This is a genomic window from Ruegeria sp. BG8 (assembly GCF_056538325.1).
On the sequence record NZ_JBQFSZ010000014.1, the window covers coordinates 1 to 56812 of the forward strand.

Below are 56812 nucleotides of genomic sequence, written 5' to 3' on the forward strand. Positions count from 1 at the left end.
CACCGATGCCCAAGGCTTTGAGACCCGGCGAGCACTGGTCTCTGGATTTCCTATCCGACACTTTCGCTGCATCCTGAAGGTTCCGTATCTTGACGGTGATGGACGATGGTTTCCGCGAGGAACAGTGCCCGGTTGCAGACGCACCGATCTCTGGGGCAAGGTTGGCACGCGAACTGGATGTGCTTTTGCGTTTCTACGGAAAGTCACATAGCATTGTCTCGGAAAATGGGGCGGAGTTCACCAGCCGGGCGGCCCTTAAATAGGCAAACGACAACGAAGTCGTCTGGCACTACATCGTCCCCGGCAAGCCGCTGCAGAACGCCTTCACCGAGTCATTCAACGGAAGCTTACGCGGCGAACGCCTAAGGAAGAGATGTTGGACAATTTGGATGATGCACGGCGAAAGCTGGCGCTCTGGCGGTAAGACTACAACAACGTCAGACTACCCTCATCGATCGACAACCAAATGTCCGCAGAAGCGCGCTGGAGGCTTGAGCAATTTGAAAGCCCCGCGCCCGGCGGACTTGCCCAAACTGATGACTAATAATATGAAACCGCACCCGCAAACGCTAGTTATGAGTCTGGCAGCAACAGGGCGCCGGTCACTGGATTAGCTTGTTGTTGCCACTTTCGTGGCTAAAATTGCCAAAGGTAAGACGTCACGAAAACATCAATCTGCACCCAAAAGACCCTGCGTCTGAGATTGGATCGCCTGCATGACGCGTGCGTCATTGGCGAATACCGCATTTGCCTGCTGTGCTGCTTCAAGGGCCTTTTCGTTCTGACCAAGCGTCGCGTATGAGCGGACCAGCATAACCCAACCGTCGGGGTCGTTTGGCTGGGCCTCTAGCCTTGCGGCCAGACCCGCAACCATGCCTGCGATCATTTCGTCGCGTTCGGTCTGTGTTAGGTTTGATGCGGCGGCCACATCCTCGTCGGTCGGACCGCGCGGCGACGGGGGTAGCAGGTCTAAACCCAACTCGATCTCGACCTGGGAAATGAGATCCAGAACGAAGGGGGCCGCTGCAAAATGGCGACGGGCCGAGGCAATGGCTTCGGTTGCCCCTTCGGTGTTGCCCTGTTCGGATTGGGCGCGGGCCAATGCAATCCAGCTTTTGTGGTCCATCGGATCTGCGTCGAGCGAAGCGACCAGTGACTCGACTTGCGCCGGTTCCGTTCCGCTTTGGCCGGAACCTGCAATCTCGGTTGTTGTCGCATCGGGCAAGTACATGGTCACGTCGACCTGAAGGAAACGCGCCATGTTGACGATGTCGCGTCGAACCAGTGGCATCCAGGGCGCATCAGGTGCGGAATCCTTTGCCAGCAAGGCCCAGTCATCGATTGCGTTCTGGAAATCCTGCGATTGCGCTTTGGCCAAGGCCACATAATACCGGGCTCTTGGGTCGTCCTGTTCAACGGCCAGTTGCTCAAAGATAACGCGCGCGGCCGCGGGGACCTTGTTGCCGTTTGCCAATGTCATCGCCTCGGCGTATGCGGACAGAACCGCGGGTCGACCTTCTGCAAGATCAACGGCATGGCGATATGCATCGGCCGAGGACGCGTGATCACCAACCGCAGCATAAGACCGGGCCAGCATCCACCAGGATTCAAAGCTTTCCGGTTCGTTTTGGGTGCGTTCAATCAGCAGTTGGATGCGGCTGCCAATGTCTCCGGCATCTGCGCGGCGGATCATCTCTTCGGTTTTGCGCTCAGCCAATGGCATATCAGGTTGTTTGGGCGTCCCGATGCCGAAATACACAGCGATTGTCGCGGCACCTACAAACACGGCCAAACCCGCAGCCGTCACCAAAGAGCGCGGAGAGGACAGGAATCCAGCGTCCAGCCGACGCGCGGCGCTGAGAGCGCGGCGTTCGATCTCCATCTTGGCCGAGTCGCATTCACCTTCGCTGATTTGACCGGCTTTGAGGTCTCTCTCTAACTCGTCCAACTGATCGCGATAGATGGAAATTGCGCCATCCGAACTGGTCATTTCAATCGACCGCGCCCGGAAATAGGGGCGGGCCATCCACACCGCTGCGACAGCGGTGATCAATCCTGCTGCGAACCAAAACTCCATCACCCAACCTCGCTTTTCAGAATGCGTTGAGCTTCCGCTCGTGCGGCGCTGTCCAAATCAGCGGCGCCTTTCGTCGTTTTTTTCCCACGCAGATAAAACGCGGCTGACATCGACCCAACGACCAACAGTAAAACCGGGGTCAGCCAGAGGATATATGTGTAGGTTTCGACTGGCGGTTTCATTAGGACGTAATCGCCAAATCTTTCCTGCACATAGTCAAGAATTTCCTGATCGCTGTCGCCCGCAGTTATGCGTTCTCGCACCACGACGCGCAGATCCTTGGCGATCCCGGCGTTCGAGTCGAAAATCGACTGGTTCCGGCATTTCAGGCACCGAAGTTCCCGGCCAATCTCGCGCGCCCTTTCTTCCATCTTGGGATCGGCGAACATTTCGTCGGGGTCCAAGGCGAAAGCGCCGGTCGCAAAAACGGCTAGAAAAACGGAAAGAATAAGACGTTTCATGTCGCCTCCTATTCTGCTGGCGCGATGGCTTGACGGCGGCGGCTGGCGGGTACGCCAACACGCAGACGACGATCGGCAAGGGACACCAGTGCTGCGAATGCCATCAAGGCGGAGCCAAACCACATCCACGGAATGCCGGGGTTGTAATAGTACCGGGTGACAAAGCCGCCATTTCCGTCAGGGTCACCAAGCACGGCATACAGATCACCGTGCCACTTGGTTTCGATCCCGGCTTCGGTGGTCGGCTTTTGTTCGACGGGGTACCATCTTCTTTCTGGAAACAGCACAGTGACCAGCTCACCGTCACGCGTGATGCGGACCGCGGCAATCGACGTCTGGTAGTTTGCAACGCGCCTGTTTTCGATATCGAGCAGGGTGAATTCGTACTGGCCGACCGAGACTTCTTCGTCAATCGCGACGGTCTGGATGCTCTCATGGCTCCAAAGGCTCACGGCCACAACGCCCGCTGCTGCGATAGCCAGGCCAAGATGCCCAAGGTAGAGCCCCCAAGCGGACAGAGGAAGCCCGATCATCCGCCGAATAGCGACATTGAATTTCGCTGATCCAAACCCGATTCTGCGACCCAGATCCAAGATCGTTGCAACAGCCAGAAAGCCGGTCACGAACACTCCGAAAATACCAGCAATACCGGGATTGCCGAGCAGCACGATGACCGCCACGGTACCGGCAAGCCCGACCGCGGCCGAAATGCCTGTGCGCTGTAAAACGTCCGGAACCCGAGCCCGTTTCCAGCTTAGGAATGGGCCAATCCCTGCTGCAAACATGGTGATCCCGAATATCGGCAGGAAAGTTCTGTTGAAATACGGTGCACCAACCGTGATCTTGTCGCCGGTTATGACCTCTAGGGCCAAGGGATAGAGCGTGCCGACAAAGACAACACCGGTTGCCACGGCGATCAGAACGTTGTTCGCCAAAAGCCCGGTCTCGCGGGAAACGATTGAAAACACGCCGCCTTCATCCAAATCGCTTGCGCGGAAGGCAAACAACGTCAGCGCGCCTCCGATTGCGATCGACAGCAACAACAGAATGAAAACGCCGCGTTCAGGGTCGGTGGCAAAGGCGTGGACAGATGTCAGGATGCCAGACCGCACCAGGAACGTGCCGATCAGTGACAGTGAGAATGTCAGGATCGCCAGCAGCACCGTCCATTTCAGCAGCGCATTGCGTTTCTCTACAACGATTGCAGAGTGCAGCAACGCGGTGCCAATCAGCCAAGGCATGAAGGATGCGTTTTCAACGGGATCCCAGAACCAGAAGCCGCCCCAACCCAGCTCGTAATAGGCCCACCACGAACCCAGTGCGATTCCAGCCGTCAGGCCGGACCAGGCAAGCAAAACCCACGGGCGCATCCAGCGCGCCCAAGCAGGGTCAATGCGTCCCGTCATCAGGGCAGCCACGGCGAACGAAAACGCGGTCGAGAAACCCACATAACCAAGATAAAGCAGCGGTGGGTGCAAGGCGACGCCGATGTCCTGCAACAAGGGGTTCATGCCTTGCCCATCCAGCGGCGGGTTGGGAACACGTTCGAACGGGTTTGACGTGATCAGTATGAACAGAAAGAACCCCACGCCGATCATGGCCTGAACGGCCAAAACCCGGGCGCGCACCTCAATCGGAACTGTACGCCCGAAGACCGAGATCAGGACACCGAACAGGGCCAGCATCAAGACCCACAGCAGCATGGACCCTTCGTGGTTAGCCCAGACGCCTGTCACCTTATACAGCATCGGTTTGGCCGAATGCGAGTTCAGCGCAACGGTCAGGACAGAAAAGTCAGAAACCACAAACGCATAGGTCAATGCCGCGAAGGCGGCGGAGACGGCCAGAAATTGTACCTGCGCTGCGCTGTCGGCCACCCGCATCCCCGAAGCTGAACCTCGTCTGATGGCAACAAGCGGGACGATTGACTGGACCAATGCGGCGACCAGCGCCAAACACAGGGCAAAGTGCCCAAGCTCGATAATCATTCGGCAGCCTCCACTAAAGATATGTCGGGTCGAAAGGTTTCAGGACCTGGAATTGGAACGGGCAGGCGACGCGCAATCGCCTTGGCATCGGACAGAACGAACTCGCTTTTGTTCAGAAACTTGACCAACCCGGACTTTTTGATCCGGCTTAGGATGCGGCTGACGGTTTCTGAATTAAGGCCCAGATAGTCGGCAATATCCTCGCGCGACATTTTCAGTCGGATAACCGGGTCACCCGAATGATGCGCCATCTGACGCGACGCTGTTTCGGCCAGAAACATCAAGACGCGTTCATAGCTGTCCAGACGGCCAAGCGTCGTCATATGCTGTTGACTGCGTAGCAAACGGTAGTGAACCAGTCGAAAGCTCTCGGCCAAAAACTGTGAGTGTTTGCTCAACTCCACGGCAGAGGCCGACAGGTTGAGATCGCAGATCAGGCAGGGTTCAAGCGCCTCCAGCCAGCTGGATCGCCCGGGCCCGGCCATGCTGCTGCAAATAAATTCACCGGGTTCCTCAATGCCCAGAATCTGCCGCCGCCCATCTTCGAAAACTGTGCAAGTCGCGGCGGTACCTGTCAGCACAATCCAGAACCGCAGGCACTGAGATCCCGAATTGGCCTCAATCCGGTCACCGCGCTCCAGCGTTTGAAAACGCGGTGAAACCGCTGGGCTATTGCAAAAGCGCACGGGGCAACTGTGCCAAAGGCTACAGCCGCAATCGGCGCTCTTCCGAGAAGTGCGGGCCGAAAACTCCATCGGTTCCTCGCGGTGGTTTAGGGTACCCGCCGAGCATTGATCAAATGCGCGTGACTGACTTTGAGGTAAATCAAACTGAAAAAATGCTTTTTCGAAGGGTCCGCCGACGAAAAATGAAATTTTCTGATTTTTGTCAGCGCGCCGGTTCTCACACGATCGTTACCCTTAAGTGACCGGTAGCCACTTCGGGAGTGAGTCTCGTGAGACGCTTAATAGCCACCTTATTTTTTTCAATGACCTTTGCGGGATGGGCCGCAGCTCAGGATGTGCCTGAACAAGTTGACCCTGAACGCGCGGCAGAATTGGGATGCCTTTCCTGCCACGAAGGTATCGAGGACTTCACCACTGGCGTGATGATGGACACGATCAAAGCTTTGGGGCCTGACTATAATGACCCCGATGGATGCGTGGTCTGTCACGGCGGTAATCCACAGGGCCTGACGGCTGAAGAGGCGCACACCGGAACGCCGACCGATCTGGCCGACGCAGGTGGCCCGCACACATTCTATCCCGACCCGGGTGCGGTGTGGATCGCGGACAAGTCCTGCGGACAATGTCACGACGGATATTCCGAGCGTCTGATCAAATCGCTGATGAACACCGAAGCCGGGAAACTACAGGGCAACCTGTGGTCATGGGGCGTTCTGGATACACGACGTTCGGTATACGGCAACTATACTCTTGTCGACGAAGACGGCTATGAGCCTGCCGTCGGTACGGACGCCTATAAAGAATACATGCTGGCCTATGCCGAAGCACATCCCGATCAGCTGCCACCGTCGATGGAGCAGGTGCCGGACGTGGACGTTGATGCAATTGCCGAACATCCCAATATGGCGGGTATCACCTATTCGCGTCAGCAGTGTCAGCGTTGCCACGTAGGCGTAAATGGGCGTGAGAAACGCGGTGACTTCCGCGGTGCCGGGTGTTCGTCTTGCCACGTCCCTTACTCGAACGAGGGGTTCTATGAAGGCGGCGATCCGACAATTGCCAAGGATCAGCCGGGTAAATTGCTGACCCACCAGATGCAAGCCAGCCGGAAATCGGTCGTAAAGCATGGCGATCTGGAATACTCGGGCATCCCGACTGAGACCTGCGTAAGCTGCCATAACCGTGGTAAACGGATCGGTGTCAGCTATCAGGGCATCATGGAGTTCCCATATGGCTCGCCCTACAATGAAACGGGCGGCAAACAGCCCAAGCTTCACACCAAGAACTACCTCTATATCAAAGAAGACCTTCACCATGCGGTTGAATCCCGTGAAGGTAACCCCGAGGGCGGTATGCTCTGCCAGGACTGCCACACGACCGTCGATATGCACGGTGACGGCAACCTGCCGGGAACCACGCTGGCCCAGGTCGAGATTGAGTGTGAAGACTGCCACGGCACCGTCAGCAAATTCCCATGGGAATTGCCGCTGGGCTATGGCGAAGAATTCCAGTCCACTTTGCCTGAAACACCGCGTGGTCTGACCGATGAATTGACCGACGAACAGTATTTTGCCGAAGTCTATGACGAAGAGGACGGTTACCTGTTGACCGCACGCGGCAACCCGTTCGGCAACGTTGTGAAACGCGGCAGCAAGGTCATCATGCACTCGGCCAGTGGTCTTGATTTCGAGGTCCCGGTTCTGGCGCAGATCGCCCGTGACGGAACATGGAAGTCACCCAACGCCAAAGTGGCCATGGGCAGTGTCAATCAGCACATGGAAAGCATGGAGTGTTATGCATGCCACGCTGACTGGGCACCGCAGTGCTATGGCTGCCACATCACAGTGGACTATAGCGAAGGCAAAACCGACGTCGACTGGATCAAAAATGCCAACGACCGGCTCGACAATGGTCTGACCGCCGATGCTCCGCTGGGCACCAATGGTCTGACAAGCCCGGGTAAAGTATCGGAAACTCGCAGCTATCTGCGCTGGGAAGAACCAACACTCGGTATCAATGGCGAAGGTCGTGTCAGCCCGCTGATGCCCGGTTGTCAGGTTATCACGACTGTGATCGACAAGGACGGCAACACCGTTGTTCAGAACGAAACCTGGATGACCCCGGATGCCGGTGGAACCAAGGGCCTGGATCATGCCGCAGTGCAACCGCACACCGCCGGTCGTGAAGCCAGAACCTGCGAGAGCTGCCATAACAACCCCAAAGCACTTGGGTACGGCATCTCGGGTGGTCGCTTCCTGCAGAACTACGACAAAGGGTTTGTCGTCGATCTGAAAACAGAAGGTGGCGATGTGATCCCGCAACAGTCGCAGTTCCAGTCGGTTCCGATCCCGTCGCTTGACCATGATCTCAGCCGTATCGTGACCGAAGAAGGTGAGCAGCTGGTAACCATAGGTTCACACTGGGATCTGACAGGCCCGCTGCCACAGGAAATGCGCGAACGTATCGAGCGCACCGGCCTGTGCATGGGATGTCACCAGAACATGACCAACGAAGAGCTCTGGGACCAGGTGAACTCTGAAAAGTTCGTCAACAACGTCGAACACCAAGGCGTCATGGATCAAGCTCTCCACGCGTTGGCCGACAAAAAGTCTGACAACTAAAGACGATATGCCCGCTTCCAATCTTTGGGGGCGGGCAACTCAACACATTTCGAGGGATAAGCTATGCGCCCAACGATCCTGATTTCCGCAACCCTGCTTTTGCTCGGTGCACCGGTCTATGCCCAGACAAACGGAGCGGCGCCCGGATATTCTGCCGCGGACCTTATGAAACCCTGCCAAGATGCCGACAACGACGCGCGTGATGGTGGGCCCGCCGAGACTGAGTGCGAACAATACCTTATGGGCTTTGTGCAGGCGCTGAATGTTTCGGGCCTGTCAGGTGCAGGAACCGAAATTTGCCCACCCGAGGTTAACACTGCAGACGAAGTTCGCTGGGCCTATATTCGCTGGATTTACGGGGACTTCAGCAAGCGCAAGGCGATGCCTGCATCGCAGGCGGTCATGGGTACGTTGGTGGATACATTCCCCTGTTCCCAGTGATTTCCTACAATACCAAAAGCGCTGGGTGGCCTGAAACGCCTTGTTTACCCATCCAGTGCATTTCCAAATGATATTCCCGACTTCCAGATCCGTTTCAGACTGAAACCGGCATTGAACGGGATCACAGCCCACTCATCCCTAAGCTCGGTTAACTCAAAGCGTCCTATGGATCATGGGGCGTGGGCTAAATGCCGAAATTCATTCGTTAAGATTAGATTAACGTTCATTTAATACGGGCGTTTGAACCTTGTAGGAAAAGCATTCTCAAACCAGCTAGTAGGGTAACCCATCTAGTAAATTGAGAGGCGATCAAGATGAAGAAGGTAGTACTCACCACTATTCTTGGTGGTTCATTGTTTCTGGCGGCATGCGGCGCGCCAACAACCCCAACTCAGGCTCAGGTACAGCACGATGCGCGATGCGCGGCGGGTATTCTGGGCGGTGCGGCCCTTGGCGGAGTGGTCGGCAACCGGTTCGGTGGCGGCACAGGCAAGACCCTGTCCACGGCGGCTGGCGCTGGCCTTGGGATGTATGCGGGGCAGTCGGCCTGTTATTGAACACGGTCAACCCGCGAATTTTTCCGCAGTACGAAAAACCCTTGGGGCCGCAAATGCAGGGCGGCCCCAAGGTACCTTTGGCAATTCCCGCGATACCAGAGAATGAATTCAGGTTTCCAAGAAACGAATTCTTTTCGAATTGAAGATTTCTAATGTTAGAATGTCTTTGCTGAGTGGCCGTTTGCTTTGCCGCTTACGAGAGAAATCGTGACGTGCACACGACGCGATGACTTTCCGACTTTATTTTGACGCAGATTTTGGGATTAGACGGATGTGTTTCAAGCTGTTCAAGTCAACACTCACCGCTGCCATTTTCATTTCAGGTTCTTCGGCTGCTCAGGATATTGCCGACACGATTTATACCGGCGGTCCGATCCTGACGATCAATGATGCGCAGCCGAACGTTGAGGCCGTAGCTGTAAAGGATGGACGCATCCTTGCAGTGGGCGACCTGACTGAAGTTATGCGCAATCAAGGCGACACGACCGAGCTGTTCGACCTGGCAGGCCGGACCATGCTGCCGGGGTTCATAGACAGTCATGGGCATGTCGTGTTTGGGGGATTGCAAGCACTGTCTGCCAATTTGCTGGCTCCACCGGATGGCGACGTCACCGATATCGCAAGCCTTCAAGACAGGCTGCGCGTATGGGTTCAGGAAAACACCCAAGCGGTCGAACGCGCAGGCGTTGTTATTGGGTTTGGTTATGATAACGCCCAACTCGCCGAGTTGCGGCATCCAACCCGCGAAGATTTGGACGCGGTGTCGACGGACCTGCCCATTATCATTGTGCACCAATCCGGGCATCTCGGGGTCGCCAATTCCAAGGCGCTGGAACTTGTGGGTTTTGACGCATCCACACCGGATCCTGCCGGTGGTGTTATTCAACGAGACGCAGCTGGAGAACCAAACGGAGTTCTCGAGGAATACGCGTTCTTCGGCGCGCTTGTCCCAATTCTGGGTCAATTGGGCCCAGAAGCCTTGTTGGCATTCGCCGAGGCCGGCGCGGATCTGTGGGCGAGTTTCGGCTATACGACCGCTCAGGATGGGCGGTCCTCGGCAGAAGTGGTCGAGGCGTTGAAGGCTGTGGCAGGCCAAGGCAAGATTGCAATTGATGTTGTCGCGTTTCCGGATGTGTTGGAATCCCGGGACTATATCGCCGAGAATGCTTCGCCAGATTACACAGACGGTATCCGTGTCGGTGGCTGTAAGTTGACCATTGATGGTTCTCCGCAAGGGTTCACAGCGCTTCGGGATCGCCCCTATTACGACCCGGTGGGCGACTACCCAGCAGGCTATGCCGGTTATGCAGCGGTCACGATGGAACAAGTGCAGCAGGCCGTGAACTGGTGCTACGAAAACGGCTTGCAGATCATCACGCATGCCAATGGCGAAGGCGCATCGGATATGTTGATCGCGGCGCTGGAGGCTGCGCAAAACAAATACGGCGATCCGGGAAATCGCCCGGTTCTGATCCACGGTCAGTTCATACGCGAAGATCAGGTGGATGCTTACAAGCGTCTTGGCGTGTTTCCGTCGCTGTTCCCGATGCACACCTTTTATTGGGGCGACTGGCATCGTGATCACACGGTCGGACCGGTCAACGCGGAAAACATATCCCCGACAGGTTGGCTGGTGCAGCGTGACATGATGTTTGGCTCACACCATGACGCCCCGGTGGCCTTTCCGGACAGCATGCGCATACTTGACGCTACCGTCACCCGGCGGACCCGTTCCGGAGACATCCTTGGGCCGCATCAACGTGTTGACGTCATGACAGCGTTGAAGGCTTTGACAATCTGGCCGGCATGGCAGCACTTCGAAGAGGATCAAAAGGGTTCCATCGAGGTCGGAAAGCTCGCGGATTTTGTTCTGTTGGCTCAGGACCCAACGTCTATTGATCCCGAAAAGTTGGATGAAAACCGGGTCGTCGCCACAATCAAAGAAGACGAAACGATCTACGCCGAAGGAGTACGCGAGGGGCGCTTGAACTATAGACCACTCGGAAACGGCAGCGATCCCTACGCTGATTTCCTGCGGTCGTTTGCAATCGCACAAGAGATGCGAAAATCGCCAAGTGCCCTAAGCCGTATGAGGCCGTCAGTTTTATCCCGCGCGCCGCATTCAGGCGCTTGCGTAGTCCGTACCATTGGCGATATTGTCACGGCATCACTTGTTGCGCCGACCGTTGGTAACGAGTGATTTTTGCTGTGAAAGACAGGTTAATGTAACTGCAATATCTCCAGACCGAAGGCAAACTCCCGCGAAAAACGTCAAAACGAAACGCGGTCACCACCTTTGAGATCCGGAATCGCGCGCGCTTCATTCGGAGTGGCCACAATACTTTCCAGATCTTCAACAATACGACGGATCTTGCTGACTTGCTGCGCGTTGCTCTCAGTCAGTTTTCCGCGGGATATGAACAGGTTGTCCTCCAGCACGCCCCGCAGGTTACCGCCCATCTGACTAGCCGTAGTCCCAAGCGCCCCGAACAGACCAACGCCAGTTATTGCCGATCAGCTGTTCAGCGGTGAACTTCATGAAGATCAGGTTGTCGGCCTTAGGCTACACGCAATCGTTTGAAACAGGTCCGTTACCTCAACGCGGATATCCAAGTCCGACATAGCATTTTCAACCAGATGTTTTGGCAGCTCTGCCAGACAAGGTCGCGCGCCCGAAACCACGGTATTACACTCTCGCAAGATCGCTCGACACATTACGCCGGGAACGAACGGGCCATGCCCGTTCTCTGCAATTAGTGTCCATTTCCGCGTCACGTCGTGCCCGCCCAGCTTACCCGAAACACTGACTTGCATGCCGCCACGGTCGCTTCCAAGCGGATAAAGCGCTTGCGAAAGCAGGTAGAGAGCAGAATACCCCCAGCCCGGCAATTCAAAACGCCCGTATTGCCTTAGTTTGGCCAGGAGTTCCAAGGCCCAATTCATTACTGGAAGTTCAAGGCCAGCGTGGAACCTAACAGTTTTCGCGCCTGTCTTTTCGGGCAGGAGTGTGATGTCTGGAACCTCGACGTTGAATCCAGCGCGCGTAAAACCTTGATCAAGTTTGTACAACTTGCGATCCGCCCAACCCGTGACTGTTTGCCAGCTGCCATCAAGCCACGTTTGATAGGGCCGGCCTACGCCGTTCACGATACTCTTGATGACGGACATACCTCTGGGCGCGCGATTTCCCGGCAGGATGGCAATGTCGATCAGGTCGACTCGGTCCATAGGCTCGATCAGGGTATCGACGATGCAAGAAGATAGTCCAGGAACACTTGAGGCACCGGATAGTACGAAAATGCCTGCGGCTTTCGCTTGAGTGTTCAACGTGACGATACCTTTGGTGAACGAAGCACTGTCCGACAGATCAAGGTAGTGACAGCCGTGGTCGATGCAGAGTTTCGGTAACTTATAGGGGTCTGTGCCGTAATGTTGAAATGGCCCGGCGGCGTCTATGACAACGTCTGGTCGCACTTTGAAAAGACTCTGTGGCGCTTTGTGGACGTCCATTTTTAGGATTTGAGCACCTAAGGCTTTAGCAAGAGCACGGCCCTTTTCAGGGCTCCGTCCAGCCAGCCAAAGCTGATGCCCATCGCGAGCCAGCAACCGGGCTGTGAGAGACCCGAAAACACCGTACCCTCCGATTACGACGACCTTCACGACCGCACGCTCCCGACGACTTCGGCATCGTTAAAGATTGCGTCTTGCCAGATGAGTTCTCCAAAAAGAGGATGCTTCAGTTCCAAAGTAAACCGGAACTGACCTCTGCCGAGTTCTTCGTGGCCTGCCACAAGCCCTCCTGGGCAGACCCATCGAGGGAGCTTCAGCCGTCGTCGCCCAATTTTCAGGAAGTATCTGTCACTGATAAAGTAAAGGCCGGTCTTTGTACTTTTCAGCTTCAGAGAAATACCGATCCCAAAGCCAATGTATTCTTCCAATCCAGTTGGTCCGGCAAATCGCTTGGAGCTGCCGATCATTTGAGGGAACCCAGAGGCCCTGCCGTATTGTCGTATCCAAAACTGCCCACCGGTTGCTGGGTCTTCAGTAACCGTAACTACGGCAGGTCGGCCAACGGACGTTGGATCAAATGGCAAAGGCGCCCCAATTGCGCGAAAGACAAAAGCAAGCACACGCCCGGCCGCGTTCATACGCATCTTGGTCACGCGACCTTGATAGGCCAGGCTCGCATTACCCAAGAGACGTTTGCTGAAACGATGTTTTATTGCATCAGGAAGGATGGCCCATGCGGCCGTTCCCAGCAAGTTTTTGAACCGATCATCCCGGCAACTTGCTGCGTCGATGGTCATTTGCACCGGCTTATTGCCAATTGAGATGGGCCTTTCTTTGCATATGTACATTCTGTTTCTTCCGTCATAAGAGAAATATATAGGTAAATTTTTTAGGTGCTCTTGTTGCCTCCGCCTAAGCTGAGAAGAGAAACGATTCTGGTGCCCATTTTCATCAAAAGCACCAATTTAGAACGGGGTACCGTCAGCATGTCCTGAAACCATGTGTCCGCAACCGTCAGGAACTCTTCCATATCTTGCATGCGCCGTAAGGCGGTAGGGTCTAGTCCATTTTCGGTTTCTGCCTGAGATACGCAAGCGCGCAACGCTTGTGCTGCCGGGTCAATCTCACGCTCTTTGCGCCCTTGGGCTATACGGACGCCCATTTCCCAGACATCAACTTCGGCCTCATAGTGCTCTCGCCGATCTCCTGGAACTGGGACACGACGAATAAGTCGCCAGCTTACCAACTCTTTTAGTGAGTTTGAGACATTGGAGCGTGCAATCCCCAAAGATTCCGCGATCTGTTCGGCATTGAGAGGTTTGGAGTTGAGATAGAGAAGCGCATGAATCTGCGCCACAGAACGATTGACGCCCCATTGATTGCCCATATCACCCCAATAAAGAATAAACTGGTTGGCTGCGTTGGATTTCGTTATGTCATTAGTTTCTGTCATGACAGAAATATCAGTTAGATCGCTTTGAAGATCAAGACCTATTTCATCACGCAAGCTCTCGCCGCAGCGGTGATAAGACTTTCTAAATTCTGCAGTAAACTTGGTTCAGAATTGACGTACCATGTCCGTTTTGACCGACTGAAAGCTGTGCAAGTAACTCACGTTAAGCGCAGATAGAGTACCTGCGAACTGATCGGTATGTAAAACTACTTGGGTTCTTTTTAACAGAAAGGGATTTTGAATTTTGATTTTTGGACGTTCGTTAAAGTGGGCTTTCACTGCCGATCACTTGGATTTGTCGTTCCATCAGCTACGAAACCGGCGGTAGAAGGATATAGTTTTATGTTCCCTTTTCTATTGATTGCCACGGAATTGTCACCTTCTACTTGCATATGGTTCCAAAGATGCAGAAAGTCACACTTTATTTGAGGCAAATATTGGCGGCTTTATCCAGATCGAACAGCCGCCCGTCAAATGTCGGGATCTGAACCGCCTTATACCCCAGACCCGCAGCCCAGCCCGCAATCGACCCCAGTGTATCAAACGGAGCCGCATCATCCGCAAACTGCGCCAAAAACAAACCCGGCCCTTTAATCGCCATACCCTTGAGCCTTTCCGATCAGGACGCGAAGTCGCTGAGCATATTCAGGTGCCGGATTTCGACCGGACGCGACAGCAGCTCTCCCTGACGGTCGAACAGCGGCTTGAGGTGCGGTTTGCGCAGGTGCTCGTCCAGATCCTGTTGGGTGTTCCAGTTTTCATAAAACACGAATACGCAAGGGTCCTCGGAATCCGCATGGAAATCGTAGTTCAGACACCCGTCCTCGGCGCGGGTCGGCGCGACTTGCGCGGCGAGGATCTCTTGGAGTTCCTCGCGGGTTTCGGGCTTGGCCACAACGGTGCCGATAATTGTGCAACCTGGGATCATTTTTTAACTCCTCTTTTGGCTCAGGGCGACGGCGAGGATGATGATCCCTCCGCGCGCGATAAGTTGTTGACTGAATTCCAGACCCATCAGGATCAGACCGTTGTTGATGAGGCCAATCATAAGGGCCCCGACGATGGTTCCGATCACGGTTCCATAGCCGCCAAACAGGCTGGTCCCGCCCAGAACGGCGGCGGCAATGACCGACAGCTCATCGCCTTCGCCCAGTTGAAACCGACCTGATTGTAGACGTCCGGCGTAGAGCATCCCGGCCAACGCGGCGGCCATGGATGAGATGATGAGAACCTTGAATTTCACCGCGCTGGTGTCGATGCCCGAATAGCGCGCGGCCTGCTCGCCCCCGCCAGTGGCCAGAACACGGCGGCCAAAGCTGGTGCGTTTCAGGGTGAAATGACCGATTACACCCAGAACCAGCATCCAGATCGCCAGCACCGGCACGATCCCGATGGACCCGCCCCCGAACAGCCAGGAATAAGCAGGCTCAATGATCGGCACAGCCGCTGTGTCGCTGATCCACATGGCCACGCCCTTGGCGATCCCCATCATGGCCAGTGTTGTCAGGAAGGACGGGATGCCAATCCGTGTGGTCAGCAAACCGTTGAACACGCCGACCGCGATGCCGGTTGCAAGGCCCACACCGATCCCGAAGAACATGCCACCCGCGTCGATGGCCATTGCCACCGTGACTGAGGTCAGACCGGCCACGGCACCGACGGACAGGTCGATCTCGCCACAGGACAACACAAAGGTCATGGCGATGGCCATCACGGCGATCATCGCGGTCTGACGGATGATGTTCAGCAGGTTGGTGGGGTTCAGGAACCCTTTGTCATGCAGCGTCAGCGCAAAGATCAGAAAGATCACAGCAAAGCCGATATAGATGATGTTCTGACGCCAGTTGGCCATGATGAATTTGCCAAAGGCGCCGGTGGGTTTCTGGGCGGTATCGTTCATGGACATGTCAGGCTCCTACGCTCTGCAGTTTCAGGGCGTCCTGTATGAGGAGTTGAAGTTTCTGTTCGGCGGCCTGCAACTGATGCGCGGCATCGTCGGCAGGCAGGTTCGGGTCATCCAAATCGTGGCGGTTGTGCATGCTGGCGATGCGGCCATCACTCATGACGGCAATGCGGTCGCAGGCGGCCAGCAATTCGGTCAGCTCCGAGGAAATCATCAGAACGGATTTCCCGGCGCTGGCCAGCACGCGCACCAGCGCGATGATTTCGGACTTCGATCCGATATCGATCCCAGCGGTGGGCTCATCAAGGATCAGGATGTCGGGATCTGCCGCCAGCCATTTGCCGATGACAACCTTTTGCTGATTGCCGCCCGACAAGGTGGAGACGGCATGATCGCGTGAGGCGGTCTTGATGCTCAGGTCGTCGATCTGCTGATCGGCTGTATTGCGCACTGCCGCGTTGTTGATGACGCCCTTGGCCGAGACCTGATCCAGAACCGAAAGGGTGATGTTCGACGCCACCGAGTGTGAGGCGATCATACCTTGGGTCGCGCGCGCCTCGGGCACCAGAGCGATCCCCGCGTCAATGGCATCGCCGGGTTTGTTGATTGTGACGGGCCTGCCGTCGACGACAATCTCTCCGGCGGCCAGCGGTTCCATCCCCGCAACCACCCGCGCCAGCGACGAACGCCCCGAACCCAGCAAGCCCGCCAGCCCAACAACTTCACCCCGCCGGATCGACAAGGTGACATCGGTGGGTTTATGCGCGCCTGTCACCCCCCCGAGTTCCAGCAACGGTGCGCCCAGTTCGACGTGGGTGCGTTCCACATCGCTCAGGCCTCGCGACCGGGTGCCGACGATGTATTCAATCATCGTATCAATCGGCAGGTCTGACAGAGGGGCCGTGATGATGTGCCGCCCATCCCGCAGAATGGTGGCCCGGTCAGCGATCCGTGCGATTTCGTCCATGCGGTGACTGACGTAGATTATGGCGACACCTTGCGCCTTGAGCTTGCGCAGGAAGGTGAACAGGCGTTCAACGTCTGACACCGACAAAGCGGTTGAGGGTTCGTCCAGCACTAGCACCTTAGCGTCCTGACTGATGGCCTTGACGATCTCGGTCAATTGCCGTTGCCCTGCCCCAAGGTCGGCAACCAGACTGCGTGGGTTGACATCGACCTCAAGCATATCAAACAACGCGCGGGCTTTGCGTTCCGCCGCGCGGTCGTCGATCAAGCCCATGCCCGATTTCGCCTCACGCGTCAGAAAGACGTTTTGGGCAACGGTCAGCGATGGGATCAGGCTCATTTCCTGAAAGATCATCGCCACACCCGCCGCGCGCGCGGCTTCGGGCGTCAGGTCGGTCATGGTCTGACCGCAAATGGTGACGGTCCCATGCTCGGGCGTGTGCACACCGTTCAACACTTTGAGGATCGTGGATTTCCCGGCACCGTTGCCGCCCAACAGGGCGTGGATTTCTCCGGGCAGGACCTGAAAATCCACACCTACAAGGGCTTTCACGCCGCCAAAGGTTTTGTGGATGTCCTGAAGGTCAACGGCAGGGGTTGGGTCAGAGGTCATGGGTTTCGAGCTGGTCCGGGATTTAGCGTGTTTGGTGCAGCACTATAGTTGCTGCACCGATGTTCGTTTCCAAAAAAGAGAGGCCGGTTCTCATTGTTTTTTCTGTCCGAACCGGCCCCCAGAGGAGAGACGGTTTAGTTCAGGCTTTTCTGGATGTTCTTGGTTGCATCCACGCGGTAAACCTCTTTCCAGGCGTCCAGCAGGTTTTCCTTGAACACCGGCAGCGCTGGCAGGGCGACAAAGGCCGGGGCCTCTTTGCCCAGCAGGCCATAGCCTGCAAGAATGGCCTCGGCGACGCCTTGGTCGAACGGACGCTGAGCACCCAGACCCTTGACGAAACCGCCCTGCGCCATGTTGATCGCAACGTTTTCGCCTAGGTCGATGGTGGTGATAATCAGGTCATCGCGGCCTGCAACACGTGCGGCGGAAATCACGCCCTCGGCTGGTACGTCCCATACCGCCCAGATACCATCGAGATTAGGGTTCGATGTCAGCATGGCCGAAGCCACCTTATCCGCGTCACCCGAGAAATCCGGGCCGCCAATGCCTTGCTCAGCCACGATCTCGATATTCGGGTAGTTCTCGGCCATGGTCGCCTTGAAGGCGTCATAGCGCTGGCGTGTTACGAAAAAGTCTGCCGCGTGATAGACCAGACCGATCTGTCCCTCTTCGTTCAGCGCCTTGGCCATCAGGTGTGCCGCCGCAACACCGTTGCCGTAGTTGTCAGCCGAAACGACCGAGACGTAATCCTCACCCACGTTCAGGCCCGGAGGGGTGTTTTCCATGAACACGATCTTGACGCCCGCATCCGCCGCCGCCTTGTAAGCCGCTGCCGTGGCGGCTGGATCGGTGGGAACGGATACGATGATGTCCGGTTCCTGCGCCATGACGGTTTCTATGTCGGCCACCTGCTTTTCCGGCTTGAACCCCGCATCGGTGATCGCGATCACGTCGATGCCCATTTCGCCGAACTGGAACTCCAGCCCTTCGATCTGCGCACGCGACCAGTCGTTGCCGCCATAGTGCATAACGATGGCTGCGGTGGCGTTCATGCCCTTGATCTTGGCCAGCTCATCATCAGACAGCGACAGATCCGAGGCCGGGCTTGGGTCTTCGCCATTTGGACCCTTGGACCAAACCTGCTTTTCCAGCTCAGCAAGTGCTGCATCCGGGCCCGCATAGGCAGGGGCCAACAACCCGGTGCCCGCAATAGCCAACGCCATGGCACCGGTGGTGAGTGATTTCATGAAAGCCATTTAAGTTCCTCCCATTGATGGCTGAGGGCTTTTGCCCTGTTATTTCGAATTCAGATTTATTAAGTCGATCCCAAGGCGCGGCTTCAGATAGGCCATGTTCAGAACGGCCCCCTCGTGCGGATCGGGCCATTCGTCCAGTTCGGCAGCCAGCCAGCCGTCGAAATTGGTGCCCTTCAGCGCGCCGATGATCGGATCATGATCCAGATCGCCGCGGTCCAGCGGCACAAAGGCAAACGGGTCTTTTTGCCAGCCTTTGACGTGGACATAGCTGATGCGATCGCGGTGTTCACGGATCATCTCGGCCGGGTCGCCGCCTGCTGCCGCCAGATGTGCTGTATCGGGGCAGAAATGGATCGAGGTTTGCGCAAAGATACGACGCACTTCGTCAGGCGTCTCTGCCAGCGTTGTCAGATGCGGGTGATAATGCGCCTGCAAACCGCGTTGATTTGCGATCTCAACCACCTGTTCCAGCGCGGCACCTAGCTTTTGATAGTCACCGTCACGTGCGCCGTTCAAACGCTTGGCCCCACCGCCAACAACAAAGTGCGGGGCACCCAGTTCGGCCAGACGGTCGGCTGCGGTGCGGAACCGGTCCAGCTCTTCCGTCAGGATGTCATCGAAAATCAGATTGCCACCGGAATAGGCCGCAACAAGCGACAGGCCGGTGTCATCCAAGAGGACCTGAAAGTCCGCAGCGGAATAGTCCAGCAGGTTGCCATCGAACAGCTCAACCCCATCAAACCCGGCAGCGGCGATGTCTTTGAACGCCCGCGCCATGTCGCCGAACGTCCGGTAAGTCAGTTGCCCGATCGAGGTCACGCCAACTGCGTTTCCACCCAGCGCACCCCAGCAGTTCGCTTGATAAGCAAGCCTACCTTTTCGCATCGCCCCCTCCCCGTGGACAGATCCCGATTTAGAGCTTGTTATTTTAATTTAGCGCTAACAGTCAACATTAAATGCACTAAGTTGGATATCTTTTGCAGTTTTTATGCAAAAGATATCCGAAATAATGTCATTTGTTCGTTGAATCCCTTTGAAGTACAGCTAAAATCCTAACTCAAACACCAAGTCAGAACCCGCAGATCAGCAGCCAAAAACGCCAGATGCTTGAGCAAAGTCAGAAGATAAAAGCGCAAAACCCCGCCCGCGCGCGTCAGCGAAGCTCCGAATCGACGGCGCACAGTCTGGAACGGATTCTGAACCTCGTGCGGACCCAAGGTGCGATGACGCGACAGGACATTGAGCGCCGCAGTGAAATGGGACGCGCCATTGTCACTGATCGTCTGTCGATCTTGACGGACTTGAATCTGGTTGACGACAGCAGCCGAGGCGCCACAACCGGAGGGCGCGCGCCACGCCTTATCCAATTTAACGAAGATGCAGGGCGTTTTCTGGTCGCGACGGTCGAACAAAACGCCTTGGGCGTTGGAATAGCGAACCTGTCCGGGAAATTGCTGACCGAACATCACGAAGAGCTGGACCCGGATTTGCCCGTCTCTGATGTCATCGGGCATCTTGTGGCTTTGTTTGATTGGCTATTGGATCGAAACGAGGGGCGCATACAGCTTTGGGGTATCGGGTTGTCTGTGCCGGGACCGGTTCAAACCCTTTCTGACGCGCCTTACTTCGACAAAACTCCGCCAATGTTGCCGGTTTGGGACGGCGTGCAGTTGGTTGAACAACTGGTGAGCCGGTACCGCGTACCTATCTGGATGCGCGGCAGCGTCGAAGCCATGGCAATGGGCGAGGCCCAGTCATCCGACATGAACCCAGCGGAAACCATTTTGTTCGTCAAAATCGGCAATCGTGTTGGCGCAAGCCTTGTGTCTGGCGGGACGTTGTACAGTGGCGCGAATGGGCTTACCGGACTTATTGGGCACACTCCTGTGGACACAGAAGAAGGATCGGGATCGCTTGAAGCGATAGCCGGTGCCCCAATGATCGCAGAGCTGGGGCGCGCCGCGGCACAAGCTGGCAAGAGCCACTTGTTGTCAGAAATTCTGGAACGTCACGGCACGGTCACCGCGCTTGATGTGTGTCGATGCGCCCAGAACGCGGATCACGCCGCGATGGATATCCTGTCCCGGTCCGGACGCTTGATTGGCCAAACCGTCGCGACACTGGCCAACATGCTGAACCCCGCGCGTATCGTAATCAGCGGATCAATGGTGCAAGGCAACGACATCCTTTTGGCTGCCGTCCGGGAAATGGTCTATCGCAACGCGCATCCGCTGGTCACGCGCGATCTGCGGATTGATGCGTCGCCGCTTGGCAGTTCTGCAGGTTTGATTGGCGCAGGCGCTGTCGCCGTGGACGGCCTGTTTTCCCCCGCTTACCTCAAGCATTGGATCTCAAGCGGACACCCGTCTGCCGAGGCTGATTTCCAGTCCGTATTGCTGAACCTGAATGACACCCCACTCAAAGATCACAGAGGTGAGCCATGACACGTTCTGGATCACAAACAAAAGGTTTCGCCACGTCGGTCACGGGGCTGGGTCCGCACGGGGAACGGCCGATCGGGCCTTCTCAGGTCATTCTGTCACCCGATCAGATTCAACGCGCTGTGGATGGCGGATACCGGGTCGCGGTGGTGTTTCATACAACAAGCAGCGACTGGGCCAAGCAGTCTCTGGCCGGGATCATGTCTACCCTCGGCGACTGCGGCGTCGTTGTTTCAGAGGTCAGAGACAGCAACTTTAGCGCGCAGGCACAAAGCCTCGCCCTGCAGGACCTATCCGATAGGCCGGACATTGACGCTGTAATCTCGATCCCGGTTGCCAACACGGACGTAGCCGAAGCGCATCGCTGCATCGCGCACGCTGGGAAAAAGCTGATCCTGCATGACAATGTACCAACTGGCTTAATGCCGGGCCGCGATTATTCTTCGCTGGTATCGGCGGATAACTTCAACATCGGAACAATCGCGGCCGAGTTGCTTTCCCCGCATGTGCCTGCAAACGGCGCGGTTGGTCTGCTGACCTTTGGAACAGATTTCTATGCCACGAACGAGCGCGAGATTTCATTTGGCAGATGGATGCGCGGTCAGCGTTCAGACCTTCGGATTTGTACGGGTCGGTTCCACGACCTCGATCTGGTCGAGAACGCCGCGGAGGACCTTTTGGAAAAACACCCGGATCTGTCCGGGCTGTTCGTTGTCTGGGACGTGCCGGCAATGCGGGCCGTCAGCGTCCTGAAGGACAAAGGCCTCAACATCCCCGTTGTAACTGTTGACCTCGGGCATGACGTCGCCATCGCACTTGCGGCACAGCAAAACGTGGTTGGCGTCGCCGCGCAGCACCCCCATTCGCAAGGCGTACTTGTCGCCCGCGCGACTGTCTTGTCCCTGCTCGAAGAAACAGTCCCAAGCTGGATCGCCGTAAAAGGCCTCGCCGTTTCCAAAGAAAACGTGGCCGAAGCCTACCAGATCATCTGGAGCTCTCCTGCGCCGGAGACCGTTCTTCGTTTTACGCGGCCAAGTTAAGTGGTTTAGTATGAAAATAGTATCGTTTAGGATCTGCAAGAGTTTTACACCCGGCAAGACACCCCACCGTCGACAGTGATTTCGGTTCCCGTGATGTAGGATGCCTCGTCGCTTGCCAGAAAGACGGCGGCGTTCGCGACATCCCAAGGTGTACCCACGCGGCCCAACGGGATACGCGCCGCGCGCTGCTGATCCAGTGCATCCCAGTCAATAGCGTCTGGGTTGTCCGAGTTCTGTTCGGTTATGTCGCGCGCCATGGGTGTGTCGATGAATCCCGGCAGAATGGCGTTGGCACGGATACCGTACGGAGCCATTTCTGCAGCCAGATTGCGGGTAAACGAGATGATCGATCCCTTGGTGGCGTTGTAGCCGATATAGGGCGTGCCCAGATAACGCAGCCCGGCAATAGAGGAAATGTTCGTCACCACGCCAGCGCCGCGGTCCACAAAATGCGGCAGGACGTGCTTGGTCGGCAAAAAGACGGCCTTCATATTGACATGCACCATCGCATCCCAGTCCTCGACCGTGCTGTCCATCGCACCGCCGGTTTTCAGGATGCCGACATTGTTTTGCAGAATGTCGATCTGACCGAACTCGGATAGGCATTGTTCCACCGCCGCCTGAACCTGTTCCTCTTGCGTTACGTCTGCGGCCAAGGCCAGGGCCCGCCCACCTTCGTTGCGGATCAGGGCGCAGGTTTCTTCGGCTGCATCTAGATCCAAATCCAGCGCTGCGATGGCCGCACCTTCCTGAGCCAGCCGGATGGCCGTGGCCTTACCGTTGCCCATACCACCCTTCATCGAGCCCGCACCCGTCACCAAGGCGATTTTACCTGAAAGACGCGCCATGCTTTACCCCTCGTTCGATTGCAAAAAGGCGTTCATGCCACCGTCGATCGCCAGCAATTGCCCGTTGATATACGATGCCGCCTCGGACATCAGAAAAACCACAGGGGCCGCGATTTCTGCAGGCTCGGCCCATCGCGCGGCTGGAGTGCGGTTTTCGATACGCCGAACGAAATCCGGATCGCTTAGAATTTTGCGGTTCATTTCCGTCAGGACATAGCCCGGTGCGATGGCGTTGGCGCAGATCCCGTCCGCCCCGAAATCCGCGGCCAGAGACCGCGTTAACCCCGCAATTGCCGCCTTGGACGAGGCGTAATTGCCGATCCCCGGCCTTGGATGCGTTGCGGCAATGGAAGAGACCGACACGATGCGCCCCCGCTGCGGCCCCGGATTGGCTTGCATCGCACGGCCAGCCTCACGCGCCAGAATGAAAGGCGCAAAGACATGCAGGTCATAAATGGATCGGTAGTCGTCGATGGTCTGGTCCAGCACATGCCCATGATTGGTGATCCCGGCATTGTTGATCAGGCCCCAGATCGGGCCAACGCTCTTTACCCATTTTTCGCAGGCCTCAAAATCAGTCAGATCGAAGGCAGCCGTTTGAACGGTTGCCCCTTCGGTTCGCAGAGCGTTAGCCGTGGCCTCAATGGCCCCGGCGTTGATGTCCTGCAGGCACAGCTGCGCGCCCTGTGCCGCGCAGGCTTGCGCCATGGCCGCGCCTAACCCGCGCGCGGCCCCGGTGATCAGAATGGTTTTTCCGGCCAGCGAGAAATTCGGCCCCGTCATGAAGCCAAAGCAGCCTTATCCGCCTCAAGCGCGGCATTCACCGCAGGCATAACCTGATCGCAGAACAGTTCTAGCGACCGCAGAGTGTTGGCAAACGGGATCGAGGCGATCTGCATGAAGACGCTCAGATGCGTAATGCCGAATTCGCGTGCCTCGGCCACAATACGACGCGTGACCTCTTCGACATCCCCGATGATGGCGCGTTGCAGAACCGTGTCGATGTCGGGTTCATTGTCGAAGGGCACGATCTTGAGGTCTGCCCCCTCCATCAGCGGCTCGGGGCGACGCATGTTGTTGGCCATGCGCGCGTGGATCAGCACCTGCTCGGCCGCGGCGCGGGCATCGTCGTTGTCCTTGGCGACGTAAATGTAGCGCTGAACGGCAAAGGGGAAATCATCGCCAGTCAGGCCGTTTTCGGCGCGTGTTTCCTTATAAAGCCGCCGCGCGGTGTCCACGATCGCGTTCGGTCCAATGGCCGGCGTGGTCAGCGTTTCGGCCCCGTAGTCGATCATCTTTTGGCGCATCTCGGGTGCGTTGCCGACTGCGAAGGTGCGGATGCGATCCTGAACCGGTGCAATGGACAGCGCCGCGTCGCTGATCTGAATATGGTCGCCCTGATAGTCGATCACGCCGCTATAGACGCCTTGTTCGATGCAGTCCCAAATCTCGAGCCCGCGCATCAGGCGATCGTCGATAGCGAACCCGAACTTCTTGAACTCGCGCGGCTGATAGCCGGTGCCCAGACCCAGTACCAGACGGCCTTCGGTCAACTGATCGGTCAGGCAGATATCTTCGACCAGACGCAGCGGCTCATAGAAAGGCATCACAACGACCGCAGGGCCAACCTTGATCCGCTTGGTGTGGGCGGCCATGTTCGCAGCCGTCATCAGCGGCGAGGGTGAGATGCAATAATTCGACAGGTGATGCTCGGCGAACCATGCGACATCGAACCCGGCCTCATCGACCATTTTCGTCATATTACGCATCTGCGTAAACACATCCGCATGCGATGAGCCATCAACCGGCTTGGTCATCAGATTGAACAGCGAAAATTCCATATCTCTCGGACTCCAGTCTGGCTGTTAGGTCATACTTTGCGCGCATTTTGGCCCAATGCTGGCGAAGCACCAAATGATGAATCCTTTATCACTGGAAAAGAATTTCTTATGGGCTTTGCGCTTCTTGCCGCAACCATTCAAGGAAAGCCTGAACGCGGTGCTGCTCAACGCGTCGCTCAGGACAAATGAAATAGTAGGAAAATGGTCCTTTGACTGGCTCAAACGGCAACTTCACCAATGCGCCCGAGGCCAGAAGATGCCGTGCGATTACGTCGCGCACGACTCCGATGCCCTGACTGTAGAGAATGGCGTTTACAGTGGCACTGCTGTCGCCAAAGTAGAGCCCGTGTTCGAACGCATTTGGATCGCCACCGTTCACCTCGATCACCCGGCGCCATTCACTGTAGTTGGTGTCATGTAGAAAAGGCCGATCCGCCAGCGCATTGATGTCCGAAACATCGCCCAACTGATGGGCCGTTTGTGCCGAGGCGACCAGAATATGCTCTTCGCCAAAAAGAAGCTCTTCATACCCATCCGTGTAGCCACCCGGGCCCCATCGGATCGCGACATCCGCATCCTCTTGCCCAAAGCCTGTCTTTGCGACAGTCGATAGGGTCAGCAAATCGACCAAAGGGTTGACGTCAACAAACCGGTGCGCGCGCGAAGCAAACCAAGTTGAGGCAAAAGACGGCAGCAAGCTGACAGTCAGGGTTGTACGGCCGGTGTCGGGGGCAAGGTTCTGAACGCTTTCGCCCAACGTATTGAGGATCTCGTCCACGTCCTCGGCGAATTGCTCTCCTTGCTCGGTCAGCAGTATCATATTGTTGCGGCGTCGGAACAGTTTGACGCCCAAGCGATGCTCGAGCAGCTTGACCTGCTGACTGACCGCAGGCTGCGTCAGGTTCAGTTCCTGCGCCGCCAGTGTAAAGCTCTGCAGTCGCGCGGCTGCTTCAAACGCGATCAGGGTTTGCAACGGCGGCAGGGGGCGGCGCATACGGTTGCTGTCAAAGCCTACCGGCTCAAGTTTCGACAGAGCACCTGGGCGGAGTTGATCAAGCTTGTTTCGAAGGGCGCGTCGCATGGCAGATCTGCATAAGATTTTGTTGGGCAATGCTTATGCAATTTGCCGTGTCGATCAAGGTAGTAACTAGGCCCGTTTACCCGAGAAAACCTATTTTGCGAGAAGTTCTGCAATGTTTCGGTCAAGGGCCCGTTCGAATTGAACGTCGTTACCCGGATTGGCGGCGCAGTGGCCGAAATCCGAGTCGACCGGTCGAATACTTGCATTGGGTATGTGCAAGGCTTCAATCTCGTTATCGGCAGGTGGGAAATAAAGATCCTGTTCGCAGGGCATCAAGATCGTGCGGGCTCGGATCGCGCGCAGGGCTTTGGGGAAATCGCCAGCAAACGCAAGGCTGGCGCTGATGTCACCTTGTTGCCATGTCCTGAGTTTGCATAGCAGGTCATTGGCGTCCCAATTCGTTGCGTGATCCTCGGCCCAGTCATCCAGCAGTGCCGCAACAGTTTCGTATCCGAGTTGCCGGTACAGACCTTCGCGGTAAAAGGCCTGAGAAAAAGCCCAACCGGCATAGACGCGTCCAAACGCTTTCAAACCTTCAACGGGCTGTTGGGTGTAGCCTCCGCCATTCCAAACGGGATCGGCACATAGCGCGGCTTTTACGCCTTCGAGGAACACGAAATTATGCGGAGACGTGCGTGCAGATGCGCAAAAGGGCAGGATCGCGTCGACCATTTCGGGGTACTGCACCGCCCAATGATAGGCTTGGCACCCCGCCATGGACCAGCCGAGAACAAGGGCGATCTGTTTTACACCCAGTTCATTTGTCAGCAAGGCATGTTGCGCGCGAATGTTGTCTTGAAACGAAATCTCGGGGAAGGCTGCTCCGGCCTGAGGGCCAGGCGTACTGGGTGACGTTGAAATCCCACCCCCGAAAAGGTTGACCGATACTATGAAGTGTCGCGCCGGGTCGATGGCACGGCCTTGGCCAAAATAGCCTTCGTTGCGGTCGTGAGAGCCGGTGTAAAAGGTCGGCATGACGATGACATTGTCACCATCCGGCGCCAGAGTTCCATAGGTCTGATAACCAAGGCGGGCATCGCGCAGGACCTGCCCCGAGGACAAGGTGAAGTCGCCCAACTCGTAAAACATGCAGTCTTGCGCCATGGTCGGTTTCCCTTTTGCCCTTATGGAATGGGCGCGCGAACGCGCCCAATATTTTGATCAGTAGAGGCGCAGATATTCCTGCACTTCCCAATCGGTGACTGACTGGTGATACCGTTCCCACTCATCATTTTTGTATTCAAGATAGGAATGCCGCATCACAGGGCCCATGACATGCTTTGCCATTTCATCCGTTTTCAAAGCCTGTATCGCATGCCAGAGCGTGCGGGGCAGGCGGCGGATACCCAATTCGGTCAGTTCTTCTTCGGTTTTCTCGTACAGGTCGAAATCTGTGGCTTTGCCCGGATCGATCTTGTTCTTGATCCCGTGAACCGCGCAGCTGAGATGCATTGCCATGGCCAGATAGACATTCATCGTCATGTCGCAGGCCCGGTTTTCGATGCAATGACGGCTTTGCGGCAGCCGGAACTGGGCTGAGCGGTTGTTGAACCCGTAGGTGATATTGGTCGGGGCCCATGTCACCGTGCCGCCTTCGAACCCGCCGACACGAGGCACCAGACCGTTATACGAGTTCACGATCGGGCAGGTGATCGCGGTAATCGCCTCGGCGTGTTCCATCAGGCCGCCGACAGCCCAACGGCTTTCATCGGACCAGTCCCCGTCAGGGGTTTCAAAGATGTTTTCACCGGGGCGGCTTTCATGCTGCATCGACATGTTGATATGCGCCCCGGATCGCCAATCCCCCACGGTGGGTTTCGGCATGAAAGTTACGAACATGCCGTGACGTTTGGCGACCTCTTTCAGTGTCAGCCTTAAAAAGGCCAGCCGGTCGGACATCTCAAGCATGTTGGTATAGTGGAAATCCAGCTCGAATTGCGAATACGCGCCTTCGGCCACCACATCATGCAGGTTCCAGCCCAAGCCTTCGATGATATCAATCATCTCTTTCAGGAAGGGCATGGAATCTATCGAGTATTCGACATCATAGCCGAACGCCTGACGTCGCGGACGGGTTGCAGCACCCAGATCGTCGTCGAAGGCTTTGACCGGTTTGCCGGCATCATCGTATTTCATGACGATGAACTCGGGCTCCACCCCCGCATATCCGGTGTAGCCGTCTTGCGCTGCCTCGCTCATCGCACGCTTGAGCGCCTGACGGGGGCAGACATTGTACGGTGCGTCTTCCCAGTAGAGGTCAGAAAAGATCACGGCCATCGAGTTGTCCCAGGGACAGACATAGACCGCATCCAGATCGGGCACGACAACCTGATCGCTATCCGCCGGGCTGAGTTCCGGGACATATGAAATCGAATGCACCGCAAACTGAGGCCCTTTCCCTAGGCAAAGCGGTTCAAAATCGCTCATCGGGACCGGTTTGGTCTTGGGAATCCCGTGCAGATCAATCCAGGCGGCCATGACGTATTTGACACCTGCCTCTTCCAGCTCGCGTTTCACCTCAGCAATGCGCGGGCGATTTCGTTCGACGGCTTCCGAGAAGCTCTCGTAGTAAATCTTGGACATGATACCTCCGTTATCCCGGCACGAAATCGTCGGGATCGATGCCCGGCACGTGGGTCAAACCGGCGAGCTGCTTCCAATTGTGCGGGTAGGCGGCGTAGAAAATCACGCAGCGCTCATCAGCCTCGTATGAGATGTGGTTGTCTTTTGGGATATAGAGAACATCACCGCGGTTGCAGATATAGGTCTCGCCATCGCAGACCAGCCGGAACGTCCCTTCAAGAACGTAGATGATCTCATCGCAGGTCAGGTCCCATGGCACCTTGATGTTTTTCAAAACGTTGATGCCACCGCACATCGTGTCGGAAAAGGCCGAGGTCACCATTGGCTTGATATAGGTGTCACTGTCTTTCTCAGCGATCTGGTTGTAGCGATCCTCAACCAGATCCCATTTCATCAGTCTTGGGGCTTCACCCATTCTTTGCGTCCTCCGCGGCCAGATGTTTCAGAATGCTCTCGTTCAGTTCGACCTTGTAGCCGTCCGGGTCTTCGCAGAATGCGATAACGCGGGTGCCGTTTTTCATCGGTCCCGGCGGACGAGTGATATTGACCCCTGCGGCAGCAAGCTCTTCGCACGCCTTGTAGACATCGGGTGTCTCGATGCAGATGTGACCCCAGCCATTGCCCTTGTCGTATGGCTCTTGCTGATCCCAGTTTGCGGTCAGTTCCAGACAGGGACCTTCGGCTTCGGGCCCATAACCGATGAAGGTATTGGTGAACTTGCCTTCGGGGTAATCGGTGCGGCGCAAGACCTGCATGCCCAGAATGCCGCAATAAAACTCGATGGATTTTTCCATATCCATCACCCGCATCATTGTATGCGCCAGACGGAATCCCGCGTTGATGCTGTCGCTCATGCTGTTTTTTCCTCTTCGGTATAAGTCACTGCGGTCACGTCCAGCGCGATCCGTTCCTGAAAGGCGCGCACGCTGTCTTCCCAGACCGGAGACAGAAGGCCCCCGTCCTGCGCCACCACCGAGGCGCGACCAAGCTGCATCCGCTCAGTCATCTCGTGGTCTTCTTTGTGCACGTCCCACCAAAGCTTTTTCAGCCCTTCGACCTGGTCTTCGGACAAGGTCTGACCCTCAGTCGTGTAAAGCCCGCGTTTCTGCACCATCGTGCCGGGCCCGGTGGGAATGTTGAGATAAACCCCAAGCTGATCAGGGAAATAACGCCCAAGGATAAAGTTGGGATACAGCGCCAGATACCGCGAGCTTACGGCCAGACTGCCCGAGGTGCCGACCTCTTCCTCCAGATCAACGGCGCTGCCGATGCAGTTGCCGTCAATGATCGTGTAATGGTCTTCCAACGGCTGATCGGTGGTCGTTTTGTGGACGAACTGAACATGGTAAGGCTCGATGAAGTTCTCCATGATGAACTTCCAGTTGCAGGCGACTTCGCCAAAATCGAGCGTTGCGATCTGCTCGACTTTGGTCCAGTCGACCCCTTCAAGCCTGTTCCAGATCGTGGCTGCGTATTCTTCAAACGGCGGCGCGGTACCGTCGATATTGACGAAGATCCAATCGTTCCACACGTAGCTGCGCACTTCGATCAGGCCCGTCTGCGACCGATCCTTTCCTTCGACGTTGTGCACATTGGCACCACCAAAATGCGGTGCGGCCCGTAGGTTTCCGTCCAAATCATAAGCCCATGCGTGATAGGGGCAGCGGATCAGGTTACCTACCACACGATGCTCGGCCACCAGCTGAAGGCAGCGGTGACGGCAGATATTGTGGAAAACCTTCAGGATCCCTTGCTGATTTCGTACAATGACAAGGGGATGACCTGCGAAATCCACAGGCATCGCCTCACCTTGTTTTTTCACCTCATGAGCAAATCCGATGCACACCCAGTTCTTGGTGAAAACCGAGTGGCATTCGGCCTGCCAGAACGCTTGTTCTGTGTAGGCTTCTGCGGGCAAACCGTTTCTTGGTTCTTGCTCAGTCCAAAACGGACGAAGCATGGCTGTAATCTCTCGCATGGCGTCCTCCTCAGATATGTCCGGGCTCCGTTGCTGTACGCAATCAGACTCTCAAAAGTTCAATCTTGTCCAGTAAATTTTCTACGCTTTTCGTAAATTTATGTGAAAAACGTATTTAAAAATTGAGAGAGGGCAGTGATTATGCGAAAATCGTAGAGAACATTCGTGGTGAATTACCGTGATCGACACACATCTTACACGCCGATTCGGATTGCTTTTTCCGATCATCGGGTCACCTGAACCCGGGATTGCCGATGGCCGGCTTGCTGCCGCAACAAGCAAAGCGGGCGCGCTTGGGGTGATTGGGGCAGGCCCGTGCGACCGTGACTGGATCGCGGCGCAGTTTGCAATTGCCGCAGAAATCTCCGTCGCATGCGGGCTGGACAGCGCGCGCCTGAGCAAAGAACCCGAGATGTTGGATTTCGTACTGTCATTCCAGCCCCGAGCGATTTATCTGTCGGGCGGTGATCCACGCCCTTTCGCCGATACGATACGAAATCAGCATTGCCGCCTCATCTGCGAGGCGCGTTCGGCAAATGAATTTGACCACATCCTTGAAGCCGGGGCCGAAGTGATGGTGGTTCGGGGCGGTGGCCGATCCGAAACTTCGTCGGAAGAGACCACGTTTGCGATGATACCAGCAGCGTCAGACTATCTTTATGCGCGCGATGACGAGGTTAGCCTTGTCGCTTCGGGTGGGGTCAGGGATGCCCGGGGTCTGGCTGCGATGATTACTTTGGGCGCGGACGGGGTCTGTCTGGACCGACGGCTTTGGTCCACAGTCCAAGGCGACCTTTCTGATGATGCGCCCGGATCGTCTTCCAGTCTGCTGACTGAGGTTTGCCCAGTGCAGACACTGTTGCAGACCATCTGTTCACGCGCGGAACGTATCTTGTCTCACGCCCCGCGCAAAATAGTCAGGGAACCTCTGCCTCCCAAGGTCATTGGCACATTGGAACAGGGGCGCATTCTCGATAATACGACCCAAACGAAACGACCGGAAAGTGATACAAGTGGCAAATGATGTAAAACCAATCAACGGTATCCTTTCGCCGGAAAACAACCTGAACCAAAAGATTATCCGTTTTCTGCAAAAGGATGGACGGATGCCGTACAATGAGATTGCCAAGAAGCTGGACGTCTCGGAAGGCACAGTGCGAAATCGCGTCAACGGATTGCGGGAAAACAACCAGCTTCGCATCGCTGCGATGGTCGATCCGGTTGCGGATGCGTATAAAACGACTGCCATGATCGGCGTTAAGTCTGCCTCTGGGTTTACCCCGCAACAGGTCGGTGAACGGCTGGCCGAGAACGAAATGGTGGTTTTCATCCTATGGGTCGGTGGGCGCTATGACCTGATCATGGAAGTGGTTACCGACGATCAGGAAGAGTTTCAGGCCTTTCTGGAAAAAGAAATTCACCAATCTGCCGACATCGCCGAAGTGGATTTGATGTTGGGGCTGAAAATGCTCAAGAACCAATATCTGCTGAAAAAGCACTGGGGGCAAAGCGCCGAATGAAAGCCCAAGTGCGGTTGCAGTTGCCGTTTACGAAAACCGCAACGGCGATAACTTTGTATGGTTTGATGGCCATCGGTGCCTCGCCACGGCGCAAAACCGTTTACCTGGTATCAGGCTTGACGAGCCGGCTGCCATGCACGGGTTTCATTTAAAATCCAGTCGCGCAGCTCGAGCAGTTTCGGCGATACATTGGGCTGTACGGTGGTGATGAAATAACCACGTTTGGTCTTGTAGGTCTGCTCTAGCAGGGGGGTTAATTCGGCATCCCGGATGAGATCATCAATCAAACCGTACCACGCCAGCGCAATCCCCTGACCATCCTGCGCTGCTCGAACGACCATCTCGTAATTGCTGAACACCGTACCTGTTCCAATATCGTCTGCATCAACCTTTTGGGCACTGAGCCATTCTTCCCAAGTGCACCAGTCGCTATCGCGTGACGGGGGCACCAGATGCAGCAACTGAGACGAGTTTTTCAGATCAACTGGAGACCGAATCTGAGAGTTTGCGTTCTTGAAGGCCGGGCTGCAGACAATTCCCACTGTTTCTTCGAACAACAACTGCATCCCAGCTTCTGTTTGATCCAGATTGGCCATGTGAATAACAAGGTCGACTTCGTGGCCTGCCGCACGCCTGGGTTGGTCCGAGGCCAGTATGCCTATGTCGATATCGCCCAGATTCTGGCGAATAGCGGGAAGCCGTGGAATCAACCAAAAGTAGGCAAATGCAGAGTCGGACGAAATCAGGACACGCTCATGTTTCCCGGTTTTTGACAGGGCATTGAACTGGTTTGCAAGTTCCCCCAGCGGGCTGCTGACCCTTCGGAACAGTGCCTCGCCATCGCGGGTAAGAATGACCCCTTTGGCAGTGCGCTCGAACAGAGTTGTGCCCAATGCAACCTCAAGATTGCGGATGCGTTGGCTGAGACTGGGTTGTGACACCTTCATATCGCGGGCTGCTGCAGACAGCTGACCGCGGTTGCAAACCACCATGAAAGCGCACAGATCAGCGGCACTGCGGGCCAGAAGGGTATAGGAATTTCCTTTATCTTCCATCAGATATTTGCACTTTTTCCACGCATTTTTCTACCTCATCCTTCGGCACTATAGTCAAAGCCTAGAGCCTGACAGGACGCAGGGTCATTCTGAGCGCGTGCCCTGCGTGTTTGTCAAGGATCGCTTGGTGCCATCAGAAAACACCATTTGGCAGAACTTGGGGGCAGTCTGCGCTCTAAGATTTGAACGAAGAAAGCAAAAACAAGCTTGATAGGTCCAAAACCCTTCGAGCACACTGAACCAATTGCGTGAGGGCATAATCACGCGCGTCACCAGACGATATGGGAGGACCTTTATGTCAATTAAACCACCATTAACCGAGCTGCCTATTCAAACGGCAGACAAAGGTTTCTACAGCGGCTTTAGCGTCAACGTTACCGTCGTATCCAAGATCATAATCAGCGTCCTTGTTGTGTGGTGTATTTTTTGGCCTGTGCAGGCCGGTGCCACGCTGGGCGCCTGGAACAGCGCCATTTTGAACAACTTCGCGGCTTGGTACATTTGGGTCGTCGCATTGTTTGTCGTTGTGTGTCTTGGCTTGGCAATCTGGCCTGCCGGGGGGCGCATGTTGCTTGGGCAGCCGGGCGACAAACCGGAGTTTTCCAATTTTTCATGGTTCTCCATGATGTTTGGTGCCGGCATCGGTGTCGGCATGTTGACCTGGGCTGTGGCAGAGCCTGTATCGCATTTCCAAAACAACCCAAGTGTTATCCAGGGCCTGACGACTTCTGGTGGGGCAGACAATATCCGCACCGCCTATGTCTGGTCGTTCCTGCACTGGGGTGCCGGTGCCTGGGCCTGTTATGCGATCATCGGTTTGGCATTGGCGTTCTTCGCTTACCGCCGCGGCCTGCCTCTTACAATTCGCTCTGCTCTGACGCCTCTGTTCGGCAAAGCACTGTCGGGTACGGTCGGTCATATCATCGACATCGTTGCGGTGGTTGCGACCATCCTCGGCGTTGCGCAAACGCTTGGCTTTGGTGTTGATCAGTTCGTTGCGGGCCTGACACGAATTGGTATCGGCGGACTTGTCTATCCCGAGGGTGCTGTGAACGCAGATGGCGATAGTGTTGCCGGAACCGTGAATTTCCTCGGCATCATTGTCGCGCTGGCCTTCATCATGGGGGCGTCGACACTGTCCGCGCTTTCCGGTGTCGGTAAAGGCATCAAATGGCTGTCCAACCTGAATATGGTTCTGTCCATCTTCTTGCTGGGCTTCTTCATCATCTTTGGCGCAACATGGTTCGGTGCGACAGCGCTGGTCGTGGGTCTTTGGGACTACATCCTGGCCCTGCCGTACCTGAGCTTTAACGTCTATCGCTCAGACGGTGTCGAAGGGTCCGAAGCCTTCCTGCTGGCGCAATGGCAGGGTTGGTGGCCCGTGTTCTACTGGGCATGGTGGATCGCTTTTGCACCGTTCGTCGGCTTGTTCCTGGCCCGTATCTCGAAAGGCCGCACCATTCGAGAGTTCGTTCTGGGCGCGATGCTGGTACCCGGCCTGATGTGCTGCATCTGGTTCTCGTGGGCCGGTGGCACTGCGATTGACCTCGAACTGAACGGCAACGCTAACGGTGTGATCTTTGACGCAGGTAATGGCGACAAGATTTTTGCGATGACCGAGTTCATGCTGGCGCCGATTGCACAAGCATTGGCCTGGGCGATGGCGGTTCTGATCGTTATTCTGCTGATGACGTTCCTGGTGACTTCTGCTGACTCGGCCGTTTTGATCGTTAACACGATCAACGCCGCTGGTGACGAAGGCCCCAAAGCGCGCCCGCATATCATATTCTGGGGTGCAGCGCTTGCGCTTGTGGTCGGCGGCTTGCTGCTGTCCGGCGGCACCGGAGCGATCCAGACAGCGATGGTAATCGGGGCTTTGCCTTTCTCGGTGGTCATGGTGTTGATGTGCTTTGCCTTGATCAAGGCCATCTACAACGACAGTCGACGAGAAGCCCAAGGTATCCCCACGACGCACGGCGCGATATCAGAGCTGCCCGCGGGCGAGTAATTTGCTAGACTTACAAAGAACAAGCCCGGGGAAACCCGGGCTTGTTGTCTTTTTGAGAGGCTAATTTTAGGCGAGAAGTCGTGACCCGCGGGTTTTCGATATCATCAGCGCTGATTTGATTGCTCACAGCCGCGCCTGTGTTGAAAAAAATTTTACTACAAGTAAATTTCGGGTATTCTGTCTCCAAGAAAGATACAGGGCAAGAGTTCCTTGCTGAGCAGGCTCACATACTTATAGCAAGGCCCACAACAATGAACGCCGATAACAACGATAAGACTGCCATGATAAAACTGACTCAGGATCCACACTCGATCCGATCCGGAGATCGGGAAAAGGTTCTGGAGGTCGCCATTGGTCGCGAGGTTCGGGCCTTTCGCAAACAACAGAACACGACGGTTGCCGAACTTGCGCAGGTGACTGGCTTGTCGATCGGGATGCTGTCCAAGATTGAAAACGGGAATACATCGCCCTCGTTAACAACGTTGCAACTGCTGGCCGATGCTCTTTCAGTACCGCTGACAAGTTTTTTCCGCCGTTTCGAAGAGCGGCGCGATGCTGTGCACACCAAGGCCGGAGAAGGGGTGGCGCTTGAGCGCGAAGGGACGCGCGCGAACCATCAATACAACCTTCTGGGCCACATTGGTGCCAACGGCTCGGGCGTGATCGTCGAGCCTTACCTGATCACGTTGACCGCAGAATCTGACGTTTTCCCAACCTTTCAACATGCCGGGATCGAGACGATCTACATGCTTGAAGGAGAAGTCGATTATCGCCACGGCGATCAGGTGTATCCCCTAAAATCGGGCGATACCCTGTTCTTTGACGCCGACGCGCCACATGGCCCTGAACGGCTGGTCAGCCTTCCGGCGCGCTATTTGTCCGTCATCAGCTATCCGCAGACAAACTGAAGAACCAAAGCTTTCGCTTTTGGTGGTCCAATAAAGCCCAGCCTGTCTTTGTGCTGGGGCAGTTGGCTGCTGTTTCTCGCAAGCAAGAGGTTAGCTCTTTGGCCCATCTTGGCGGATTGATTGGTAGGTGGTGCTCGTAACACCGCTACCCCGAGAACTGGACGATATTCAACTGCGCCAGTCGTAAAACGCGTATGCATAGATTTTGAGCATTATTTGCCCATCAGGAAAAAAACTTTCCTAAAATTATTGAGGTTGCCAGTGTTTATTGCTAGCGTGGAATCAGAACGAAACACGCAAGGAGAGCTGTCTGCCATGTGCGGAATTGTCGGACTATTCCTTAAAGACCAGTCGCTGTCACCCAAGCTGGGCGATATGCTGACAGACATGCTGATCACCATGACCGACCGCGGACCCGACAGTGCGGGCATCGCGATTTATGGCGATCCGGCGCAGGGAACCACCAAATTGACTGTGCAGTCCCATGACCCCCAGCAGGATTTTGCAGGGTTGGCGGATGAGTTGGGCCAAAAGCTGGGCGCAACGGTGACCCAGACGATCAACGACACGCACGCGGTTCTGAACGTTCCGGGCGATCAGTTCGAAGCTGCGCGTGCTGCACTGGCCGAAATTCGCCCTGCGGTACGGATCATGAGCCGGGGTGAGAGCCTTGAGATTTACAAAGAGGTCGGTCTGCCGAAAGACGTGGCCGCGCGCTTCAACCTCAGCGGCATGACCGGCACGCATGGGATTGGTCATACACGGATGGCGACGGAATCGGCGGTGACCACGATGGGCGCGCACCCGTTCAATACCGGGGATGACCAGTGTCTGGTGCACAATGGCTCGCTATCGAACCACAACTCTCTGCGCCGCAAGCTGCGCCGCGAGGGGGTGCATATTCAGACCGAGAACGACACCGAAGTGGGCGCGGCCTATCTGACATGGAAGATGATGAACGGCGCGTCCTTGGGTGAGGCACTGGAAAGCAGCCTTAAGGATCTGGACGGGTTCTTTACCTTTGTCGTCGGCACCAAGGACGGGTTCGGCGTGGTCCGTGATCCGATTGCCTGTAAACCGGCGGTGATGGCGGAAACCGATCAATACGTGGCGTTTGGCAGCGAATACCGTGCCCTGGTGAACCTGCCGGGCATCGAAGATGCCCGCGTGTGGGAACCGGAACCCGCCACGGTGTATTTCTGGTCGCACAATGACTCCCCGAACAAGAAGGCCGCCTGATATGCAGACATACGATCTTGAGGCGGACGGCCTGCGCGGGTTGAACGCGTCCCTGCAGGAGCAGAGCAATGAGACCAACCAGACCAGCTGGGAGGTGGTTAACCCCAAAGGCAGCCACGCCATCGCGGTCGGGCTGGACGCGCCGATTGAGGTTACCGTGAAGGGCTCGACCGGTTATTACTGTGCGGGCATGAACCAGCAGGCGACCGTGCGGGTCGAGGGCTCGGTCGGGCCGGGCGTGGCCGAGAACATGATGTCCGGTCAGGTCATCGTCGAAGGTGATGCCAGCCAATATGCCGGGGCCACGGGCCATGGCGGGCTGCTGGTCATCAAGGGCAATGCAAGCTCGCGTTGCGGCATCTCGATGAAGGGGATCGACATCGTGGTGCATGGCAATATCGGCCATATGTCCGCCTTCATGGCGCAGGCAGGCAATCTAGTGGTCTGCGGCGATGCGGGCGACGCGCTGGGGGATTCCCTCTATGAGGCGCGGCTGTTCGTGCGCGGCTCAGTCAAAAGCCTGGGTGCGGATTGCATCGAAAAGGAAATGCGGCCTGAGCATCTGGAAATCCTCAAAGACCTGCTGGAGCGCGCAGGCGCAGATGCCAAGCCGGAAGAGTTCAAGCGCTATGGCTCGGCCCGTCAGCTTTACAATTTCGACGTCGACAAATCGGCCGCTTACTAAGGATAAAGGGTATGAAAGATATGGACGATCAGACCCCCCGCACCGTGCCGATCCAGTCGGCGACCTTTTCCAACCCGATCAACGCGGAAATTCGCCGCGCGGCGGCCACCGGCATCTATGACATCCGCGGTGGTGGCGCGAAACGCAAGGTACCGCATTTTGACGATCTGCTGTTTTTGGGGGCCAGCGTTAGCCGATACCCGCTGGAAGGCTATCGCGAACGCTGCGATACCTCGGTGACGCTGGGCACGCGTTTTGCCAAGAACCCGATCCAGCTGGATATCCCGATCACCATCGCGGGCATGAGCTTTGGCGCGCTGTCCGGCCCCGCGAAAGAGGCGTTGGGCCGTGGCGCATCGGCTGCTGGCACCTCGACCACCACCGGTGACGGCGGCATGACGCCCGAGGAACGTGGTCATTCCAGCAAACTGGTCTACCAGTATCTGCCGTCGCGCTATGGCATGAACCCCAACGACCTGCGCAAGGCCGACGCGATTGAGATCGTGGTGGGGCAAGGCGCAAAGCCCGGTGGCGGCGGCATGTTGCTGGGCCAAAAGATCAGCGACCGCGTGGCCGAGATGCGGACATTGCCCAAAGGGATCGACCAGCGCTCGGCCTGTCGCCACCCGGATTGGACCGGGCCGGATGATCTTGAGATCAAAATCCTCGAACTGCGCGAGATCACCAACTGGCAGGTTCCGATCTACGTCAAAGTTGGCGCGACACGGCCCTATTATGACACTGCGCTGGCGGTGAAGGCCGGAGCCGATGTGGTCGTCATGGACGGGATGCAGGGCGGTACAGCCGCAACGCAGGACGTGTTCATCGAACATGTAGGCATTCCAACGCTGGCCTGTATTCGCCCCGCCGTTCAGGCGTTGCAGGATCTGGGTGTGCATCGCGAGGTGCAGCTTGTGATCTCGGGCGGTATTCGGACCGGTGCGGATGTTGCCAAGGCCATGGCGCTTGGCGCGGATGCAGTGGCCATCGGTACGGCGGCGCTGATTGCGCTGGGGGACAATGACCCGAAATGGGAGTCCGAGTATCAAAAGCTGGGCACCACGACCGGCGCCTATGATGACTGGCACGAAGGGCTGGACCCGGCAGGTATCACCACGCAAGACCCGGAACTGGCCGCGCGTCTGGACCCGGTCGATGCTGGCCGCCGTTTGCGCAACTACCTGAAGGTCATGACGCTTGAGGCGCAAACCATCGCGCGCGCCTGCGGGCACAATCATCTGCACAACCTCGAACCCGAGGATCTGTGCGCCCTTACGATGGAGGCCGCCGCAATGGCGCGTGTGCCTCTGGCGGGCACCGACTGGTATCCGGGCAAAGCCGGGTTCTGATCACACAAATATCAAGGCGCGCCCTCCGGGGTCGCGCCTTTTTCGATTTGAAACACAAAAACAGGGAAAGGAAAGCCGATCATGACGATAGATCTGGCAGCTTTCGCCAAGGAAAAAGGCGTCAAATACTTCATGATCTCGTTCACCGATCTGTTCGGTGGGCAGCGGGCCAAACTGGTGCCCGCGCAGGCGATCGCGGACATGCAGGAAGAGGGCGCTGGTTTTGCAGGCTTTGCCACATGGCTGGACATGACGCCCGCGCATCCCGACATGCTGGCCGTGCCAGACCCGTCTTCGGTGATCCAACTGCCGTGGAAGCCCGAGGTTGCATGGGTTGCAGGCAATTGCGTGATGGAGGGCGAAGATGTCGCCCAGGCCCCGCGCAACGTGTTGCGCCGTCTGATCGATGAGGCCGCCGAGATGGGCCTGCATGTCAAAACCGGGATCGAGGCCGAATTCTTCCTGCTGACCCCCGATGGTGAGCAGATCAGCGACCCGTTCGATACCGCAGAAAAGCCCTGCTATGACCAGCAGGCGGTGATGCGCCGCTATGACGTGGTGCGCGAGATTTGTGACTATATGCTCGAACTGGGCTGGGGCCCGTATCAGAACGACCACGAGGACGCCAATGGCCAGTTCGAAATGAACTGGGAGTTTGACGACGTTCTGAAAACCGCCGACAAGCACTCCTTCTTCAAGTTCATGACCAAATCGGTGGCCGAAAAACACGGCTTCCGCGCCACGTTTATGCCGAAACCGGTTGAGGGGCTGACGGGCAATGGCTGCCACGCGCACATCTCGGTCTGGGATGCACCGGGCGCGGATGCCAAGACCAACGTGTTCGCGGGTGAGGGCGACGGCCCGACCGGAGAAGTGGGTCTGGGCGAACAGGGCAAGTACTTCCTCGGCGGCATCATGAAACATGCCAGTGCGCTGGCGGCGATCACCAATCCCACGGTGAACAGCTACAAACGTATCAACGCGCCGCGCACCATGTCGGGCGCGACCTGGGCACCCAATACGGTGACATGGACCGGCAACAACCGGACCCATATGGTGCGCGTCCCCGGACCGGGCCGGTTCGAACTGCGTCTGGCTGATGGCGCGGCCAACCCTTATCTGTTGCAGGCAGTGATCATTGCCGCCGGTCTGTCTGGCATTCGCAGCAAGGCTGACCCCGGCAAGCGCTATGACATCGACATGTACGCCGAAGGGCACACTGTCACCGATGCGCCCAAGCTGCCGTTGAACATGCTGGATGGGCTGCGGGAATACGACAAGGACGCCGAGCTGAAGGAGATGATGGGCCAAGAATTCTCGAGCGCTTTCCTGAAGATGAAGCATCAGGAATGGAACTCGTTCGTATCCCACTTCTCAAAATGGGAAAAAGAACACACGCTTGATATCTGATCCAGAGAAACCGACAAAGGCAGGGCTGCGGCAAAAGCCGCGGCCTTGTTTTGTCCGGTGACCTTCAGGTGCTTTTTTGCCTGTTCGTTTTGGCATCAAGCTGGCTCGTTTACCTCTGCCAAAGTCCGTCAATTAAGTATTCTGGGAATGCATCCCCAGCATTCGGGCGGCGAACTTATGATCTTCGACCTGCTCTAAACCTGACACCGTAAACGCGCCGATCAGACCGTTCCCTTTCAGAAATATCGGTATGGACCCTCCGTGAAACGCATGTTCTGACCGGTCCATGGCAAAGACGTCCGCAACCGAGATATCTTGTTCCCTCGTAACCTGACCCATGTAGAGAGAGCCGTGCGCGCAACGTAAAACAGTGTTCCGCTTTCGGCGAATCCAATGGCCGTTGTCGGGCGTGCTGTCAGGCAGTGCAATATGGGCAATCACCTGACCATAGCCGCCATGGTTATCTCCGGGTTGGCAAGAGTTCTTAAGATCAACCGCGCGATACATCACGGCAGTTCGATATCGCAGACAAAAATACCCGCCGCTCCGCCATCAGCGGCGGCCCCAATACGGGCGCCGATGGCCTTATGCGTTTCGTTCTCGAGATACGCGTCGCGCGTCTGAAGGTCTTTGAAGTCAAACCAGAACATGTCCTTGAAGCCATGTACCACCGGCTCTTCTGGTGACAGGTTTGGACCGAACCCAAAATCCAAGATGCCGTCTATTTCAGAACGAAGGTTGCCGAGGTCGGTGAGAATTCCGGATTTTGTCTCTGCGCTAACATCCGAGGAATATTTTACGAAGACGAGATGTTTGATCATGAGGGCTGTCCTTCCGGTCGGTTTCGAAAAGACTTGTAACTCACCATAGAGTGAATTAACAAGCCCCAGTGGCCAAACCAGAGATTCTGGTAAGGCGAGAAGTGGGGAGGTCGCTAATGTCCATCTTTTTCAAAGGCTGTAATCAACGGGCGTTTGGTACGTTCCCTTTGCTGGGAGACGACCTTCGTGATGCAGTTCAAACGGCTGTTGAGGTTGGTTACCGTGCTTTTGATACCGCGCAGTGGTACGGCAACGAAGCTGATCTTGGACAGATCATCCCCGATCTCGGGGTCGCGCGAGACGAGCTGTTGATCACAACCAAAGTGCAGCCGGAAAACATGTCTTCCGACAGGTTTATGGCTTCGGTCGAACAAAGCCTGAAGGATCTGAAGCTGGATTATGTGGACGTTCTGCTGCTGCATTGGCCACCTCAGGATAATCCGGTCGAGCCCTCGCTAACCCTTCTGCAGCAAGCGCATGAAAAGGGGTACGCAAAACATATAGGCGTCTCAAACTATACTGTTAAAATGATGCGGGAAGCCGTGCGTTTTATGGACGTACCTCTGGTTACGAACCAGGTCGAATTCCATCCGCTTCTCGATCAGCGCCGGCTGTTGAAAGCGTCTGCTGAAACAGGGATTCCGTTGGCATCGTATTGTTCGGTCGCAAGAGGCGAAGTGTTCAAATATCCTCTGTTTGCAGAAATCGGGCAGGCGTACGGAAAGTCTGCAGCGCAAGTCGTGTTGCGCTGGATTTTGCAGCAGGGCGTTTCGTTGAACACCATGTCCACAAAGCGCGCAAACCTGGAAGCGAACTTTGATATCATGGACTTCGTCTTGTCTTCGGTAGACATGGCGCGCATTCAAAAGCTTTGTGTTGCGAACTATCGCATTAGCAGCGCTGAGTTGCCCGAACTTGCTCCTTACGCGCCGACTTGGGATGCGCCTTTGGATGCCGCGTAAAACGTCATCCAAAAGTGGTTGACATTTTTTGATTCCGCGATAACTCTCCAGAGAGTGAATAATAACAAAAATACCCGGGAGGAAACTTTGAAGACAGTATCGCTCAGTGATTGCGCAGACAGCGTGCGGGACGGGGACACGGTTGTTGTCACCGGCAACGGCGGTGGAATGCTAGAGCCTGATGCGATCTTTGCTGCGCTTGAAACGCGCTTTCTGGAAACCGGGCACCCGAAGGATCTGACTCTGATTCACGCGCTGGGTATTGGGGATGCAAAACAGCGTGGCGTAAACCGGTTTGCGCATAAGGGTATGGTCAAGAGGGTTATTGGCGGCCATTGGTCTTGGTCCCCTCGCATGCAGGAACTGGCCCGAAACAACGAGATCGAGGCCTTTACACTTCCGTCTGGGGTCATTTCCTTGCTGATGCGAGAAAGCGGGGCGCGCCGTCCGGGTTTGATAACCACCGTAGGGATCGGAACCTGCTACGATCCACGCAACGGGGGCGGTGCAGCAAACGACGCAGCAAAGAAAGCTGCGCCGCTGAGCGAAGTCATCTCAATTGATGGTTCGGACTACATCCGTTACCTGCCGATTAAGCCGGATGTTGCAATTGTTCGGGGAACCTATTGCGACGAATTTGGCAATATTTCCTGTGCGGAAGAGGCCGGGGATCTGGACGCCAACGCGATTGCCCTGGCCGCACGCGGCGCAGGCGGGCGCGTATTGGCACAAGTGCGAGAGCGGCGACCGGCCCAGCAGTGCATTGCGCGCCTTGTGCAGGTGCCCGGGATCATGGTGGACATGATCGCGGAAGTGCCGGATCAACCACAAACACACGCTGGCGGGTATGAACCCTGTCTGGCGGGTCTGCCGTGGGCCGAGTTGCCTGCTCGGGGTGCCTTCGATGGCATGTCCTCCCCAAGCGGTGCGCGTGCGGTAGTGGCGCGGCGCGCGGCAGACGAAATTCAGCCGGGACAGTCCATAAATTTCGGCTTTGGCATTCCGGGAGGAATTGCTGCGATCCTGCAAGAGCGGGATCATCTGGACGAAATCTGGGTGACTGTCGAACAAGGTATTCACAACGGCCAGCTCATTGACGGACCGCTTTTCGGAGCGGCAACCCTGCCCAGTGCGATCATGCGATCCACGGATCAGTTCGATTATTACAGCAGTGGCGGCGCGGATTTTGCGTTTCTGGGTGCCGGAGAGGTTGATGCCGTGGGCAATGTCAACGTCTCGTCGCTTGGGGTAAATGTCGTGGGCCCCGGTGGGTTCGTAGATATTTCACAAGGGTCCAAGGCGGTTGCGTTTTGTTGTACGTTCGAGGGCGGAGGTCTGAAGGTCGACGTAGAAAACGGTCAGCTTCAGATTTCCCAGCCGGGCCGCATCCCGAAGTTTGTCAATCAGGTCGGCGAGATCACGTTTAGCGGCACTATGGCTGCCGCGATCGGAAAACCGGTGCTTTACATCACCGAGCGCGCGGTTTTCCGGCTGACACCCGAGGGTATCGAGCTGATCGAAATTGCACCCGGCGTGAACTTGCAGACCGACATTCTTGATCGCATGGAATTCTCTCCGCTCATTTCGGATAATTTGGCGCTGATGTCGCGCACTTGTTTTCAGCGCAGCAAGTCCTGCAAACAGTCCGTCGTCGAGTTTTCCGCTGTAGGAGGGATCAATGCTGGATAGGGTTGATACGATCTTTGCGGAACCCAAACGGTACAAGAACTACATCGCGGGTTCATTTTGGAACGCAGCCGATGGTGCGGTGATCGAACGTGAAAGCCCTGCGCATGGCAAAGTCGTTTCGGTTTATCCTGCGTCCACCCAGCAGGATGCGCTGGATGCCATATCCGCCGCGCGATCAAGCTTTGACGCCGGGGATTGGGCCTATACCTATGCCGGTGAAAAAGCCCGTATCCTGCGCGAGGTCGCCCAGAGCATTCGCGAAAACGTCGAGGAACTTGCTCTTATAGAAACCCTCGAGACTTCCAAGCCTTTGTCCGTGTCGCGCGGCGAGATCTTGTTTGCCGCCGAGCTGTGGGACTACGCAGCAGGGTCAGCCCGGTCGCTGCACGGCGACAGTCACAATACGCTGGGGCCAGAGATGGTCGGCATGGTTCTGCGAGAGCCCATCGGCGTAGTTGGGATCATCGCGCCGTGGAATTTCCCGCTTTTGATCCTGTCTGAGCGTTTGCCATTTGCTTTGGCTGCGGGATGCAGCGTGGTTGCAAAGCCCAGCGAATTTACATCCGGGACATCTTTGAAAATCGCCGAGTATCTGCACAAAGCTGGGCTGCCAACAGGTGTCTGCAACATTCTGGCTGGAACCGGCGACCCCGTAGGTCAAACAATCGTTGAAAGCGACGATGTCGACATGGTTGCCTTTACCGGGTCTACGCGTGTCGGTCGCATGGCGATTCAGGCCTCGGCCGGGAATATCAAAAAGCTCTCGCTTGAATTGGGCGGCAAGTCGCCTTCAGTGGTGTTTGCAGATTGTGATCTGGACGCAGCGGTCGACGGCGTCCTCAAGGCCGCAAATGTGAACATGGGCGAATGCTGCATCGCCGGGTCTCGCCTTTTGGTGCAGGATAGCATTGCAGAGGCCTTTCAGACGCGCCTGACCGAACGGCTAAAAGACCTGAAGGTTGGCGATCCGTTCGATCCCACGTCGCGCATCGGCGCAATCATCAACCAACGACAGTATGACCAGATTGCTTCTTACGTTCAGATTGGTCTGGACGAGGGCGCAAGCTTGGTCTGTGGCGGGAATGCAGGGGATTATGATGGGCTGTATTTCCCGCCGACCATTCTAGGCAATGTCCGCCCCGAGATGCGCATCGCGCAGGAAGAGATTTTCGGCCCCGTTCTGTCCGTGATGACATTCAGTGACACGGCCGAGGCCATCAAGCTGGCCAACACGTCGGATTACGGGCTGGCGGCGTATGTCTGGACAAATGACATGTCCACTGCATTGCAATGTGCCCGGCGCATTCAGGCGGGTCGTGTCTGGGTCAATTCCGCCTTGGCGGGCTTTCCGGAATTGCCCTTGGGCGGGTTCAAACAGTCTGGAAATGGGCGCGAAACAGGTCGCTACGGTATCGAGGAATATACGGAATTGAAGTCGGTCCATCTTCAGATCGGCGCACAACAGGAACGGTGGGTGACCGACGTTTGATCGGGGCTGAGGAACATGGGGAGGATAGGGTCAGAACTGATCCGACTGAGTAAATGGCAGAGATTAAACTAACAAACGTCCGAAAATCCTTTGGCCCGGTTGATGTCATCAAGGGGGTCGACCTTCAGGCCGATCACGGTGAGTTCGTGGTCTTCGTCGGCCCCTCGGGCTGCGGCAAGTCCACATTGCTGCGGATGATCTGTGGACTGGAAAGCATCACCTCGGGCGAGTTGATGATCGGCGGCGAAGACATGAGCGATGTCGAAGCCTCGGATCGGGGGACGGCGATGGTGTTCCAGTCCTATGCGCTCTATCCGCATATGACCGTGGCCCAGAACATGAGCTTTGGTCTGCGCATGGCCAAGACGCCCAAGGCCGAGATTGATGCGCGGGTGAACAAGGCCGCCGAGATTTTGCAGATCAAGCACCTGCTGGATCGCAAGCCCAAAGAGATGTCGGGCGGTCAGCGTCAGCGTGTCGCAATTGGCCGGGCCATCGTGCGCGAACCCAAAGTGTTCCTGTTTGACGAGCCTCTGTCGAACCTCGATGCCGAATTGCGCGTTCAGATGCGGGTGGAGCTTTCCAAACTGCACCATGAGATCGGTGCGACAATGATCTACGTGACCCACGATCAGGTCGAAGCGATGACTATGGCCGACAAGATCGTTGTCCTGCGCGACGGTCTGGTCGAACAGATTGGCTCCCCGTTGGAGCTTTATACGACGCCCGACAATAAATTCGTTGCGGGCTTCATCGGCTCTCCGCAGATGAATTTCCTGGATGCTGTGGTGATGGATAACGACGGTGGCTCGGCCAGCGTAAAGGTGGATGGCGCGACCGACCATCTCGTGTCAATTCCGCTGCGCTCAGGCAGCAGCGTTCAAAAAGGACAGTCTGTTCAAATCGGCATCCGCCCCGAACATCTGCTGGGAACCGTGGGTGGACCGGGTCTTGAGGTTCATATCGACGTGGTCGAAAACCTTGGTGGTATTGCCTATGCCTATGGCACCAGCAAGGCGGGTCAGGACGTGATCCTGAAAGCCGAAAGCGAGGCGCCACCGAAATTCGGAACCAAGGTGACGGCCCAATTGACCGACGCTTATTGCCACCTTTTCGATGCCGATGGCAAAACGCTTAGCGCGTCCGCCGGTGCGATCCGCAATCAAGAGGCCGCAGCATGACTACCCGCGCCGCCACTCCGTTGCCTGCAGGTAAATACTACTATTCAGACCTTTCGGTTGGGGCCTTCTTCCGGACCGGTCGGATCGTAGTGACAGAAACGCATATCGTGAATTTTGCCGGGATCTCTGGCGATTTCTTTGATGTCCATATGGATGACGAATTCGCGCGATCGCAGGGGTTTCCTGCCCGGATCGCGCATGGGTTGCTTGGGCTTTGTCTGATCGATGGCCTCAAGAACCGTGCTGATGTTCAGCTTCAGGCGGTGGCGTCGCTGGGCTGGAAAGAATGGAATTTTAAGGCACCGATCATTGCGGGGGACAGCATCGGTGCCGAGATTTCGGTAAAGTCCATGCGACCCACGTCGAAGGGGGATCGCGGGATCGTCGAACTGCATTTCGACGTAACCAATCAAAACGGTGCATCAGTGCAAAACGGAACCAACGCGCTGCTGATGCGGATGGAGGGGTAATGGCGGTTGCTCACTTGGTAACTCACCGGTGAGTAACGGACATGATCGAATACCCGCAAGGACGGGTAAGGGTTCGGCCCTGATCGGCTGGACAAAATCAGACCGCAGAATGCGGCTGAAACAACAGTGAGGAGGAACTATGAAACTCGTAAAAACTCTGCTCTGCGCGACAGCCGTAGCAGCGCTATCCACCACGGCGTTTGCCCGTGAGCTGGTCATGAATGCAAACACGTCCGACCCTGCACAAAAGCAGGCGATGGAGGACCTGATCGCCGATTTCGAAGCCGCGTATCCCGAGATCGACGTCAAATTCAACCTCTACGATCACGAGGCTTTCAAGGTTGCCCTGCGCAACTTCCTGGTCTCGGATGCTCCGGACCTGATTACCTGGAACGCGGGCAACCGCATGAAGGTCTTTGTTGATCTGGGTCTGCTGGAAGATGTCTCGGACGTTTGGGAAGAAGAAAACCTGTTCGAAAAAATGCCCGCCGTTGCAGGGGCTTCGACCGTTGATGGCAAACAGTATGGTGTGCCTTACGCCTACTATGCCTGGGGTCTCTACTATCGCAAGGACCTGTTTGACAAAGCTGGCATCACCGAAACCCCCACCACCTGGGAAGAGTTCAAGGACGTTGGCGAAAAGCTGAAGGCGGCGGGTATCACGCCCGTGACCATCGGCACCAAGAACCTGTGGCCTGCGGCTGGTTGGTTTGACTTCCTGAACATGCGCGTGAACGGCGCGGAATTCCATGCCGAACTCATGGACGGCAAGGTCGCTTACACAGATCCCCGCGTGCGCAAAGTGTTCGAAGTCTGGGGCGAACTGGCCGAAAACGACTTTTATGTCGAAAATCACCCCGCCTATTCCTTCCAGGAAGCACTGCCCTTCATGAACCAGGGTGACGCGGCCATGTATCTGCTGGCCCCGTTCATCGTGTCGATGTTCCCTGATGATGTGCGCGAACAGGTTGAATGGTTCCCATTCCCGATCATCGACGAAAGCGTGGGTATCTATGAAGATGCGCCGACCGACAGCTTCCACATTCCGGTGAACGCCAAGAACAAAGAAGACGCGCGTCTGTTTCTGAAATTCGCGGCGGCTGCGGAAAACCAGACCAAGACCGCCGGTACGCTGGACATGCTGCCGCCGAACATCAATGCCTCGGTCAAGGATGATCGGTTTGCGCAAGGTGGCTTTGCCCAACTGAGCAAGGCAAACGGCATCATGCAGTTCTATGACCGTGACACCGATCCGGCACTGGCCAAGGTTGGCATGCAGGGCTTCCAGGAATTCCTGCAGAACCCTGACCGCATCGACGACATCCTCGAACGCATCGAGGCCGAGCGCAAGCGGATCTACGGCGAGATCTGATCCCGCACGACAGGCAAGGGGTTCCGGCGTATCGCGCGCCGGGACCACTCAGAAACGAGGATTTCCCAATGACCGATATGGCAGCGCCAGCGGTAGGCGCACAGCGCAGGCACACGACCTTCTTCAGCCGCAACAAGCTGGTCATCATGCCGTTGTTGTTCATCGCCCCGGCCTTTGCGATGTTCTCGCTTTTCGTGATCTACCCGATCATTCAATCCATCTCACTGTCGTTTACCGAATGGCAGGGGATCGGCCCCAAGAAATGGGTTGGCTTCAACAACTACAAACTGCTTTGGGATGACCCGGTTTTCTGGAAGTCGCTGGTCAACAATATCTACTGGCTGGTTCTGTTCCTGCTGGCTCCGGTCTTTGGTCTGTTTGTCGCGTTGTTCCTGAACCAAAAGGTGTTCGGCATCCGGCTGGTCAAGTCGCTGTTCTTCTTCCCCTTTGTGGTCAGCCAGATCGTGGTGGGCCTTGTGTTCACATGGTTCTATGACCCGGCCTTTGGTCTTGTCGCGACATTGATCGAGCCTTTGGGTCTGAAACTGCCCGCCATTCTGGCCAGCGAAGACTGGGCCACCTTTGGCGTCATCGCTGCGGGGCTTTGGCCACAGACGGCCTATTGCATGATCCTGTACCTGACCGGCCTGAACAGCGTGAACCCCGAGATGATCGAGGCCGCGCGGCTGGACGGCGCCAAGGGCTGGCGTCTGCTGGTCAACATCGTGCTGCCGCAACTGCGCGCCGCCACATTCATCGCCATCGTTGTTACCGTGATCGGCGCGCTGCGGTCCTTCGACCTGGTTGCGATCATGACCGAGGGCGGCCCGTACAACTCTTCCAACGTGTTGGCTTACTACATGTATGACAACGCCATCTTCCGGTATCGCATGGGCTATGCCGCCTCGATCGCGACCATCCTGTTCCTGATCATGGATGTCTACATCGCCTGGTTCCTGATGCGTCTTCTGAAAAACGAGAAAGGGTCTCGCTAATGTTCCCGCGCCCGATACAGGAATCCACCAAAAGCCGTCAGCTGATGTACAAGATCGGCTTGCCCATCTCGCTGATCATCTGGCTGCTGCCCATGTTGGCCATCGTTGCCACAGCAGGGCGATCCCTGCACGATATCAACTATGGGAACTATTGGGGCATACCGTCCGAGTGGGCGTTCATCGACAACTTCAGCGCGGTGTTCGGCTCGTCCCCGATCCTGACTTACCTCCTGAACAGCGTGATTATCACCGTTCCGTCCATCATCGGCGCGCTGTTCCTGTCAACGTTGGCCGGGGCGGGGCTGGCGTTGTACAAATTCAAGGGCAGGTTCGTGATCTTTGCCCTGTTCATCGCGGGCAACTTTGTGCCGTTCCAGATTTTGATGATCCCGGTGCGGCAACTGACGCTCGATCTGGGCATCTATGACACCTATACCGGCGTGATCCTGTTCCAGATCGCATTCCAGACCGGGTTCTGCACCTTCTTTATGCGGAACTTCATCGCGGAATTGCCCTTTGAACTGGTTGAATCCGCCCGGTCCGAAGGGGTCAGCGAATGGAAAATCCTGATCCATGTGATTGTCCCTCTTGTGCGCCCCGCGCTGGCAGCACTGGCCGTGCTGGAATTCACCTTCATCTGGAATGACTTCTTCTGGCCTTTGATCCTGATCCAGTCGGATGAGTTGCGTCCCATCACTTTGGGCCTGACCACGCTGAAGGGGCAATACATCTCGTCCTTCAACCTGCTGGCTGCGGGCTCGCTTATCGCCGCGTTGCCACCCGTTATGATGTTCTTTGCAATGCAACGCCACTTTATTGCAGGATTGACCTTGGGCGCGAGCAAAGGTTGAACGTGCCGTAGGTTTGCAGAACAGAGGGACACGGCATGGCAGAAGCATCAGAGACACAAAAGACGGTCAAGCGTGTCGGCAGAAATGCAGATACCGCCAAGGCTGATCTGATCGCTTCTGCCCGACGCGAGTTCGCGGACAAAGGGTTTGCGCTCGCTGGTATCGAAGCCATCGCCGAGCCCACCGGCCTGAACAAGAAGATGATTTACCACTACTTCGGGTCGAAAGAAGGGCTTTATATCGAGGTTCTCGAAGAAGCCTATCTTGGCATCCGAAAGATGGAAGAGTCCCTGCATCTTGAGGATTTTGTGCCTTTGGCCGCCATTCGAAAACTGGTTGAGGCGACGTGGGATTACTATGTCGACAACCCGGATTTTCTGGCGCTTGTAAATCAGGAAAACCTTCTGAAGGCAGAATACCTCAAGAAATCCGGTATCGTGCAGCGACGAACCAGCAACCTGATCAGCACCGTGCAGGGTGTTCTGGACCGTGGCGTCAAGGAAGGCTCGATCAGGCCAGGTATCGATCCGATACAGTTAAACCACTCAATCGCGGGGTTGGGGTTCTATTATCTCAACAACCGCTTCACCAACACAGAGCTCTATTCCTTTGATCACATGACCCCCGAGGCCTTGGCTGAACGGCGGCAGTTCATTGTGGATTTCGTCATGTGCTTTGTGACCTGCCCAACCCACAGTTCGTCGTAGGAGCGTCATGGCCGGATCTTCGTATAGTCATATCATTGTTGGTGGTGGCACCGCAGGTTGCGTTCTTGCAGCCCGGCTAAGCGAAGATCCCGGAACCCACGTCCTGCTATTGGAGGCGGGCGCGCGCGATTGGCACCCCTACATCCACATGCCGGTAGGATTTGCCAAAACGACCGGCAGTAACCTGACCTGGGGCTATCATACAGAACCACAAGTTCATGCCGGCAACCGCCGGATACCTTACGCACAAGGGCGGGTTCTAGGGGGCGGCAGCTCGGTCAATGCCGAGGTCTTTACCCGTGGTGTGCCGCAGGATTACGACCGCTGGGCGTCTGAGGAAGGCTGCCCGGGCTGGTCGTTTGCCGAGGTTCAACCCTATTTCCTGCGATCCGAGGGGAACCAGAATCTCGCTGATGATTGGCACGGCACCGAAGGGCCGTTGGGCGTGTCCAACGTGGCCAGCCCTTTGCCGTTGACACGTGCCTTTGTCATGGCGTGCCAACAATCTGGCGTTCCTTTCAATCACGATTTCAACGGACCCAGTCAGGCCGGCGCAGGGTATTACCAATTGAATGTGGTCGACGGCCGCAGATGTTCGGCTGCAAAAGGTTACCTGGATCCCGCGCGGGGTCGGACAAATCTGACAGTCATAACAGGTGCCCAGTGCCAGCGCTTGTTAGTGGAGGGCAGTAGGGTTTCCGGCGTCGAATATCAGCACAAAGGAACGGTTTCTCAGGTGCATGCTGACGTCGAAATCATTCTGACCGCCGGAGCGATCGGTTCGCCAAAACTCTTGATGCTGTCCGGGATCGGACCCGCCGATCATCTGCGTGAAGTTGGAGTTGAGGTTCTGGAAAACCATGCCGAGGTTGGCTCTAACCTGTCTGACCACGTGAATATCGACCTAGTCGCAGAGCTGCGTGATCACGGCGGTTTGGATAAATACAAAAAACCTCATTGGGCCTTTTGGGCCGGTTTACAGTACCTGATGAACCGAACAGGGCCTGTCGCCAGCAATGTCGTTGAAGGTGGGATGTTCTGGTATTCGGATGACTCTCTGACGATACCAGATTTGCAGTTCCATTTCCTGCCGGGTGCCGGGGCCGAGGACGGCGTTGGCAGCGTCCCGAAAGGCAAATCCGGGATTACGCTGAACTGCTACGGTTTGCGCCCCAAAGCCCGCGGTACGGTACGTCTGTCCGGCAGCGGGCCTTCTGACGTGCCCAGAATTGATCCAAATTTCTTCGGGCATCCGGATGATCTGGCCACCACTGTTGCCGGGCTGAAAACCAGTCGCAGAGTGTTTTCCGAACCCGCGCTTGCGAAACATGTGCGCAGAGTTGTGTTGCCCGATGACAGCCTGAAAACTGACGAGGAATTGGCGGAATTTGTACGCCATCACGGGCGTACGTCCTACCACCCAGTGGGAACCTGTCGGATGGGGTCGGACTATGGTGCGGTCGTGGATACCCAGTTGAAACTCAACGGTTTCGACGGCATTCGGGTCTGTGACAGCAGCATCTTTCCCAGCATTGTTGGCTCAAACACGAATGCGCCGACGGCGATGATCGCGGAAAAAGCCGCCGACATGATTTTGGGTCGGCCACCGTTGCCCCAAAGGTCGGCATGCGCCGAGGTTAACCGCAAAAGAAACCTGACGGCTGTTACTGCTTAGACGCCACCATCGCTTTGCTTGCAGATCGGAAACAGGGTCAAAGGAGACACCGGCTGGTCAGGAATTCCCTTTGTCCAATTGCGCTGAATAGTAAAACGCAATGGCCTGCGCGCGGTTTTTCACGGACAGTTTTTCATAGATGTTGGAGAGGTGAAACTTCACCGTATTTGTCGAAATCTGCAGCTCTTTTGACAGCTCGCGGTTCGACATGCCTTTCGCCAAGGCCTCCAAAATGGCCAGTTCTTTCCGAGACAACGTCTGCAGCGGGCTTTGCTGCATTTTACGGACGTCAATAAAAGGAAACACCATCTTGCCCTTGGCGACATCGACACAGGTTTCCAGCAGGCCTTCAACCTCGCCTGAACGTGGGGCAAAACCAGCAGCGCCAGCTTGCATGGCTTGCCGTGGAATGTCGCCGGTGTCGTCGCCATAAACCACGAAACGTGGTGCATTGGCTTGTTCACGTAGCACTTCAATCAGCTTGGCCGCGCCCAAAGCGGGCAATTCCCATGAGACAATGCCAACCTTAACCGGAACCCGCATGGCGGTCCCCAAAAAGCCTTCGGCCGTCGCCGACGTGGCCACCAGAGAGAATCGCGGATCGCGTTCAAAAATCTCGGACATCGCCGATAAGACCAGCGGATTGTTGTTGGCCAGCATGACATCAATGGAACGCGTTTGGGTGTCAGCCATTGTTTTTCCGTCTTTATTCGCCAAAACCTACCCGAAAGAGTGGGCAGGCTTTTGGTATACCTGTGTATATCCACCCAAATGGGTGGGTAATTCTCCACCTAAATAGATATCCAAAAGCAGTAGTAAGTTACGTTGCGTCCGCTGGCAAGGATCGGGTTTTCTGCGTGCCAACGCGATAGTCGGGGCAATTGCCGTCCCCGCGTCTGAGGAGGATCGCACATGACTTTTCAAATCTACCCCACTCTCGAAATCCCCGAGACGCTGGCTGCGGGTCCCGGTCCAGGGAACACGGATGCCCGCGTGCTGCAGGCATTTGCAGGGGCAGGGTTGGCGGATCATATGCAGGGCGACGTTCTGCGCGGTATGATCGAATGCAAGCACATGCTGCGCGAAATCTGGGGCACGACCAATACCTACACCTTTGCCGTAGCCGGAACAGGTTGGAGCGGACTGGACACCATGTTCGCAGCAGTCATGCCGGGCGACAAGGTTGTGGCTTTTGCAAACGGTACATTCTCGGGGATTGATGCCCTGACCCTTCGCATCAAGGCTGCCACCCCCGATGAGCACGCAGCCAACCCGCTGGATCCGCAAGCCGCCAGTGTAACAGTGATCGAAGTGCCGCATGGTCAGCCCGTGACCGGTGCGATGGTTGAAGAAGCTCTGGCGCAGTACAAACCCAAATGGGCATTCATGGCTCATTGGGAGACGGGTTCAGGTCGGGTAAACGATCTGCGCGGTTTCTCAGACGCGTGCGAACGTCATGGCGTGATGGGTTTGATAGATGCCGTTTCATCCCTTGGGGTTGCCGATTTCCGTATTGATGACTTTCCCGGCATTGCGGGCTGGGCGTCGTGTCCACAAAAAGGTTTGTGCTGTCTGCCTCTGACCTATGCACCGGTCAGCTTTACCGACGCCTATATCGCCTCGTTGAAGACAAGCGGCGCCTACAGCTATGTTCACAACCCGATCTTCGAGGCCCGTCACTGGGGTATTGTCGACGGTCAGGATGTTGAAAAAGGCACCTACCACCGAACGCATTCCGGTTACGCGGTGGCCGCGTTCCACGAATCTCTGCGCCTGACGCTGCAGGAAGGTTTGACCAAACGCGCGCAGGCCTACCGAACGCATGAGGGCGTTCTGCGGGATGCCGTAGCAGCCATGGGGTGCGAGGTCACCTCTGACATGCCCAGCCTCGTCGTTTTGAACCTGCCGCCAGAGCTTGCAGGTCGCGAGATGGAGCTGGTGCAGAACTGCCGCGCCCGTGGCTTTGGCATCTGGCCGACACTCAGCGCGCCCGTGCAGGTACGTATCGGCATTCTTAACCAACTGAACCACCAGTCTGTCAGCCGCATCGTGATGTTGTTCGCCGAGGCCATCCGCGAAATGGGCGGCTCGGTCGATTTTGACGCCATCGAAGCGCTGCTGGAAAGCCGCTACGGCACATCTATCGCTGCATAAACGGGAGGAAATGCAGATGGATATCCACGAATACCAGGCGAAAGAACTACTTTCGAATTTCGGGGTCGAGACCCCGTCAGGCGCGCTGGCTTATAGCCCCGAACAGGCGGCCTATCGGGCTCGTGAGCTGGGCGGTGACAAATGGATCGTCAAGGCTCAGGTTCATGCTGGTGGCCGCGGCAAAGCGGGCGGCGTAAAGCTGTGCAACTCTGAAAGCGAAATTCACGAAGCCTGTGACGAGATGTTCGGCCGCAAGCTGGTCACGCATCAAACAGGCCCCGAAGGCAAAGGCATCTATCGTGTCTATGTCGAGTCTGCCGTGCCAATTGATCGCGAGATTTACCTTGGTTTTGTGCTGGATCGGTCCAGCCAAAGGGTCATGATCGTCGCCTCATCAGAAGGTGGGATGGAGATCGAAGAGATATCGGCCGAGCGTCCGGACAGTATCGTGCGTTCGATCGTCGAACCGGCTGTCGGTCTGCGGGATTTTCAGGCGCGCGAAATCGCCTTCAATCTAGGGCTGGAACCACGCTTGATTCAGCACATGGTGCGCACGCTGCAGGGCTGCTATGCCGCCTTCAGCGAACTCGACGCGACCATGGTCGAGATCAATCCGTTGGTCATCACCGCAGATGACCGCGTTCTGGCGCTTGACGCCAAAATGAGCTTTGACGACAACGCCTTGTTCCGTCACCCCCAAGTTGCTGAATTGCGCGACAAAAGCCAGGAAGACCCACGTGAAAGCAGGGCCGCTGATCGTGGGCTTTCCTATGTCGGGCTGGACGGCAATATCGGTTGTATCGTGAACGGTGCCGGTCTGGCGATGGCGACGATGGATACCATCAAGCTGGCGGGCGGCGAACCGGCGAATTTTCTGGATATTGGCGGCGGCGCTTCACCAGAGCGTGTGGCCAAGGCCTTCCGACTGGTTCTGTCCGATGACAATGTTCAGGCCGTTTTGGTAAACATCTTTGCCGGGATCAACCGATGCGACTGGGTGGCCGAAGGCGTTGTTCAGGCCCTGCGCGAACTGGAGCTGGATATTCCGGTCATCGTGCGGCTTGCCGGTACTAATGTCGAAGAAGGGCAAAAGATTTTGGCCAAATCGGGCCTGCCGATCATTCGCGCAACAACCTTGATGGAAGCTGCCGAGCGCGCAGTTGGCGCATGGCGCAGCGACCTGTCTCAAAACACCAAGATGAGGGCCGTGTAATGAGCATTCTTCTGGATCGCGACACCCGCGTAATCGTTCAGGGCATCACAGGGCGCATGGCGCGCCTGCACACCAAGGATATGTTGGAATATGGCACCAATGTCGTCGGTGGCGTCGTTCCGGGCAAAGGTGGCGAAACTGTCGAAGGCGTTCCCGTTTTCGACACGGTCAAACAGGCGGTAGAGGCCACCGGGGCTGATGCGAGCCTTGTTTTTGTACCGCCTCCATTCGCTGCGGATTCGATCATGGAAGCCGCCGACGCTGGCATTCGCTATTGCGTGTGTATCACCGACGGTATCCCCGCGCAGGACATGATCCGCGTGAAACGTTACATGTACCGCTATCCCAAGGACAAACGCATGATCCTGACCGGTCCGAACTGTGCCGGAACCATCAGCCCCGGCAAGGCGCTGTTGGGTATCATGCCCGGTCATATCTATCTGCAAGGGAATGTCGGCATCATCGGACGTTCCGGCACGCTGGGGTATGAGGCCGCGGCGCAGTTGAAAGAACGGGGAATCGGCGTTTCGACCAGTGTCGGCATCGGCGGGGATCCGATAAATGGTTCCTCTTTCCGCGATATTCTCGAGTGGTTCGAAAAGGATGATGACACCCGGATCATCGCAATGATCGGCGAAATCGGCGGACCTCAGGAGGCTGAAGCGGCGGAATACATCCGTGATCACGTCACCAAGCCCGTGGTGGCGTATGTGGC

At 56.4% G+C, this 56812-nt stretch carries 53 protein-coding genes and 2 pseudogenes (1 of these 55 cut by a window edge); 28 read left to right on the forward strand and 27 right to left on the reverse strand.

The genetic code is table 11. The annotated features are described in order from the left end of the window. Positions 1 to 614 (forward strand): annotated as a pseudogene (locus ACR0DG_RS19665) (integrase core domain-containing protein); the annotation flags it as partial. A gap of 56 nt (positions 615 to 670) precedes the next feature. On the opposite strand, the gene ccmI reads toward ACR0DG_RS19665, so the two are convergent. The 4 genes from ccmI to ACR0DG_RS19685 are packed head-to-tail and all read right to left on the reverse strand — an operon-like array spanning position 671 to position 5212. Then, complete coding sequence (gene ccmI / locus ACR0DG_RS19670; RefSeq protein WP_480700056.1) at positions 671 to 2077, reverse strand: c-type cytochrome biogenesis protein CcmI; 1407 nt, start codon at positions 2075 to 2077, stop codon at positions 671 to 673. Then, positions 2077 to 2538, reverse strand: coding sequence for a cytochrome c-type biogenesis protein (locus tag ACR0DG_RS19675; protein WP_480700057.1), 462 nt, complete (start codon positions 2536 to 2538; stop codon positions 2077 to 2079). Before ACR0DG_RS19675 ends, ccmI begins: the two co-directional genes overlap by 1 nt. A gap of 8 nt (positions 2539 to 2546) precedes the next feature. After that, entirely contained in the window at positions 2547 to 4526 is a 1980-nt protein-coding gene (locus ACR0DG_RS19680; protein WP_480700058.1) for a heme lyase CcmF/NrfE family subunit, read from the reverse strand. Next, entirely contained in the window at positions 4523 to 5212 is a 690-nt protein-coding gene (locus tag ACR0DG_RS19685; protein WP_480707293.1) for a Crp/Fnr family transcriptional regulator, read from the reverse strand. The genes ACR0DG_RS19680 and ACR0DG_RS19685 overlap by 4 nt, the downstream gene beginning before the upstream one ends. 269 nt (positions 5213 to 5481) lie before the next feature. On the opposite strand from ACR0DG_RS19685, the gene ACR0DG_RS19690 reads away from it, so the two are divergent. The 4 genes from ACR0DG_RS19690 to ACR0DG_RS19705 all read left to right on the forward strand — a co-directional run bounded on the left by ACR0DG_RS19690 (position 5482) and on the right by ACR0DG_RS19705 (position 11031). After that, complete coding sequence (locus ACR0DG_RS19690; protein WP_480700060.1) at positions 5482 to 7833, forward strand: hypothetical protein; 2352 nt, start codon at positions 5482 to 5484, stop codon at positions 7831 to 7833. 63 nt (positions 7834 to 7896) lie between these two features. Then, on the forward strand, positions 7897 to 8274 hold the full coding sequence (locus tag ACR0DG_RS19695; RefSeq protein WP_480700061.1) for a Rap1a/Tai family immunity protein: 378 nt from the start codon (positions 7897 to 7899) through the stop codon (positions 8272 to 8274). Positions 8275 to 8588: 314 nt separating this feature from the next. Continuing rightward, on the forward strand, positions 8589 to 8831 hold the full coding sequence (locus tag ACR0DG_RS19700; RefSeq protein ID WP_480700062.1) for a glycine zipper 2TM domain-containing protein: 243 nt from the start codon (positions 8589 to 8591) through the stop codon (positions 8829 to 8831). Positions 8832 to 9102: 271 nt separating this feature from the next. Continuing rightward, on the forward strand, positions 9103 to 11031 hold the full coding sequence (locus ACR0DG_RS19705; protein WP_480700063.1) for an amidohydrolase: 1929 nt from the start codon (positions 9103 to 9105) through the stop codon (positions 11029 to 11031). 71 nt (positions 11032 to 11102) lie between these two features. Here the strand turns inward: ACR0DG_RS19705 and ACR0DG_RS19710 are convergent, their stop codons facing one another. The 10 genes and pseudogenes from ACR0DG_RS19710 to ACR0DG_RS19755 form a co-directional block, all read right to left on the reverse strand. After that, a complete protein-coding gene (locus ACR0DG_RS19710; RefSeq protein WP_480700064.1) occupies positions 11103 to 11291 on the reverse strand; it encodes a 3-keto-5-aminohexanoate cleavage protein in 189 nt (62 codons plus the stop codon). Between the two features lie 84 nt (positions 11292 to 11375). Beyond that, complete coding sequence (locus ACR0DG_RS19715) at positions 11376 to 12491, reverse strand: saccharopine dehydrogenase family protein (protein WP_480700065.1); 1116 nt, start codon at positions 12489 to 12491, stop codon at positions 11376 to 11378. Continuing rightward, on the reverse strand, positions 12488 to 13138 hold the full coding sequence (locus tag ACR0DG_RS19720; protein ID WP_480700066.1) for a DUF4166 domain-containing protein: 651 nt from the start codon (positions 13136 to 13138) through the stop codon (positions 12488 to 12490). The genes ACR0DG_RS19715 and ACR0DG_RS19720 overlap by 4 nt, the downstream gene beginning before the upstream one ends. 92 nt (positions 13139 to 13230) lie before the next feature. Next, positions 13231 to 13848 carry a GbsR/MarR family transcriptional regulator gene (locus tag ACR0DG_RS19725; protein ID WP_480700067.1) on the reverse strand — a complete coding sequence of 206 codons (618 nt, stop codon included), beginning with the start codon at positions 13846 to 13848 and terminating at the stop codon, positions 13231 to 13233. 385 nt (positions 13849 to 14233) lie between these two features. Next, positions 14234 to 14395: pseudogene (locus ACR0DG_RS19730) on the reverse strand (sugar phosphate isomerase/epimerase); the annotation flags it as partial. Between the two features lie 18 nt (positions 14396 to 14413). Continuing rightward, the gene (locus tag ACR0DG_RS19735) at positions 14414 to 14722 is read right to left on the reverse strand and encodes a putative quinol monooxygenase (protein ID WP_480700068.1); all 309 of its coding nucleotides are present in this window, start codon (positions 14720 to 14722) and stop codon (positions 14414 to 14416) included. A gap of 3 nt (positions 14723 to 14725) precedes the next feature. Continuing rightward, on the reverse strand, positions 14726 to 15700 hold the full coding sequence (locus tag ACR0DG_RS19740; protein ID WP_480700069.1) for an ABC transporter permease: 975 nt from the start codon (positions 15698 to 15700) through the stop codon (positions 14726 to 14728). Position 15701: 1 nt separating this feature from the next. Then, complete coding sequence (locus ACR0DG_RS19745; protein ID WP_480700070.1) at positions 15702 to 17276, reverse strand: sugar ABC transporter ATP-binding protein; 1575 nt, start codon at positions 17274 to 17276, stop codon at positions 15702 to 15704. A 134-nt stretch (positions 17277 to 17410) separates the two neighbouring features. Further along, positions 17411 to 18532, reverse strand: coding sequence for a substrate-binding domain-containing protein (locus tag ACR0DG_RS19750; protein ID WP_480700071.1), 1122 nt, complete (start codon positions 18530 to 18532; stop codon positions 17411 to 17413). Between the two features lie 39 nt (positions 18533 to 18571). Next, positions 18572 to 19417 (reverse strand): sugar phosphate isomerase/epimerase family protein, encoded by an 846-nt coding sequence (locus tag ACR0DG_RS19755; protein WP_480700072.1) that lies wholly within the window; start codon positions 19415 to 19417, stop codon positions 18572 to 18574. 338 nt (positions 19418 to 19755) lie between these two features. On the opposite strand from ACR0DG_RS19755, the gene ACR0DG_RS19760 reads away from it, so the two are divergent. Together ACR0DG_RS19760 and ACR0DG_RS19765 are read left to right on the forward strand one after the other, a co-directional pair. After that, entirely contained in the window at positions 19756 to 20976 is a 1221-nt protein-coding gene (locus ACR0DG_RS19760) for an ROK family protein (RefSeq protein WP_480700073.1), read from the forward strand. Continuing rightward, a complete protein-coding gene (locus ACR0DG_RS19765; RefSeq protein WP_480700074.1) occupies positions 20973 to 22013 on the forward strand; it encodes a substrate-binding domain-containing protein in 1041 nt (346 codons plus the stop codon). Before ACR0DG_RS19760 ends, ACR0DG_RS19765 begins: the two co-directional genes overlap by 4 nt. Positions 22014 to 22057: 44 nt before the next feature. On the opposite strand, the gene ACR0DG_RS19770 is transcribed toward ACR0DG_RS19765, so the two are convergent. The 9 genes from ACR0DG_RS19770 to ACR0DG_RS19810 all read right to left on the reverse strand — a co-directional run bounded on the left by ACR0DG_RS19770 (position 22058) and on the right by ACR0DG_RS19810 (position 30344). Then, positions 22058 to 22861 carry an SDR family NAD(P)-dependent oxidoreductase gene (locus tag ACR0DG_RS19770; RefSeq protein ID WP_480700075.1) on the reverse strand — a complete coding sequence of 268 codons (804 nt, stop codon included), beginning with the start codon at positions 22859 to 22861 and terminating at the stop codon, positions 22058 to 22060. Between the two features lie 3 nt (positions 22862 to 22864). Continuing rightward, on the reverse strand, positions 22865 to 23644 hold the full coding sequence (locus tag ACR0DG_RS19775) for an SDR family NAD(P)-dependent oxidoreductase (protein WP_480700076.1): 780 nt from the start codon (positions 23642 to 23644) through the stop codon (positions 22865 to 22867). Then, the gene (locus tag ACR0DG_RS19780; RefSeq protein WP_480700077.1) at positions 23641 to 24702 is read right to left on the reverse strand and encodes an LLM class flavin-dependent oxidoreductase; all 1062 of its coding nucleotides are present in this window, start codon (positions 24700 to 24702) and stop codon (positions 23641 to 23643) included. Before ACR0DG_RS19780 ends, ACR0DG_RS19775 begins: the two co-directional genes overlap by 4 nt. Positions 24703 to 24808: 106 nt before the next feature. Continuing rightward, positions 24809 to 25783, reverse strand: coding sequence for a LysR substrate-binding domain-containing protein (locus ACR0DG_RS19785; RefSeq protein WP_480700078.1), 975 nt, complete (start codon positions 25781 to 25783; stop codon positions 24809 to 24811). A 90-nt stretch (positions 25784 to 25873) separates the two neighbouring features. After that, positions 25874 to 26887 carry an alpha/beta fold hydrolase gene (locus ACR0DG_RS19790; RefSeq protein WP_480700079.1) on the reverse strand — a complete coding sequence of 338 codons (1014 nt, stop codon included), beginning with the start codon at positions 26885 to 26887 and terminating at the stop codon, positions 25874 to 25876. Between the two features lie 57 nt (positions 26888 to 26944). Further along, entirely contained in the window at positions 26945 to 28366 is a 1422-nt protein-coding gene (locus ACR0DG_RS19795; protein ID WP_480700080.1) for a glutamine synthetase family protein, read from the reverse strand. Positions 28367 to 28376: 10 nt separating this feature from the next. Further along, the gene (locus ACR0DG_RS19800) at positions 28377 to 28781 is read right to left on the reverse strand and encodes a cupin domain-containing protein (RefSeq protein WP_480700081.1); all 405 of its coding nucleotides are present in this window, start codon (positions 28779 to 28781) and stop codon (positions 28377 to 28379) included. Next, positions 28774 to 29220 (reverse strand): lactoylglutathione lyase, encoded by a 447-nt coding sequence (gene gloA / locus ACR0DG_RS19805; protein WP_480700082.1) that lies wholly within the window; start codon positions 29218 to 29220, stop codon positions 28774 to 28776. The genes ACR0DG_RS19800 and gloA overlap by 8 nt, the downstream gene beginning before the upstream one ends. Continuing rightward, positions 29217 to 30344 (reverse strand): aromatic ring-hydroxylating oxygenase subunit alpha, encoded by a 1128-nt coding sequence (locus ACR0DG_RS19810; RefSeq protein WP_480700083.1) that lies wholly within the window; start codon positions 30342 to 30344, stop codon positions 29217 to 29219. Before ACR0DG_RS19810 ends, gloA begins: the two co-directional genes overlap by 4 nt. Before the next feature lie 178 nt (positions 30345 to 30522). Here ACR0DG_RS19810 and ACR0DG_RS19815 point away from each other — a divergent pair, with 178 nt between their 5' ends. Beyond that, entirely contained in the window at positions 30523 to 31368 is an 846-nt protein-coding gene (locus ACR0DG_RS19815; RefSeq protein WP_480700084.1) for an NAD(P)H-dependent flavin oxidoreductase, read from the forward strand. Beyond that, positions 31358 to 31864 carry an Lrp/AsnC family transcriptional regulator gene (locus ACR0DG_RS19820; RefSeq protein WP_480700085.1) on the forward strand — a complete coding sequence of 169 codons (507 nt, stop codon included), beginning with the start codon at positions 31358 to 31360 and terminating at the stop codon, positions 31862 to 31864. The genes ACR0DG_RS19815 and ACR0DG_RS19820 overlap by 11 nt, the downstream gene beginning before the upstream one ends. Positions 31865 to 31974: 110 nt before the next feature. On the opposite strand, the gene ACR0DG_RS19825 is transcribed toward ACR0DG_RS19820, so the two are convergent. Further along, positions 31975 to 32919, reverse strand: a complete 945-nt coding sequence (locus tag ACR0DG_RS19825) for a LysR family transcriptional regulator (protein WP_480700086.1) — start codon at positions 32917 to 32919, stop codon at positions 31975 to 31977. Between the two features lie 295 nt (positions 32920 to 33214). Between ACR0DG_RS19825 and ACR0DG_RS19830 the strand changes: the two genes are divergently transcribed. The 6 genes from ACR0DG_RS19830 (at position 33215) to glnT (ending at position 40518) form a co-directional block, all read left to right on the forward strand. Continuing rightward, the gene (locus ACR0DG_RS19830; RefSeq protein WP_480700087.1) at positions 33215 to 34927 is read left to right on the forward strand and encodes a BCCT family transporter; all 1713 of its coding nucleotides are present in this window, start codon (positions 33215 to 33217) and stop codon (positions 34925 to 34927) included. A gap of 281 nt (positions 34928 to 35208) precedes the next feature. After that, positions 35209 to 35835 carry a helix-turn-helix domain-containing protein gene (locus tag ACR0DG_RS19835; protein ID WP_480700088.1) on the forward strand — a complete coding sequence of 209 codons (627 nt, stop codon included), beginning with the start codon at positions 35209 to 35211 and terminating at the stop codon, positions 35833 to 35835. 315 nt (positions 35836 to 36150) lie between these two features. Beyond that, entirely contained in the window at positions 36151 to 37074 is a 924-nt protein-coding gene (locus tag ACR0DG_RS19840) for a class II glutamine amidotransferase (protein ID WP_480700089.1), read from the forward strand. A 1-nt stretch (position 37075) separates the two neighbouring features. Next, a complete protein-coding gene (locus tag ACR0DG_RS19845) occupies positions 37076 to 37759 on the forward strand; it encodes a protein GlxC (protein WP_480700090.1) in 684 nt (227 codons plus the stop codon). A gap of 20 nt (positions 37760 to 37779) precedes the next feature. Next, positions 37780 to 39108, forward strand: coding sequence for an FMN-binding glutamate synthase family protein (locus tag ACR0DG_RS19850; RefSeq protein WP_480700146.1), 1329 nt, complete (start codon positions 37780 to 37782; stop codon positions 39106 to 39108). An 81-nt stretch (positions 39109 to 39189) separates the two neighbouring features. Next, positions 39190 to 40518, forward strand: a complete 1329-nt coding sequence (glnT, locus tag ACR0DG_RS19855; RefSeq protein WP_480700091.1) for a type III glutamate--ammonia ligase — start codon at positions 39190 to 39192, stop codon at positions 40516 to 40518. A gap of 132 nt (positions 40519 to 40650) precedes the next feature. On the opposite strand, the gene ACR0DG_RS19860 is transcribed toward glnT, so the two are convergent. Then, on the reverse strand, positions 40651 to 41025 hold the full coding sequence (locus ACR0DG_RS19860; RefSeq protein WP_480700092.1) for a heme-binding protein: 375 nt from the start codon (positions 41023 to 41025) through the stop codon (positions 40651 to 40653). Further along, on the reverse strand, positions 41025 to 41339 hold the full coding sequence (locus ACR0DG_RS19865) for a Dabb family protein (protein ID WP_480700093.1): 315 nt from the start codon (positions 41337 to 41339) through the stop codon (positions 41025 to 41027). The genes ACR0DG_RS19860 and ACR0DG_RS19865 overlap by 1 nt, the downstream gene beginning before the upstream one ends. A 116-nt stretch (positions 41340 to 41455) precedes the next feature. Here ACR0DG_RS19865 and ACR0DG_RS19870 point away from each other — a divergent pair, with 116 nt between their 5' ends. The 10 genes from ACR0DG_RS19870 to ACR0DG_RS19915 all read left to right on the forward strand — a co-directional run bounded on the left by ACR0DG_RS19870 (position 41456) and on the right by ACR0DG_RS19915 (position 52730). After that, a complete protein-coding gene (locus ACR0DG_RS19870; protein ID WP_480700094.1) occupies positions 41456 to 42301 on the forward strand; it encodes an aldo/keto reductase in 846 nt (281 codons plus the stop codon). An 87-nt stretch (positions 42302 to 42388) separates the two neighbouring features. Continuing rightward, positions 42389 to 43990 carry a CoA-transferase gene (locus ACR0DG_RS19875; RefSeq protein WP_480700095.1) on the forward strand — a complete coding sequence of 534 codons (1602 nt, stop codon included), beginning with the start codon at positions 42389 to 42391 and terminating at the stop codon, positions 43988 to 43990. Continuing rightward, positions 43980 to 45479 carry an aldehyde dehydrogenase family protein gene (locus ACR0DG_RS19880; protein WP_480700096.1) on the forward strand — a complete coding sequence of 500 codons (1500 nt, stop codon included), beginning with the start codon at positions 43980 to 43982 and terminating at the stop codon, positions 45477 to 45479. Before ACR0DG_RS19875 ends, ACR0DG_RS19880 begins: the two co-directional genes overlap by 11 nt. A gap of 53 nt (positions 45480 to 45532) precedes the next feature. Then, positions 45533 to 46660, forward strand: coding sequence for an ABC transporter ATP-binding protein (locus tag ACR0DG_RS19885; protein ID WP_480700097.1), 1128 nt, complete (start codon positions 45533 to 45535; stop codon positions 46658 to 46660). Then, positions 46657 to 47130, forward strand: coding sequence for a MaoC family dehydratase (locus ACR0DG_RS19890; protein ID WP_480700098.1), 474 nt, complete (start codon positions 46657 to 46659; stop codon positions 47128 to 47130). Before ACR0DG_RS19885 ends, ACR0DG_RS19890 begins: the two co-directional genes overlap by 4 nt. Before the next feature lie 139 nt (positions 47131 to 47269). Further along, positions 47270 to 48502, forward strand: a complete 1233-nt coding sequence (locus ACR0DG_RS19895; RefSeq protein ID WP_480700099.1) for an ABC transporter substrate-binding protein — start codon at positions 47270 to 47272, stop codon at positions 48500 to 48502. Positions 48503 to 48579: 77 nt separating this feature from the next. Beyond that, positions 48580 to 49497, forward strand: coding sequence for a carbohydrate ABC transporter permease (locus tag ACR0DG_RS19900; RefSeq protein WP_480700147.1), 918 nt, complete (start codon positions 48580 to 48582; stop codon positions 49495 to 49497). Continuing rightward, on the forward strand, positions 49497 to 50348 hold the full coding sequence (locus ACR0DG_RS19905; protein WP_480700100.1) for a carbohydrate ABC transporter permease: 852 nt from the start codon (positions 49497 to 49499) through the stop codon (positions 50346 to 50348). Before ACR0DG_RS19900 ends, ACR0DG_RS19905 begins: the two co-directional genes overlap by 1 nt. A 35-nt stretch (positions 50349 to 50383) precedes the next feature. Then, positions 50384 to 51055 (forward strand): TetR/AcrR family transcriptional regulator, encoded by a 672-nt coding sequence (locus ACR0DG_RS19910; protein WP_480700101.1) that lies wholly within the window; start codon positions 50384 to 50386, stop codon positions 51053 to 51055. Between the two features lie 7 nt (positions 51056 to 51062). Beyond that, positions 51063 to 52730: a GMC family oxidoreductase gene (locus ACR0DG_RS19915; RefSeq protein ID WP_480700102.1), complete on the forward strand. Its 1668-nt coding sequence runs from the start codon at positions 51063 to 51065 to the stop codon at positions 52728 to 52730. Positions 52731 to 52787: 57 nt separating this feature from the next. Here ACR0DG_RS19915 and ACR0DG_RS19920 read toward each other — a convergent pair whose 3' ends face one another. Further along, the gene (locus tag ACR0DG_RS19920; protein ID WP_480700103.1) at positions 52788 to 53423 is read right to left on the reverse strand and encodes a LuxR C-terminal-related transcriptional regulator; all 636 of its coding nucleotides are present in this window, start codon (positions 53421 to 53423) and stop codon (positions 52788 to 52790) included. Between the two features lie 219 nt (positions 53424 to 53642). Here ACR0DG_RS19920 and ACR0DG_RS19925 point away from each other — a divergent pair, with 219 nt between their 5' ends. The 3 genes in view from ACR0DG_RS19925 to sucD are tightly spaced (at most 16 nt apart) and all read left to right on the forward strand, a layout consistent with a single transcriptional unit that may run on beyond the window. Next, a complete protein-coding gene (locus ACR0DG_RS19925; protein ID WP_480700104.1) occupies positions 53643 to 54884 on the forward strand; it encodes a pyridoxal-phosphate-dependent aminotransferase family protein in 1242 nt (413 codons plus the stop codon). A 16-nt stretch (positions 54885 to 54900) separates the two neighbouring features. Then, entirely contained in the window at positions 54901 to 56097 is a 1197-nt protein-coding gene (locus ACR0DG_RS19930; RefSeq protein WP_480700105.1) for a malate--CoA ligase subunit beta, read from the forward strand. Further along, a protein-coding gene (sucD, locus tag ACR0DG_RS19935; protein ID WP_480700106.1) for a succinate--CoA ligase subunit alpha crosses the window boundary here: on the forward strand, positions 56097 to 56812 show its 5' portion. It continues 175 nt past the right edge of the window; only the first 716 of its 891 coding nucleotides appear in the window; its start codon is at positions 56097 to 56099; its stop codon lies beyond the right edge, outside the window. Before ACR0DG_RS19930 ends, sucD begins: the two co-directional genes overlap by 1 nt.

What these genes read in the sequence shown, in the direction of transcription:
- ACR0DG_RS19930 (WP_480700105.1), top strand. Translation starts at nt 54,901, where the DNA reads ATGGATATCCACGAATACCAGGCGAAAGAACTACTTTCGAATTTCGGG.
- ACR0DG_RS19835 (WP_480700088.1), top strand. Translation starts at nt 35,209, where the DNA reads ATGATAAAACTGACTCAGGATCCACACTCGATCCGATCCGGAGATCGG.
- ACR0DG_RS19890 (WP_480700098.1), top strand. Translation starts at nt 46,657, where the DNA reads ATGACTACCCGCGCCGCCACTCCGTTGCCTGCAGGTAAATACTACTAT.
- ACR0DG_RS19740 (WP_480700069.1), bottom strand. Translation starts at nt 15,700, where the DNA reads ATGTCCATGAACGATACCGCCCAGAAACCCACCGGCGCCTTTGGCAAA.
- ACR0DG_RS19865 (WP_480700093.1), bottom strand. Translation starts at nt 41,339, where the DNA reads ATGATCAAACATCTCGTCTTCGTAAAATATTCCTCGGATGTTAGCGCA.
- ACR0DG_RS19840 (WP_480700089.1), top strand. Translation starts at nt 36,151, where the DNA reads ATGTGCGGAATTGTCGGACTATTCCTTAAAGACCAGTCGCTGTCACCC.
- ACR0DG_RS19910 (WP_480700101.1), top strand. Translation starts at nt 50,384, where the DNA reads ATGGCAGAAGCATCAGAGACACAAAAGACGGTCAAGCGTGTCGGCAGA.
- ACR0DG_RS19915 (WP_480700102.1), top strand. Translation starts at nt 51,063, where the DNA reads ATGGCCGGATCTTCGTATAGTCATATCATTGTTGGTGGTGGCACCGCA.
- ACR0DG_RS19750 (WP_480700071.1), bottom strand. Translation starts at nt 18,532, where the DNA reads ATGGCTTTCATGAAATCACTCACCACCGGTGCCATGGCGTTGGCTATT.
- ACR0DG_RS19785 (WP_480700078.1), bottom strand. Translation starts at nt 25,783, where the DNA reads ATGCGACGCGCCCTTCGAAACAAGCTTGATCAACTCCGCCCAGGTGCT.
- ACR0DG_RS19790 (WP_480700079.1), bottom strand. Translation starts at nt 26,887, where the DNA reads ATGGCGCAAGACTGCATGTTTTACGAGTTGGGCGACTTCACCTTGTCC.
- ACR0DG_RS19735 (WP_480700068.1), bottom strand. Translation starts at nt 14,722, where the DNA reads ATGATCCCAGGTTGCACAATTATCGGCACCGTTGTGGCCAAGCCCGAA.
- ACR0DG_RS19860 (WP_480700092.1), bottom strand. Translation starts at nt 41,025, where the DNA reads ATGTATCGCGCGGTTGATCTTAAGAACTCTTGCCAACCCGGAGATAAC.
- ACR0DG_RS19770 (WP_480700075.1), bottom strand. Translation starts at nt 22,861, where the DNA reads ATGGCGCGTCTTTCAGGTAAAATCGCCTTGGTGACGGGTGCGGGCTCG.
- ACR0DG_RS19800 (WP_480700081.1), bottom strand. Translation starts at nt 28,781, where the DNA reads ATGGGTGAAGCCCCAAGACTGATGAAATGGGATCTGGTTGAGGATCGC.
- ACR0DG_RS19925 (WP_480700104.1), top strand. Translation starts at nt 53,643, where the DNA reads ATGACTTTTCAAATCTACCCCACTCTCGAAATCCCCGAGACGCTGGCT.
- ACR0DG_RS19720 (WP_480700066.1), bottom strand. Translation starts at nt 13,138, where the DNA reads ATGACCATCGACGCAGCAAGTTGCCGGGATGATCGGTTCAAAAACTTG.
- ACR0DG_RS19700 (WP_480700062.1), top strand. Translation starts at nt 8,589, where the DNA reads ATGAAGAAGGTAGTACTCACCACTATTCTTGGTGGTTCATTGTTTCTG.
- ACR0DG_RS19695 (WP_480700061.1), top strand. Translation starts at nt 7,897, where the DNA reads ATGCGCCCAACGATCCTGATTTCCGCAACCCTGCTTTTGCTCGGTGCA.
- ccmI (WP_480700056.1), bottom strand. Translation starts at nt 2,077, where the DNA reads ATGGAGTTTTGGTTCGCAGCAGGATTGATCACCGCTGTCGCAGCGGTG.
- ACR0DG_RS19775 (WP_480700076.1), bottom strand. Translation starts at nt 23,644, where the DNA reads ATGACGGGGCCGAATTTCTCGCTGGCCGGAAAAACCATTCTGATCACC.
- ACR0DG_RS19795 (WP_480700080.1), bottom strand. Translation starts at nt 28,366, where the DNA reads ATGTCCAAGATTTACTACGAGAGCTTCTCGGAAGCCGTCGAACGAAAT.
- glnT (WP_480700091.1), top strand. Translation starts at nt 39,190, where the DNA reads ATGACGATAGATCTGGCAGCTTTCGCCAAGGAAAAAGGCGTCAAATAC.
- ACR0DG_RS19780 (WP_480700077.1), bottom strand. Translation starts at nt 24,702, where the DNA reads ATGGAATTTTCGCTGTTCAATCTGATGACCAAGCCGGTTGATGGCTCA.
- ACR0DG_RS19880 (WP_480700096.1), top strand. Translation starts at nt 43,980, where the DNA reads ATGCTGGATAGGGTTGATACGATCTTTGCGGAACCCAAACGGTACAAG.
- ACR0DG_RS19755 (WP_480700072.1), bottom strand. Translation starts at nt 19,417, where the DNA reads ATGCGAAAAGGTAGGCTTGCTTATCAAGCGAACTGCTGGGGTGCGCTG.
- ACR0DG_RS19850 (WP_480700146.1), top strand. Translation starts at nt 37,780, where the DNA reads ATGGACGATCAGACCCCCCGCACCGTGCCGATCCAGTCGGCGACCTTT.
- ACR0DG_RS19830 (WP_480700087.1), top strand. Translation starts at nt 33,215, where the DNA reads ATGTCAATTAAACCACCATTAACCGAGCTGCCTATTCAAACGGCAGAC.
- ACR0DG_RS19870 (WP_480700094.1), top strand. Translation starts at nt 41,456, where the DNA reads ATGTCCATCTTTTTCAAAGGCTGTAATCAACGGGCGTTTGGTACGTTC.
- ACR0DG_RS19760 (WP_480700073.1), top strand. Translation starts at nt 19,756, where the DNA reads ATGACGCGACAGGACATTGAGCGCCGCAGTGAAATGGGACGCGCCATT.
- ACR0DG_RS19765 (WP_480700074.1), top strand. Translation starts at nt 20,973, where the DNA reads ATGACACGTTCTGGATCACAAACAAAAGGTTTCGCCACGTCGGTCACG.
- ACR0DG_RS19905 (WP_480700100.1), top strand. Translation starts at nt 49,497, where the DNA reads ATGTTCCCGCGCCCGATACAGGAATCCACCAAAAGCCGTCAGCTGATG.
- gloA (WP_480700082.1), bottom strand. Translation starts at nt 29,220, where the DNA reads ATGAGCGACAGCATCAACGCGGGATTCCGTCTGGCGCATACAATGATG.
- ACR0DG_RS19710 (WP_480700064.1), bottom strand. Translation starts at nt 11,291, where the DNA reads ATGGGCGGTAACCTGCGGGGCGTGCTGGAGGACAACCTGTTCATATCC.
- ACR0DG_RS19745 (WP_480700070.1), bottom strand. Translation starts at nt 17,276, where the DNA reads ATGACCTCTGACCCAACCCCTGCCGTTGACCTTCAGGACATCCACAAA.
- ACR0DG_RS19900 (WP_480700147.1), top strand. Translation starts at nt 48,580, where the DNA reads ATGGCAGCGCCAGCGGTAGGCGCACAGCGCAGGCACACGACCTTCTTC.
- ACR0DG_RS19895 (WP_480700099.1), top strand. Translation starts at nt 47,270, where the DNA reads ATGAAACTCGTAAAAACTCTGCTCTGCGCGACAGCCGTAGCAGCGCTA.
- ACR0DG_RS19810 (WP_480700083.1), bottom strand. Translation starts at nt 30,344, where the DNA reads ATGCGAGAGATTACAGCCATGCTTCGTCCGTTTTGGACTGAGCAAGAA.
- ACR0DG_RS19675 (WP_480700057.1), bottom strand. Translation starts at nt 2,538, where the DNA reads ATGAAACGTCTTATTCTTTCCGTTTTTCTAGCCGTTTTTGCGACCGGC.
- ACR0DG_RS19920 (WP_480700103.1), bottom strand. Translation starts at nt 53,423, where the DNA reads ATGGCTGACACCCAAACGCGTTCCATTGATGTCATGCTGGCCAACAAC.
- ACR0DG_RS19845 (WP_480700090.1), top strand. Translation starts at nt 37,076, where the DNA reads ATGCAGACATACGATCTTGAGGCGGACGGCCTGCGCGGGTTGAACGCG.
- ACR0DG_RS19680 (WP_480700058.1), bottom strand. Translation starts at nt 4,526, where the DNA reads ATGATTATCGAGCTTGGGCACTTTGCCCTGTGTTTGGCGCTGGTCGCC.
- ACR0DG_RS19885 (WP_480700097.1), top strand. Translation starts at nt 45,533, where the DNA reads ATGGCAGAGATTAAACTAACAAACGTCCGAAAATCCTTTGGCCCGGTT.
- ACR0DG_RS19705 (WP_480700063.1), top strand. Translation starts at nt 9,103, where the DNA reads ATGTGTTTCAAGCTGTTCAAGTCAACACTCACCGCTGCCATTTTCATT.
- ACR0DG_RS19825 (WP_480700086.1), bottom strand. Translation starts at nt 32,919, where the DNA reads ATGGAAGATAAAGGAAATTCCTATACCCTTCTGGCCCGCAGTGCCGCT.